We start from the raw sequence: 57,671 nt of genomic DNA, 5'->3' as shown, positions 1-57,671 counted from the left end.
GCAGTGTATGCGACAACGCGGAAGGATAGTTGATTACCCATGCCTGATACTTCTCTTTGTCGAGTGCAGAAATCATCTGTTCAAAATCACGTCCACTCCCTCCCATACCATGAATATAGAGAACGGGGATTTTGTCTTCTTGGTATGGTTCAAGGAAGAAGAGTCCGACATAGTCATTTTCAACAAAACTTAATGGTTGCCACATTCCCATTTCTTTTGCTTGGTCAGAAAACGCAGGGGCCCCCCACTCAACTATTCGACCTATACGTTCAGGTTTAACATCAAACTCTAAAAATGGAGTAACCAGTAAACCGTCGAGTTCAGAAATGCCCTCTGGAATGAGGTATTGTTCACCGACTATAAATCGATCGTCAGAGCCGATTGATTTCATGAATAAAAAGGTAGGTTCATTGCTTTGATACATGAAATCTAAGTTATGGTCTTCGAAGATAACCACATACTGTGTGAGATTGAAAAAAGAGGGGAAGCGAGCTTTACTATCATTAATGATTGAATGACCAGTAAGAATCCCGCTCTTTTCTAGAGTTGCTAATTGCAGTACCAAGTAGCGTTTTTCTTCTATCGAATTAGGTGTGGAAATCGTAAATTCCTGATACAGACTGTCTGTTTTCTTGATATCTGACATTAAGTTGAACAGTGAGCTGCAACCACTCAACAATACGAGAATACTAAGTCCAACCATGAAGTGACGAATTAGCATGTAACTCCTTACTAAGAGGTATGATTCTTCGTTTAGAGGATTACTTTCCGGGTCCATTAGTGGGATGGACCCGACATAAAGAAGTATTAGAACTTATAGTTCATGCCAATCGACATCAGCAAGCTATCGCTACTATAGAAGTCGATGTTTGAATCATTGATAGTACCGCCAACAAATGAGATGACACTCCAGTTATCCCAACCTGGGATATTGTTATACTCATAAGCGAGAAATAGTCGATACACATCATCGCTTCGTGTCTTAGAGAAGATCGGATTTTCTGCCGAAAAGTCTCGCAGTGTATAGCTTCCTGTGAGCGCTAGCTGATAGTTGCTTGTTAGGTAGAAATAACTTAGTTCCCCCTTATAGGCATTAAACGATGCAGCGCTACCATCAGCGTTATGGTCAGTGTAGCTAAAAGCTGTAATGTAGCCTGAGTTGGTGTTAAGCATTGTGCGGTACTGACCTTTTATGTAATAGGTTTCACTATCTCGTAATAATTCCGCGTGATTAATACCTTCATTGTCAATCTCAGCAGTCGCATATGCCATGTCAAATGACACTCCGCTGTTCCACAGATTCGAGAGTTTCAATCGATATGCGTTGCCTTGACGATCGGTTGTTTCTCTTTTTTGTCCAGTTAGATATGGGTTTGCCCACACTTCATCGGCGACAACGGTAGGAAGATAGCCGATGTCGAGTCTGGTGCCATTGTGGTAGTCATATTGATAACCAAGTTCAAATGCAAGTGTTCCAACGGCCAAGTCATCACGCGAAGTACCTAGGTAGACTCGTTGGTTGTAGTTTTCGTTTAGCGCGTAGTAAAGGCTACCTAGGGGCGCAACAAAATTCTGATTAGAACTATCGCCTTTACCTAGGTGATTTATTTGCGCCGAACTATTGGTATCTAAGTTAGAGTTAGTTCTGCTAAAGCCAGAGTTCAAAGACACCTCACCAGAGAAGCGTGAAGTATCAAACGCAGTAGCTGAAGCGATAGAAACTGGTAGTAGAGCGAATGCAGAGAGTACTGTTTTGTTCATTGGTTGTTCTCATCAACGTAAGTTAAGCCTTTCCATTTGCAACAAATCCTTAATTTGGTGAGAAGCTTATATCGAATCATTCACCCTTAATATGAATTAGAGAAATGCATTTTTGCCATATCTGATTCACTACTGGGGGAGCTCCAAGCTATTAAAGTAACTTTGGATGATTTGGTGAAGATGTTGGTTAAGCGGATACCCCCGCTTTGACTGCAGATAGCCACCGCAAACCTTAATTTTCCGCATCTGTGTAGGTAGCTCTGGCAGTGGGTAACTTGCCAGACGGTCATCAAGCAAGCTCATGTAACGACTCCCGTACATAATCGCATCTGACGTGCTTAATTTGTTGGTTAGAACTCGAATGCTGTGGGTAATTAATGACACTCGGGGTTGAAAACCTTTGGCGAGATAAACCTCTTCAACAGGAGCGCGTTTAGAGTTAATACCGTCAATGATCACTCGCGCAATCGGCAAGTGATGGATCGATGCCCAGTCAGAGGTTTGGTTCAATACTGGATGGTTTTTACGAGCAATGAGACAAAGCTCGACCTCTTGTAACGTATGGTTATAAATCTCTTGTGGTAGGGGATAACCTTCAAAGTGGATCAAATAGTCAATGCCGCCGTTCAACACCTCCGCCAGAGAATGCTCTTGCCAGTAAACTAGGCTGAAATTGGCATTTGGAAAATCACGGCGTAGTGTGTCAAAAATTCCCTCCCCGTGTAGCTCCAAGAAAAAGATATTCATGGCGATTTTAATCTGGCCATTAAACTCTATAGGGTCAAAGCTCTGGTAAGACTCTACCACTTTCATTAGTGGTGTGAACATTTGATCACTTGCTTCAGCTAACTTCTCGGCAAGCTCTGATGGCTCAACGCCATGTGCTTTGCGGATAAAGAGCTGCTCTCCGAATACATCACGAAGTTTTGAAAGTCCACGGCTGACGCTTGTTTGTGAGATTCCCAATCTGTCAGCAGCAGCATGCGTGTTACGAGTCTCTACTACAGCTTTTAAAAGCTTTAATAAGTTCAAATCGAGATCTTGGAGTTTTTTGTTCATGCTACGCTCACTGGGTTAATAAGGTTTCATCAAAAAAGGATTGGATAGTTTGATGGAGATATTGGCTGAATGGGCTGCCACGCCGTGTTTGTAGATAAGAGCCATTAATGTCGAGAACATTGTGTTGTTGGATATTGGGTGGTAGAGAGTAGCATTCAATCTCAGGTGTAATTTGTTTTACGAAGCTGCTCGAGTACATGATTGCGTCGCTATTTTTGACCAATTCAACCGCTGTCCTGACACTGTGTGTAGTCAGCAAGAAGTTTGCTTGGTAGCCCTGTCTTTCATACAAGTGTTCAAGGATTCCTTTTCTTGGGTTAATACCATCGAGATAGAGCCTGACTATTGGCAATGAGTGAATCGCTCCCCAATCACTACCCTTGGATAGAATTGGGTGGTTCTTTTTAGCCAATATAACATTCTCAATTTTGACCAAGTTTCGGCAGAACACATCTTGAGGCATGGAGTAAGACTCAAATTGAATTACATAGTCAACGCCACCTTGTAATACATCATAGAGAGAGTCTTTTTGCCATTGAGAAATATTGAAACTTGCGCTAGGTAAGCTGGTTCGTAAAGCAAGAATTAGACGTGGACCAAAGAACTCGAGCAAAAAAGTATTGATCAATATGCTGATTTTTCCGGCATACTTTTTTGGATCAAAAGTGGAGTAGTCTTCAACCACCTTTTCGACCGGATGCAGCATTTCTACTGAAGCATCTGCCAACATTACGGCTAGCTCGGAAGGCTCAACGCCGTGAGCTTTACGAATGAACAGCTGTTCTCCGAAACACTCTTTTAGCTTCATCAAAGCACGACTGACACTAGTTTGTGATATGCCTAGTTTTATCGCTGCTGTGTGAGTACTTTGAGTTTCAACTAACGCTCGTAGTATTCGAAGTAAATTAAGATCTAAATCTTTGATGTTAATAGTTAACTCTCCCTATCGTCCTTAGTTTAATCCTAGCAGGCAACCTGTGGCTGTGAAGTCTTTAAGTTCACTTTATTTGTAGTGGGTTGCAAAAATGAATCTCTCTAATTCATACATATCATCAATCAGTTTGTTTACCTTAATGCCATCGAAGCAAGGAGTGCTTTTACATCAAACTGTATAGGTGAAAAAATGAAATCACGTAATGTCTTCCTTACTTTTATCGCAACAAGTTTTTTAAGCACTGGCGTCATGGCTAACACCGATAAAGATGCGGTACCTCTCTCAGCACAACCTGTACCTCTAACCACGGCAGTTAGTCCTGAGTTTTATGAGTTTTCGAAAAACTTTCCGGTAGCTAATGTAGAGGCACTGCAGAAAAACTTACCCAAAACAGAAAGCGAGTGGCGTGCTTTCGTTGATGCACGTGACACGTCAGCCATCGAACGAGCAGGATCGTTAGCTAATACGCTAGGGGTAACCATTGAAAAAGACTCTATTGGTGGCGTTGATGTGTATTGGGTCACGCCAAAGGCGATTGCGCCAGAGCTAAAAGACAAGCTCTATGTCGCGGTTCAGGGCGGTGCGTATATGTTGAATAGTGGTCTAGCATCAACATCAGAAGCTTCTATCATTGCTTCTAAGATGCAAATTCCAGCACTAGCGATCGACTACACCAAATCGATAGATGCACCCGCACCAGCAAGCCGTAATGATATTGTTAAGGTGTGGAATGCGCTTCTAAAAACGCGTTCTGCAGATTCCATGGTCATGGGGGGGACTTCTGCTGGCGGGGCTCTAACGCTTGCAGTGACACAAGAGCTCAATAAACAGGCTTTACCCGTGCCAAGCGCGCTTTATGTTGGAACACCGGGTGTGGATATGACGATGACTGGAGACAGCCGTTATATCAATGAAGGACTAGACCATATTTTAGGTAGCTGGCGTGGAATGTCTTCTGAGTTAGTCAATGTCTATGTGGGTGAGCTAGAACTAACAGATCCTATCGTATCGCCAATTAACGGCAGCTTTGAGAACTTTCCGCCAACTTATTTGATCACTGGCACGCGCGATTTGTTATTGAGTGATACTGTACGAGTGCATCGCGAACTTAAGCGTGCAGGGGCGGAAGCGGAACTTAATGTCTATGAAGGTCAATCTCATGCCGATTACGCTGTAGCTTTTGGCACCCCTGAATCTGAAGAGCATTATCAGGCACTGAATAACTTCTTTTACGGAAACTTGGTGAGGTAATGTCACGCTAAGTAGATTAGCAGTTCACACTGCCCAAGCAATAGGTTCAGTTCCGGCGTTGCCGCTACTCATACCAAATTGGGTCACTTATGTGACCCAATTTTTTAGTTGCAAACCGAAAGGGTATTGATGGAGGGTGATGATGCTACACTGCTAAAACACGTGAACTAAACGCGGTTTATTGCTCTATTTTTGCTCAAGCGTAACGGCTCTTAATCTCTACAAACTCTCAATCGCCTTTTGTATTGCTGGGCCAATCTGACGCTTACGCGAAGTGACGCCTTCTAGTGTCAGCATGTCGCTGGTTGGTTCAGCATTGAAAGCCGATTTGATGACTTGATAGTCGCTTTCGTCCACCCACAATAGGTTTGCTTCTTTGTTCTTAGTGTCTGTGATTGAGAAGAACAGATGGTCTAGCCCGTTCTCTTCTTTGTATGCCTTCATCGCTGCCAAAAGCTCGTCTTTACGGTCAATTAGTTGTTGAGCCGTTAGTGTCTCAGCCACACCGATGCCCACCTGTTTGCCACCGTATTTAAAGTTTTTGTAATTCAGCGTCAGAATGGTTTCAGATGAAAGGTGGCTAAGATCCGATTTAGCAATCAACATCTGTTAGCCGAAATCTTCGATATCTAAAATGCCTGCAATTTTTGCCAGCTTCTCTGCATATTCACGATCATGCTCAGTCGTGGTTGCTGATTGGAATACCACAGTGTCAGAAAGAATCGCACCTAATCCGACACAAGCAAGGTGCTTAGGTAAGGTCACATCGAGCTTTTCAGCGTTTTCAGCCAGAATAGTTGCAGCTGAACCCCAACCTCGAATATCCATCTCGACAATTTGAGGTGTGTTAATTGGAGAGCCACCAATCGCATGATGATCGACCACAGCCACAATAGGTGCTTGGTCAATAGTTAGCGCGAGTTGAGTCACTTGGTTGAAATCCACCAGCCCTACTCGGTATGAAGAGTAATCTTTCTCTACACGTGGAGATTCCGCATTACAGTAGTTCAAGATAAACGTTGATTCAGGATTGATTGGCTCAGGTACTGTCGCCGTACCACCATAGATATGAGCCGCGAGCATCGCAGACATTACCGTGTCGCTGTCTGGGCTAAGGTGCCCCGTCCATACGAGATTTTCACTGTTTTCATTGGCAGATTGTTGCAAGCTAAAAGCAAAACTTGCTGAGCTGAAAGACATGATTACGGCAGCAACGACAGGTGTTAGCTTCACGGGTATTTCCTTATTTGGATTCGATTTAGAACCCCATACGCTAGCCTTGAAAAATTTCATAACCGTGTCAGTAATATTTCAGATTTACTTCAGTAAGTAACGAAATGTAATTTAGATCTCGTTAGGTTTCCCAAAAACAAAAAAGGATCAGTATCTCTACCAATCCTTAAGTTTCACAAACCACTGCAGGCTTAAAGGCAGTTAGTGCTTGTACCTAAAGGTATTGCTGTCATCAACAATCTCGATTCTGACAGGTACAGTGCCTTGCTTAACATTGCCGATTTTTGCAAATGCCTTGTGCGAAAGATCGATAACTCGGCCTTTTACGTAAGGGCCTCGGTCATTAATTTTCACATCAACAGACTTGTTATTGGCAGTGTTAGTCACTCTCACGATCGTGCCAAAGGCTAAGGTTTTATGCGCTGCCGTATAAGCATTCATATTATACGTCTCACCACTTGCTGTGAGCTTTCCATGGAACTTATCACCATACCAAGAAGCTTTACCAGCAAGAGCATGTGACTTGGCATAATCTTTTGTTTTAGAACTGCCGACCGCCGACGTTGAGGTGCATCCGGCTAGTATCATAAGAATAAGAGCGGTAAAGATAATATGTAATTTTTTCATATGATTTGGGTGAGCTAATCTCTGCATTTTCTCTGTTTTCGTTGTGTTTTGGTTCGCCATGTAATGCTGAGTATAGTCACTGCTCAGCAAAGGCTACCGTCCGGTATGAACGCACAATGTTTTCATGAAGCACGCTTCCTTCCGTCATATCCATGAAAGGTTTTATCTTCAAAACGTCAACTTTAACAATGAATTAGAGTTGTATACTTCTTAATCAGCGCATATGGTAAGCCACTCGGCCAAAAACACCCAAACACCAAAAAGGATTGGTATCGCTACCAATCCTCTTTAGGGGGTGTTTCGGTTCTTCTACCTTATGACAGGTAGGTAGCGCCTATTACTCGTAATCAGTCGCGTACGTATCTTCGTATGTGTGCGAGTAGAATTCGAATAGGTTGCCAAACGGGTCTTCTAGGTAAACCATTTGCGCTTGTTTTAGTTCGTCTTCTGGGTGGTAGCGCATGATGTCCATACGAACCTTACCGCCAAACTCTTCAACGCGTTTAATAGCTGAATGAAATTGCTCTTTTGGAAGCTGTAAACAGAAGTGGAAGATACCTAAACGAGAGAAATCAACGTTATGACGCTCTTCACGGTCAACCATTTCGAACAGTTCAACACCGATACCATCAGATGTAACTAGGTGTGCAATGTTGAAGCCTTTGAAGCCTTCGCCAAAAACAGCGATACACATACGGCCAATTGCTGATTCGCGTTCTTCCATCACCTTAGTGTTGTTCATTACAACTCTTAGACCTAGAGCCTTAGTGTAAAACTCTACTGCTTGGTCCATGTCGCCTACCATGATGCCTACGTGATTCATTTTCATAACTTTCTCCAATTCGTTTTTATTCTGTGCTTTTCGAAGTCTAGCTTCGATATTTCGTTTCGATGGAGAGAGTATAGGGAGATATGATGATTAACTGAAATTATCATAAATTATATTAATAATAATTTTTTGTTATTTACAGATTAATAGGAGATCTCTGCTCACTTAAAGAAACACTGTCTACATAGATGTTCACGCTATACATAGAAGCTCACACTATAAATAGCTGCTAGCGCTAATAGAGAGAACAACCTAAAGAGCATAGCTACTCAAAATGAGGGTTGCTGATGTTTGATGACTTTTGCTAATAGTTTTTGTTGATAGCTTTTACCGATAGTCTTTTCTTTTCGAAGATAGGATTCGCCTATTGAATCTATAGAAATGTCCGATTTCACTAATTTTCGGTGCGGATGCAATATATCTCCATCGACGCGGGATAGCGTTAAACACTACAAATTAGAAAGAGAGTCAAATCATGATCAACACAGAAATCAAACCATTCAACGCAACAGCATTCAAAAACGGCGAATTCGTAGAAATCACTGAGCAAGACGTTAAAGGCAAGTGGGCTGTATTCTTCTTCTACCCAGCAGACTTCACGTTTGTATGTCCAACTGAGCTAGTTGACCTGCAAGACAAATACGCTGAGCTTCAATCTCGCGGCGTAGAAGTTTACTCAGTATCAACTGACACGCACTTCTCTCACAAAGCATGGCACGATACTTCTGACAAAATCGGCACTATCGAATACTTCATGGTAGGCGACCAAACTGGCAACATCACAAACAACTTCAACGTAATGCGTGAAGGTCAAGGCCTAGCAGACCGCGCTACGTTCCTAATCGACCCAGAAGGCGTTATCCAAGCAATGGAAATCACTGCTGAAGGTATCGGTCGTGACGCTGAAGACCTACTACGCAAGGTTAAAGCAGCACAATACGTAGCGGCTAACCCAGGTGAAGTTTGCCCAGCTAAATGGAAAGAAGGTGAAGAGACTCTAGCTCCATCTCTAGACCTAGTAGGCAAGATTTAATCTAAGCCTATCTAAAAAGAACAAATAAACGGTTCTACAGGCGCGCTTCGGCCTCCCTCCTAAAGGGCAGTTGCGCGCCACCCTTTCAAACCATCAACACCACAATATTTGCCGACTTGCGCCCCCTTTTTATTTTCCTTTTTCAGCAAGAAGGTATTGGTCAATACCAAGACACAGAATTTAAGAGCAGGCACGATTATGTTAGATCAAGCAATGAAGCAGCAGCTAAAAGCATACCTAGAAAACTTAAAAACCAATGTTCAGTTAGTGCTGAGCCTTGATGACAGCGATACCGCAAACAAACTCCAAGACCTAGCAAATGACATCGCGTCTTTAACGGACAAAATTGAAGTGACTCGTGATGATAGCGCAAGCACGCGTAGCCCTATCATGCAGGTAGTCAACCAAGATAAAGGCACTGCGATCGGTTTCGCCGGTTTACCAATGGGTCACGAGTTCACGTCACTGGTACTGGCACTGCTTCATAGTGGTGGTCACCCTATCAAGCTTGAAGCTGATGTAATCGAGCAAATTAAAGAACTCGACCAAGAGCTCAATGTAGAGATTTTTATCTCACTCTCATGCCAAAACTGTCCAGAAGTGGTTCAAGCATTCAACATGATGTCGGCGATTAACCCTCTGGTTAAGACAACGATGATTGATGGCGCAGCATTCCAAGACGAAGTGAAGTCTCGCGACATCATGGCAGTACCAAGCGTATTCGTTAATGGTGGGCTATTTGGTCAAGGCCGTATGTCACTGGCAGAGATCCTGAACAAGGTTGATTCAGGCGCAGCAGAAAAGAAAGCAGCAAACCTAAACCAACAAGCACCTTTTGATGTATTGGTTGTCGGCGGCGGCCCTGCAGGTTCTTCAGCAGCGATTTACGCAGCACGTAAAGGCATTCGCACTGGTGCAGTTGCTGACCGATTCGGTGGCCAAGTAATGGATACCATGGCGATTGAGAACTTTATCTCAGTGAAAGCGACAACTGGCCCTAAATTAGTGGCAAGCCTTGAAGAGCACGTAAAAGAGTACGGTGTTGAAGTGATGACGGAGCAGCGCGCTGCGAACATCATTGCGGCAGAAGACACCGAAGACGGTTACATCCACGTTGAACTAGAGAGCGGCGCAACACTGCGAGCTCGCACAGTCATCACCAGTACCGGAGCTCGCTGGCGTGAAATGAACGTTCCAGGTGAACAAGAGTACCGCAACAAAGGCGTTGCTTACTGCCCACACTGTGACGGTCCACTGTTCAAAGGTAAGAAAACAGCGGTTATCGGTGGCGGTAACTCAGGCATTGAAGCGGCTATCGACTTAGCAGGTATTGTGGAACATGTAACCGTACTTGAATTTGCAGACACACTGCGTGCTGACCAAGTGCTTATCGACAAAGCGAACGCAACACCAAACATCGAAATCATCAAGATGGCTCAAACCACAAAAGTGTTGGGTGATGGAAATCGCGTAACCGGTCTGGAATACAAAGACCGCAACACTGAAGCACTAAAACAGATCGAACTAGCGGGTATCTTTGTTCAAATCGGCCTAATGCCAAACAGCGAATGGTTGAAAGGAACGAAGGTAGAACTATCACCACGCGGTGAGATCGAGATTAACGCTCATGGCGCAACATCAATGAAAGGTGTATTTGCGGCGGGTGATGTAACGACAGTACCTTACAAACAGATCATCATTGCGATGGGTGAAGGTGCTAAAGCAAGTTTAGGTGCATTTGACCACCTAATCCGTAACTCAGCTCCAGTTAAAGAGGCTGAATCCGTTTAATCTTTAAACTGAAAAGCTTTTAACTCAAGTTCCTTAAATATTTGTTAACTTAATTCTTTATTGTTAACGACTTAGTCGACATTTAGACACCACTCCTATGGATTTAGGAGTGGTTTTTTTCTTTGGTAAAAACGCTTTACGCTGGCTGATAAAGCATAAAGGCAACCACTAACGCTAAGCTTCCACCCAAGCAGCGGTTCACAAACATCATCTGTTTTGGTGATTGCAGCAACTTTTTAAGCATGGTACCGCAATACGCCCACACCAACATACATGGTACACCGGTAATAACCATGCCCGCGATAATGGTCACCACTTGAATCAAGTAATCTGCATTCGGAGTGATGAACTGTGAAAACACGGTTAATGACGCTATCCAACCTTTAGGGTTTAACACCTGCACCAGCACACCAGACATGAAACCTGAACGATTGTCGGTGGTGCTTTCTTCGATTTGCATGTTAGCAATCGACCATGCCATGAACAGCAAATAAGCCGCGCCCGCGTACTTCAAAATGTTGTATAGATCTGGATAAAGGGTAAATAGGCTCACCAAACCGACACTGGAACCCGCCAGTACAATGATGATGCCAACAGCGTTCCCAGAGATAAAAGGTAAAGTCGCAGCAAATCCATAACGACTTGAAATCCCAAGTAATGCGATATTGCCTGCCCCAGGGGTAATTGCAATTGATGTTGAAAATAGCAAGAACGCCAGCATTAATTGAGAGCTCATTTCCTCTCACTCCTAATAAGTAAAGTATTTATAGGGAGAGAGTTTACAGATTCGACTAGGAATTAAATTGCTATATAGGCTAATATTAATCCAAATTTGAGCAAGACTTTTCTAAAAAACCCATGAAACAGAAAGAATCCACCAAAGAAGTGTTAGATGACACAGATATCGCCATCTTAGAACATATCCAACAAGACGGACGCATGAGCAACAGCAAGCTCGCAGAGAAGGTCAACCTCAGCGAAACCCCTTGCTGGCGTCGTTGGAAACGCATGGAAGAAACTGGCTATATCGATGGTTATGCCGCGAAGCTGAATCGTAAGAAATTAGGCTTTCATGTGGCTGGTTTTACTCTTGTGACTTTAGGTAATCATGAAGTAGAAAACACAGAACCGTTCGAAGAGTTTGTCGCGGTAACCGATTGGATTCCAATGTGTCACTGCATTGCAGGCGGCGCCGATTACATGGTGCAAGTGTTGGCAAAAGATTTAGAAGAGTACTTTGAGCGTATTAGCTCGATTCGAAGAGTGAAAGGCGTGAGTGCGATTCAATCCAACATCTCAGTGAAAGAGTTGAAAAACAGCTATCAGCTGCCGCTTTCAGACTAGTCAGCTGTCTCTCCCTAAAACACATCAAACAAAAAGCCCAGCCGCTATAGATTTCTGAATTCTAAAGCGCTGAACTTAACGTGATTACTTGTTTGGTTTAACCAACTTGGCTATTCACAAGGGTGAGTTAAGAAAGAGCGGTATAAAGCCAATCAGGGATAACAGTACAAGCAGCAATGGTCACAACGGCGAACACCAATAAGCCGTAGTGACTCGCGGTTGGCTTAGCGAACAAATGTTTTTGCTTAGCGATAAATTCATTCTGTTGTTGAGTGACTTCACCAAAGAATCGGCTCACGATAACACCAAGAACGAGAAAAACGACGGTGCCAATCAGTGCAAACCAAGGCCAAGAAATACCACTGTATTTGGCAATGAACACCACAACCACACTACCGATACTGCCGGCAATCACGCCCTTCTCATTCGCTTTCTTGAAGAACAAACCAAGGATGAAAGAGCCAAGACGAATACCAACAAAAATTGAAGTCAGGCTGGCAATGGTTTTGAGTACAGATTCGTTAGAAACCGCCAGTAAAGCAGGCACAACAACCGAAGCGGCAGCAACGAGACTCATTTTTCTTGCCACCGATTCTAAATGCGCATCGGAGACTGATTTACGGAAAAAGCGCTTATAGAAATCGAATGTCGCCACAGTTGCCATTGAGTTATAAGTAGAATCCAGTGTCGACATCGCCGCAGCCGACAGTGCTGAGATTACAAGCCCAACAATGATTGGGTTAGTGTGGTTAAACACGAAATCGAGAATCACTTCATTACTATTCTCAAAACTGGTGTCTTGATAAAAGACACTCAACAAAACGCCCATCACAGCAAAAAACAGATAGATGAAGAAAGCGCCGTAACCACAAAGCAGCATCGATTTTTGCGCTGTTTTAACGCACTTAGTCGCCAACGTTCTTTGAATAATCAGCTGGTTAGTACCATACACACTCAGGTGCAAGAAGCTCACAGCCACGACACCAGCCCACAATGTGGTATCAACGCCCAAGTCAAAATCGAGATTGATGATATTCAAATGTTCAGGAGACAACACCTCGCCCGCATCGATTTTCATCAACAATAAAACAAAGATCGCAATGCTGCCGATAATCAACACTGCTGACTGAAGCATGTCAGTCCAGATTACTGTCGAGATACCGCCTGCATAGGTATACAACGCAGTAAATAAGCTGATGTAGATGATCGCCTCAGAGATACTCACCGGCAGCACTTGCACCAAGATCAATGCCACCGCATACAAAATCACCCCTGCCGAAATACACTGAACCACAATAAACACGACGGAGTTGATCGTGCGAGCAACAACGCCGAAGCGGTGCTCTAAGTATTCATAAATCGAGGTCAGGCCAAGTTTGTAAAACACCGGAACAAAGAAAACCACAGCGAAAAAGATCACTATTGGGTAATTCAGATGAACGCTCATTGCTTCCATGCCTGAGCTATAAACCCAGCCCGGCATACCCACGAACGTCATCGCACTGATGTAGGTTGCAAGAATCGACACACCCGCCGTAAACCAACCAAATTGTTTTCCACCAGTCGAAAAGTCGCCACCAACGCTATAGCGTTTATTTACTAAGTAGCTGATAAATAAAGTAGTTAACACATAAATAGCAATAACCACAAAACTTGAGTACGTAACCATTTTGAGATTCCGTTTATTGTATTCTTCTAATCATTCGTCGCCAATATTACTCAAAATTGGATATTTTCCCTCAAAAACCCACAGTAAGTGTGAGTATTGTCACTAATATAGACGAATAAACGCTCAAAACGCCCAGAAAAGCCCAAATACACGATCTAACAGGATCCAGATCACTAAAATACATAAAATGGGTACGCACTCATTTTAAAGTTGACTTTGATCACGGATCTAATAACCACAAAAACTCTATTATCTCTCCCGAAACGACGGCGGTGTGGTGAATATCAATAACCACTGCACAATAATTAAAACTAAAACCACCCTATATAAAATAAAGGTTTATCGGTCATGACTACTAAAAAACACATGAGCGAAGTTCCTATGATTCAAAGGGTAGCTGCTTATCTTGCAATTCTAGTGGGCTACTTTTTCTATTGTTATAACTTTGTAATTATTGACTACGTACGCCCATACATCGTTGATGCGTATGATGGTATTAACTTGGCGGATACCGCTCAGTTCTATACATGGCAGTCGGTTGGCGCACTTATTGGTGCCCTAAGCTGTGCATGGGTGGCATCAAACTTTGGTAAGAAATCGACTCTTATTGTCATCACTGCACTAAACGGTGGCGCAACCATCATCAACATGATGTTTACCGACTACGCGATGTGGGCAGCGATGCGTTTCATCATCGGTATTTCTTTGGGTGGTTACTTCACCGTAGCAGTAAGCCTGATGATCGGCCTATTCACACCAACGGTTCGCGGTAAGTTGACGGCATTCGCTTCTTCAATGTTCTCTGTTGCGCTAATGGCAATGGGTGCGTACGCAGCGTTCATTTCTAGCATCGACGCACCTTGGCAGAGCCTAATGTGGGTGGGTGGTATTCCTCCTCTAGTTGCTGCTGCACTGATGATCTTCATCCTGCCTAGCGACAAGAAAGTGATCGCCTACGGTGAAGAAGATCAAGCCGCGGCTGAAGCATCTAATGCACCAGCGAAGAAAGGTTCTTGGGGTGAAATGCTAAGCGCACCATACCGCAAGCTAACGATCACTTGTCTATTACTGGCCGGCCTTAACTTCTACGGCTACCAATTCTTCTCTGGCTTTGTGACAACGTACCTAAAAGATGTTCGTCAATTTGACGGTGCGACCATCGGCATCATCTTCTCTATCTCGGCATTCGGTTCTCTATTCGGTGCTTGGGTATGGGGTGCAATCGCCGATAAATACGGCCGTAAAGTGAATGCGTTTGGCTTCATCCTTGCGGGTGTTATGGCTTCAGTATTCTTTGTCGCACCAAGCGACGTGATGATCGGCAGCCTAAACATGCTGGCTATTCTAGGTCTTATCTACAACTTCGGTCTGTCAGCTTCTGCAGTATGGGGTGGTTACTTCTCAGAACTGTTCCCAGCTCACCTACGTAGCTTCGGTGCTGCACTGTTCCACGGCGGTCGTATCATCGGCATGTGGGCACCAATGGTGTTGGTATTCATTCAAGAGCGCAGCGACCTTGCGACAGCAATGTGGGGCTCACCAATCGTATGGATTGTGGCTGGTCTACTGTGGCTATCACTACCAGAAACATTGAAAGGCGGCATCTTCGACAAGAGCAAAAAAGCGGAAACAGCAAAAGCTTAATCCCCTTTAGTTGAAACCTCAAAAAGTTGAACGCCTCTAAAGACGCGAAACAAACATCAATCCGGCTGAGTAGTCAGCCGGTAACAAAATCCAAATCGAGTCCTGTTCCGAATGTTGACTCGACAACAAAAAGAGAATGAATTATGTCTAAATATCAAGAAGCTAAACGCATTGTTCGCGAATACTTTGATGCAATGGAAAACGCAACTCACGAGAACGTTGCTGAAGTTTTAAAAGCACACACTTCTGAAGATTACTTGTGGCGCGGTGTTTACCCATTCCGTGAGCAAGAAGGCGCACAAGCTGCGGCTGACGTATTCTGGGCTCCTATGATGAAATCAATGACTCGCATGCAGCGTCGTCAAGACATCTTCATCGGCGGTAACAACGAAGTTAACCCAGATGAGATTTGGGTAATGAGCATGGGTCACTTCATGGGTCTGTTCGATGCTGAATACCTAGGCATGCGCCCTACCGGCAAAATCATGAACGTTCGCTACGCAGAATTTAACTGTGTTGTTGATGGCAAAATCACAAAGACTGGCCTGTTCCTAGATCTACTAGGCATGATGGACCAAGCGGGTTGCTACCCACTTCCACCTTCAACTGGTAAGCACTTCGTTTACCCTGGTCCACGTAACCACGATGGTCTGTTGTTTGAAGATGCAGATCCAGAAGAAGGCGTTGCAACACTAGCGCTAGTAAACAAAATGGTTGATGACCTTTCTGCTCTTAACGACAGCGGCGCGATGGGTTGCCCACCAGAAGTACTAGCGAAGAGTTGGTCAAAAGACATGATTTGGTACGGTCCATGTGGTATCGGCGCGTCTTACACAATTCCTCGCTACCAACAGCAGCACCAACTGCCTTTCCGTAACAACCTGAAAGACAAGAAGTTCAACGGCCACGTTTGTCGCTTCGCTGAAGGTAACTTCTCTTGCTTCTTCGGTTGGCCAAACCTATCAAACACACCAACAGGTGGCTTCCTAGGTATGACTGGCGGTGAAGTCCGTGCAAACATGCAAGTGGTTGACGTGTACTACCGTGATGGTGACAAGCTGTCTGAAAACTGGGTTCTTATCGACCTTCCTTACTGGCTACAACAGCAAGGTCTAGACGTGTTCGAACGTACTTCAACCATCATGAACCCAACGCTTTAATCCAAACGCTTTAATCCAAAAGATTGAAACGAAACAGTGGCAACCTAAATAGGCATCTGACTTGGGTTGCTACGCTTACTGGGAGATCCTTCTCGCTCCTAGTAAGTGCTCCAACCAATTCATTATTGCTCCACTAATAATTGAATCCACTAGTACCTCATGGATGGGGTACACCCTGCCAAACCATTACCAATATAACGGGCTCGAAAGCACGGTGGCTTTCTGCGGCCTGAATAAAGAGAATAACAATGAATAAGTCGATTCTTTCAGCAGTGATCCTGACAGCACTTACCTCGGGTTCTGCTTTTGCTGCACACACTTTTACCAATGACGCGGGCGATAGCCTAACACTAGATGGTCGTTTCGACGTTCGTTACCAAGATAAAGGTGGCGATCACAACGGCGAATGGAACAGCGGTAGTTCGCGTTTCGGCCTTAAGGGTCAAATGGGACTAGACAACGACTGGACTGGCTTTGGCCATGCCGAATGGGGTTATAACTCAGGCGCTAACGGCGATAACATTTACGACCGACTTCTATACGCAGGCGTTGAGCACGAGAAATACGGTAAGATTGCTGCCGGCACAAAACAATGGTCTACCTTCTACGACGTGGCTTGGTTTACCGATATGGGCCGGGTATTTGGTTCACGTGGTTCTGGTTACTACAACCTATCTGACTGGGGTATTGCTTCTGGTACAGGCCGTGCTGAAAACTCAATTACTTACCGCAACAACATCAATGACAACTGGAAATACGGCTTCATTTACCAAACCACTCGCGAAGATGTTGGCCTAGCAGACGGCTTAACAGCAACCCTGAAAAACGGTATGGGCGCATCAACGCTGTACACTATTATGGATGGCCTAACCATTGGTTTAGCTTACCACCAGAATGAGTTTGATGATGTCGATGCGGGCGTTCAAAACATCAAAGATGGCGATACACAACGCATTGGTCTATTAGGCGTTAACTATACCAATGATGGTCTATTCGTTGGTTTCACCTACAGCCAAGGTTCAAACTGGGAAACCACCAGCCAAGCTGAATTCTACGACCACCGTGGTGCTGAATTCTTCACCTACTACCACTTTGAAAATGGTCTACGTCCAACCTTTAACGTTAACTACTTAACGGACACAGACGACAACGCAAATGGCTACGAGCGTCAGCTAATTATCCCTGGCCTTGAGTACCACTTTAAGAAGAACAAGTTCTTAGTGTGGACGGAATACCAGTTTGATAATGGCAACGACAAGTCTGTTGGTAACCATTACGAGAATAGCGATGATCAATTCGCGGCTGGTATTCGTTACTACTTCTAATGGCTAATGGCTAATGGCTAGTGGCTAGTGGCTAGTGGCTTATGGCTAGTGGCTTATGGCTTATGGCTTATGGCTTAGTAATATGTCACTCAATTTGTGGGTAAACTCGTAATCTAAAGCTCTGCTCTCACGCAGAGCTTTTTAGTCACTATCTCTGTAATCATACTTTTTTCCAACACAGAGAATGGGTTATACCCAACATCAAATTCAAAATAGTCATTATTCCTTATTTTTCATATCATTCCTTGTTATTGCTTTATGAGTACGTACCTAATTATGGTATCCTGTGCGCAGTTAATTAGGTTCAAAAGTATGGTCTATGAACTCTCCAAAACACTCCACGGCGTCAAAGCCAACCGTTACTTCAAAAGATGTCGCTAAGCTCGCTGGCGTTTCTCAATCAACGGTATCTCGCGTATTTGTACCGGGCAGTTCGGTGTCTGAAAAGACCAAGCAGAAAGTGTTCGATGCAGCAAAATCGTTGAATTATCGTCCCAATGCCTTTGCCCGCAGTCTGACGACAAATGAATCCAAATTGATTGGCCTAGTTTTTCCTGACGCTGACTACCCTATCCACATGAAAACCCTACAGCTTATCTCCACTGAGCTACAAAAACAGGGTTACTCTGCGGTATTGATTCCTTGGCAAGTTGATGGAAACGATAACCACTCTATTCCTAATATCTTCCAATACCGAGTTGATGGCGTGATTGCCGCTTCTGCGACCTTTAATAAGTCGCTTTATGAAGAGTGTGAAGAGTTCGATATCCCGATCGTTCAATATGCACGAGTGGTTGAAGGGACTAAGAGTAGCCATGTAGTGAGTGACAACTACGCCGCAGGCCAAGTTGCCGCTCAACACTTTCATAGCGTGGGAACGAAAACAGCAGTTTACCTGACAGGTAACGTACCAACCTACACCAACGGCGAGCGTGAATCGGGCTTTTGTTCAGAATTCGAAGATCTCACTGGCAAGCAAGCTCGTGTTATTGAAGCTGACTACGACTACCTTGATGCACTCGATACCATTCGAACCCTATTCTCAGAACCCACACATCCTCAAGCGATTTTCTGCGCGACAGATAACCTAGCGATGGCGGTAATGGATGTGGCGCGCTTAGAGTTCAACCTGCGTATTCCAGAAGATCTTCAAGTGATTGGTTTTGATGATATTCCGCAAACTCAGTGGTTGAACTACCAACTCACTACCTTCAAGCAAGATTTCAAACGCCTTGCGCGTGAGTCAGTGAAAATTATCGTTAGCCAGATTCAAGAGCAAGACACGAGCTTAGTTAAGCTGATGGTGCCAGTGAAATTTATTGAACGAAACACCACGTTGAAAATGAAATAGTGTTTTTCTTCAACCTGGATTTGATTGGTATGAGTTCGGAGGAAGTACTGATTGGTATACTCCTGAGTCGGTACTAAGTATCCAAGCAGTCTTTACCTTTTAATTGAATAGATAAAATGAGTAAGCCTCTTGTTATGCGAGGCTTACTTTGTACACATTTTGATTCAGACTACACACTCTTTCTTCATGATAGTTAAGCCTGCTTCGAGAGTTTCTGTCCAAGCTAGTTCGACGCTTTCATCATAGTGAGGATCGTATTTTTTAACCGTATTGAGTAACGAGTTGAACCACTCGTTGAGCTCTTGCTCAGAGATATCCATCCCTAAATCTTTATGCCGCTTTCCAAGCTTTCTCACCGAGTTTCGTACGCTCGGCAGACCAGCAGAGTTGTAGATAAGGATGATCGAGGCTTTAAGCATCTTAGTTTGTTGCACTAACCCTATCTTTTCAAAACGTTCTGAAAACCTTGGATTATGCTCACAAAAATCCGCCAAAAACGTTTCAAGAAATTCTTGGTCTATCCGGCAGCGCTCAAAGCTTTCATAAAACAGTTCGTTCGATGTCATCTAGCTGATCCTTTGCAAAATTTTGAGTCTTCAGGACGCTAACAAGTTCAGAGCCGCGACTTCGCCAACTCCGAACCATCAACATGATCTAAGTATACGCCACTATGGCATAACGTAAACTATGGCATAAAGTGAGTTGCACAGATCTTGTTCCCATCAGGATCTCGCAAATAAGCCATGTACAAGCGACGCTCGTCAGAACCTCTCACTCCGGGGCCATTTTCAATGCTGGTACCGCCATTTTCGACGCCAATCCGATGCCACTCATCTACAACTTCAGGAGAAGACGCAAGAAAACCCACCGTCATGCCATTACCGTGCGTTGCTGGCTGCCCATCAATCGGCTTCGTTAAGCCCAACACACCCGTTTGGCTAACGTAAACACAGCGCCCTTTAGGGTCAACCGAGCCTTCGCTATAACCAAGCACTTTCATGATTGGGTCATAAAAAGCCTTCGCGCGTTCAATATCTTCGGTACCGAGAAAAACATGGCTGAACATAACTAACCTCTTCTTTTATTGAAAGAACACCCTAAACTAGACCTATAATTTGCGTTTGTCTAGGCACGCTATTCGGTCACAACTGCTGCTTAACCCATTGAGTAAACACCTGAAACTTAGTTCGTTGTTCCATCCCTTTCGGACACACTAAATCATATCCTTTGCCCGATTCAATGCTCATAAAAGGCGCGACTAGCAAGCCTTGTTCAATCTGCGGTGTCATGAACTCTAACCGCCCTAGTGCCAGCCCCATCGATAATATCGCCGCATCCATCGCCAAGCGGTTATCGCTGTAATAGTCACACTGAAGTGCGCAGTTGGTATCACTTTGAGCTTCATGTAACCAACGTTGCCACGCAGTGATATCACCACTGTGGATGAAACGCACATCATCTAAGTGTTGCATGCCTTGGTCTAAGTTGAAGCGTTTCGCGTATTCAGGGCTGCACACTGGAGTTCTTACTCCACTGAATAACCGCTCACTGTAATGGTTTGGGTAATGACCTTCGCTATAGAAAATTGCCACGTCATAAGGTTCAAACTGGAAGTCTGACTGGCTCTGTTTGGTTTGCAGTTTGATGCTTAGATTCGGATACAAACGTCTGAATTCCGGCAAGCGTGGCATTAACCACGAGGAAGCGAAATAAGGCGATGTCGCGATATATAACTCCCCGCTGAGCTCACCCGTTTGAATATCCATAAGCTCAGAAAAAATAGACTCAAACGAGACGTTTAACATGGATAACACGCGCTGCCCTTCTGGCGTCAGTTCGAGCTTTCTTGTCTTGCGCACAAACAGATTAAACTTCAGTTGTTGCTCGAGTTTTTTAATGCGATGGCTGACCCCTCCCTGAGTTAAGAAGAGCTCATCGGCGGCAAGCGTAAAGCTTAAATGTTTAGCCGCAACACTAAAAGTGTGCAGCAGTGACAGCGTTTGTTGGCGATTTTCGAACAGCCCCATGGATTAACCTCACTAATTCATAAGTCGTCATAACTGGTTTGTCTAGGTATGTAACCATCATATAAATTAAATCACGTAATCTACAACATTAAATGGTGAACAACATGCAACAGAATCAAAAACTCAAAGTAACCGTGATTGGTGGTGGTTCAAGTTACACCCCAGAGCTCGTTGAAGGGCTACTCAAGCGCCATCACGAATTACCTATCTCTGATCTGTGGTTAGTCGATATCGAAGAAGGCATGGAAAAAGCAGAGATAATCGCGGCGCTCACCAAGCGAATGATAAACAAAGCAGGCTGTGAGATTAATGTTCACCTAACCACGGATCGAAAATCAGCCCTGAAAGACTCGGATTTTGTCTGCTCACAGTTTCGCGCAGGAAGAATGGAAGCAAGATTACGTGACGAAAGGATTGCTCTGAAATATCGGATGATCGGCCAAGAGACCAATGGCTTGGGTGGCTTCTCTAATGCTTGCCGAACCATTCCTATTGCACTCGAGATAGCGAAAGAGATGGAAGTATTGTGTCCGAATGCGTGGCTACTCAACTTCACCAACCCATCAGGTATGGTAACGGAAGCACTGATTAAGCACTCAACCATTAAAACCGTTGGTCTATGTAACGTCCCCGTCAACATGGAGCTAGGCGCGGCAAAAATGCTCGGTGCAGAGCGTAAAGATATGACGATGCAAATCGCTGGCTTAAACCATCTAGTGTGGGCTCGTAAGGTGCTTCATAAAGGTGAAGACAAGTTGGGAGAACTCATCGAACAACTTCTCGGTGGTAACGATCAAATGATGCCAAAGAACATCCCTCCTTTTGAGTGGGACGGTGAGCTTATTCGCTCACTGAACTTAGTGCCATGTGCGTACTTACGTTACTACTACCAATCCAGAGACATCTTAGACAAAGAGTTTGCTGCGTCTGAAAACAGTACTAATCGCGCAGACTTAGTTGCCAAAGTTGAACAACAGTTGTTAGAGATCTACAAAGATCCAACGCTCAATACCAAGCCTAAATTGTTAGAAGAACGAGGTGGTGCTTACTACTCTGAAGCGGCCTGTGAGCTCATGAGCAGTATTCACAATAACAAACGTTCTATCATGCACGTTAACACTCGCAACAATGGTGCCATTCAAGGATTACCTGATGACTGTGCGGTAGAAGTAAGTTCGGTAATCACCAGCAGTGCGATCCTGCCACTGAACGTTGAACCTTTTGATAGCGACGCACTGCGCTTGATTCAGCAGATGAAAGAGTTTGAAACTCTGACCGTTAAAGCGGCGATGACAGGTGACATCGCAACAGCAAAACGTGCTCTGATCTTAAACCCTATCGTTGATAGTGGTTCGCACATCGACGAGGCTTTGCAAGAAACCATTCGCGAGAACTTAGACTTCATGCCTGCGTTCGCTCATCGACTCGCTTAGTGTGGCACTTTGTTAGCAGCTAATGAACTTGATGATAGAAGCTAATGAGCCTGGCTAAAGCTGAGCTCATTCAAGATATTAAATCCAAATCTTTTAATAAGAGGTCATCATGAAATTGATACTCAACGCCGATGATTTCGGCCTCACTGAAAGCGTGAACCATGGCATCGTCGACTGCTTTAAGGCGGGTTTGGTTAAGTCGACCACCATCATGATGAATCAACCGGGTACGCAGCACGCGATTAAGCTCTTTCATCAAGGTTTAGTCCCGGAAGTTGGCTTGCACTTTACGGTCACCGCAGGCAAACCACTGACGCCACCAGAGCAGGTTCCGAGCTTAGTCGACGAGCACGGCCACTTCTTTAGCAACGTCACTTTGTTCGATAAATCAGATGTGAATGAAGATGAGGTGATGCTCGAACTCAACGCGCAATATCAAGCCGCCCTCGATGCAGGCTTAAAGATTAACCATATCGACAGCCATCACTTTGGTGGTGTGTTTAAGCCTCTAAAAGCAGCGTTTACCCGCACAGTGAATCGCATTGGTCTTCCAGTTAGACGAATCGATAACATCTTGAGTGGCCAAGATACACTGCGAGTGCCAACGCCAGACGCTTTCGACATGCGCTTCTTTGACGCAGGCGTATCGCTTAATGGCCTGCAGGATTTATTACTGAGCTACCAAACTATGATACCTAACGGTGTACTTGAGTTAATGTGCCACCCTTCACTCTTGGCGTGCAAACAGCTTAAATCCCTATCAAGCTACAGTGATAAACGCGTCGAAGAGCATCAACTTCTCACTAGTCCTGCGCTAAAACAGTGGCTAGCTGACCATCATATTGAGTGCATTGGATTCGATAATCTCAGATAGGGAACCTTAAATCAGGGCTACTCAACGATCCGTTGTGCGCCCTGCCCTTGATCATGCAGAATATCTTCAGGGTTCAACAATTGGCATTTCTGCATACTCAGACAACCACAACCGATACAGCCGGTTAGGTTTTCTTGTAACGATTTAATCTGCGCCATCTTGCTGTCCAGTTGCCCCTGCCATTTCTTCGCGACGCGTTCCCAATCTCGCTTAGTCGCGGTATGGTTCATCGGCAGTGTTGATAACTCTTCGGTGATCTCTTCGAGCGTGAAGCCTATCGACTGTGCGACTTGTATCAACGCGATTCGACGCAACATCGCCGACTGATACCGGCGCTGATTTCCGTTAGTACGAATCGAAGCAATCAACCCCTTGGTTTCGTAAAAACGTAGGGCCGAAGGAGCCACGCCGCTGCGCTCTGCCAACTGGCCTATGCTGAGGTATACGATGTTTCTCATGATCTTTCATTTCCTGTTTGAATCGCCGTTTCGTCCTGATAATGACCAGTATAATAGAGTTCACTTTAACTTGAAGTTTGGGTTCAAATTTAGTTTTGGGCTAGGTTAAAAAATACGCGCAACAAAGTAAACTAACGTATTGATTGTCTGAGCTATGATTTTGTTCGCTGATTACCATACATGTCGTCAAACCCGGGAATGCCTTGCTCCCACACGGGTTTATCTTCACCGACAATAGTTTTCAATGTATCAATGAAGAGCTTAGTTTTTATGGGTGCATCTCGATGTGGGTACACCGCATAGAAAGTGCCAAAGTCATCCAAGTTTAAGTGAGTCATTATAGGCACCAACTCTCCACTGAGTACTTCATCTTCAATCATCTGCGCCGTGACGACCGCGAGAGTACTGCCAGTTAGCGCGCTCTTCGAAATCATCTCAACGTCATTCACTTTATAAGCGGCATTAAGCTGAAAATGCTGAGCTTGCCCCTCTTGATCGACATAAGAAAACTTATCGATCAACAAACCCGGAGCAGCGTAAATAGTTGCAGGTAATGACTCTAACCTTTCAATTGTGTTGATCTCGCCATGCTGAGCAATGAACTCAGGTGAAGCAACAATCAACAATCGACTTCTGGCTATCTTACGGCTGATTAGACTAGAGTTTTTGGGCTTACCAATACGGAAACCAATATCAAACCCTTCTTTAACCATATCGACGATTCGATCTTCGAGTCTCAATTCAAAATCAACATCTGGATACTGCTTCTGGAAAACCGCAATCGCCTGCTGAACATATTGTCGACCAAACATAGTAGAGCTGGTGATTCTTAATAATCCTCGAGGCTCTGCATGATAGTTTTGCGCCAAGCGTCGAGTATCGTTCAACAGTGCACGAAGCTGATGCGCTTGATTGACCATCTCATTGCCTGCGGCAGTCAGAGATAACGAACGAGTGGTGCGATTGAGTAACCGAACATCAAGCTCTTCCTCAAGACGGCTGATCTGTTTAGAGATAACGGAACGGTCGACATTTCTTTGCTCCGCAACTTTGACAAACGAACCTAGCTCAACCACTTCAAGTAACAATAATAAACGACTCGATATATCCATAACGTCCTTTGTTGCATTTAAAGCACCAATAAAGTGCCAATATGACTATTTTTCTCATCTTATTACAAATCTATAGTAGCTGCACATAACGGAGACAACATTCAGTCCCGACCTAATAGAGGAACACCCCATGACACTACTATCTGTGACTAACCAAAATGGCATTGCAACCGTATCGATCAACAATCCACCGGTGAACGTGCTGACTTTCGACTTGATCAACGAGATCAATGCTTTTGTGATTTCATTGAAAGATGATCGTGATACTAAGGTTGTGGTATTTAAATCATTACATGAGAGCTTCTTTCTGGCTCATTTAGATCTCAATGTGATCAACGGTACACAAGGTGGACAAGCCGGTTCGATTGAATTCAACCATATGATTGAAAACATCAAATCAATGAAGCAAGTCTCTGTTGCGGTTGTTGATGGCGTAGCTCGTGGGGGCGGTAATGAGTTTGTGATGGCGTGTGACCTTGCTTATGGCACTGAAAACTCAGCGTTCGCACAACCAGAAATTCATGTAAACATCCCAACGGGTGGCCAAGGCGCAGTGCAATTTGCAAGACGCATGGGCAAAAACAAAGCGCTACAAGCTTTGCTACTCGGTAACGATTTTACCGCTCAGCAAGCTGAAAGCCGTAACATCATTACTCAGTTCGTGCCGAAGGCTGAGCTAGAAGATTTCTTAGCAGCGACACTCGGTGTGATCAGCCAGTTGGAAGTGCGTGATATCGTGATGTACAAAGAGATCATCTCAGCTTCAATCAAAGATGAGCAAGCGGGTGCAGAGCTAGAATTGCGTTACTTCTTAGAGCGTGCAAAAGAGCAAAAAACAGCAGCCATTATTGCAGCATTCCTAAAGCATGGCGGTCAAACTGAACGCGAAGCGAAAGACATTCAAGGTATCTTCGTTGACACCGCTGCAGAGCTATCACAATAGACACTGACGTAATTAAATGGCCATCGCTTGATGGCCATTTATGTATCTAACTGTTTATCTATGTATCTATATATCGATTTATTAATTATCTCACTCACTGAAGCCGTTAGATCTGACTCATGATCGATTTCAAGTTCTCGGCCATTTCGGCATTGATGATCTCTCCCGTTTCTACATCAAAGTTGTCGTAGAAACTTGGCACCGACATAGAGCCTTTCACATCAGCATCAAAGTAAGGTGCCGAATTTACCGCTGACGACAGCACAGAACTTGCGCCGCCTGGGCCTGGTGATGTGGAAAGCATAACAACAGGTTTGCCTTGGTACACTTTCATGTCGATTCGTGATGTCCAATCAAACACATTCTTAAAGGCTGCGGTGTATGAACCGTTGTACTCTGCAAAAGAGATGACCACAGCATCAGCTTCGCCAATTTTGCTGAAAAAGCGCAGCGCGTGGTGATGAACGCCGGACTCTTTTTCTCTGTCTTCACTGTAAATAGGCATCTCGAAATCATTAAGATCGAGCACCTCTACTTGCGCGCCCTCGGCTAAGCTTGCAGTGTACGCTGCTAATTGTTGGTTAATCGATGCTTTACTGTTGGTCGCGCCAATCGCTAGTACTTTCATTGTTGGTTCCTAATTCATTTGTATCACCTTTCCACATTCATGGTTTCAGAGGCGATTGTCTGTGTATTTAGATTGGGGAGGATGATAAAACCTCAAGTTAACTTGAGGTAAAGCGATATTTTCAAAAAATAGAAAATAATTCAAAAGAACCTATAAATCAGCAAATTACGACTGGTGAAGTATGGCGTTGTATGACACAGGCAAAAATAAGCACACCCACAAATGCAGTAGGTGTGCTGTATCGAAATGCTGTTTACTTAAGTGGATTGAGTGGACTAACACCAGAATAGGCAACGCCCGATAATTCAGCCATCTCACGATTCCATGTAGCCAAATCGTGAGGGTTGAATTGATTCAGATGATCATGCCCACACGCTCTCGCCATCACTTGCATTAATTCTGTCGACGCCTCGAAGAAATTTTTAAGCTGATTCGATGCTTTCTCGATATTTAAACGCTGACGTAAGTCGGCCTTTTGAGTCGCAATACCCGCCGGGCAATTATTAGTGTTACACATTCTCGCCGCCACACACCCTATCGACTGCATAGCGCTGTTTGAGATAGCGACGCCATCAGCACCAAGCGCCATCGCTTTCACAAAGTCCATCGGAACGCGTAAACCACCCGTGATGATCAATGTAACTCGGTCACTGACGCCTTGTTTATCAAGGTAAGCTCTAGCGCGAGCCAAAGCTGGAATCGTTGGCACACTGATATGGTCTCGGAACATTTCTGGCGCCGCGCCTGTACCGCCGCCTCGACCGTCTAAAATGATGTAATCAGCACTGGCATCAAGTGCGAACTGAATATCCTCTTCAATATGATTGGCACTTAACTTAAAGCCAATCGGGATACCGCCCGTCAATTCTCGAACTCGGTCGGCGAACTTTTTGAAATCTTCGACCGTTTTTAGATCGACAAAGGTGGGTGGAGAAATCGCAGCCGTGCCCGCTTCAATGCCACGCACCTCTGCTATCTTGCCAATGTTTTTCGCCCCCGGTAGATGACCGCCCGTTCCGGTTTTCGCACCCTGCCCACCTTTAAAATGGAATGCTTGGACATTCTTGAGCTTAGATTCATCGTAACCAAACTGGGCACTGGCTAATTCATAAAAATAGCGAGAGTTGGCGGCCTGCTCTTCGGGTAACATGCCGCCCTCTCCAGAGCAGATCCCTGTCCCTGCGAGTTCGGCACCTGTCGCCAACGAGACCTTTGCTTCTTCAGATAGAGAGCCAAAACTCATATCAGACACAAACAAGGAGATATTCAATCTGAGCGGCTTTTTCGCTTTAGGCCCAATAATCAGCTCAGTACCAACGGGCACGTTCTCCAGCAAAGGCTTAGTCGCCATTTGCGCGACCATCACTTGAATATCATCCCAGTGAGGCAATAAATACCTAGGCACACCCATTGAGGTCATTGGCCCATGATGCCCAACCTTAGATAAGCCATCGCGCGCCAATTGATGGATGAACTCGACCGTGGGTTCTTCTTTGGTTGCAGTCGCAGCTGGCGGGCTTTCGGGAGCCGCAGATTGGACATGAACACCAGGGCCTTCTTGGCCTATTTGCTCTGCGGTGAATTGTTTATGAGTGCCATCGCAAAAAGGGAGATTGTTCGAATATTTACAGCGGCAAAGGTAGGCGTCTCCGCTCTCTTCCGCGACAAAGCTTTTTGGTTTAAAGCCAGTACCTGAATGGGAACCGTCGCAAAAAGGTTGGCTTTTAGACCGCCCGCAGGTACAGAAGTAATACTCTTCGCCTTCTGTCAGCTCGACTTTGACGGGTTTGTTATCCGCTATTACTGGACTCTTCATAGTTCGTTCACCTTTTTCTTTTTTATCATTTGATGACTGAAGCGATGACTTGCTCACAAGAGTAAAGTAAAGGTGAGATACGCGGCGAATTCAATAAATGAGACGGATAGACAAGGTGAGTAAACCAGCCAAAAACAGGCATGACCGACTCAACACAAACAAAAATGGCCACCTAATCGGCAGCCATTATGTTCAAATCTTAGCCCGAGCTAAAACGAAAAGGTTAATCGAATAACTCGATAACCAGTTTATTGTCTTTAATCACCAAATTGGGTTCCGATGACTTAATCAACGACTCTTGCACTTTATTACTGTCCAGTTTGTATACCGGAGACTGAGACAAGGCAAAACCAATCATCGATACAGCGGGTTTGAGCAATTTCTCTATTTCAGGAGAAAGCTGCTGTCCCTTCTCCTCAAAGCGTTCTAGTCGCAGCGACTTTAGATACACCTCGCCACTTTCCTTGTCGTATTCAGGAATCGCGCTGAACTCTAAGTCTAAATCCAACCCCATGTTTGGCATGTTAAACACTTGAACCTTTGCATTGGTATTCGCCAGAACAGACACACGCTCGGCATCAGATCGACCAATTTGCACCGCTAAGTCATCAACCGCCACTTGCGCATACATAACGTTTTGCACACCGACTTCTTGCTCTAACATCACAGAATCTTGTAGGTAGTTCGTCATTTCTTGTTCAGTCACGCTATAGCTCACACAACCACTTAGCACCAGCGCAGACGCTGCCAAAATGAACTTCTTTGCTACGTTAATTATCATCAATATCAGCTCTTTATCGTTAGTGATTAGCGCGGAGTTTACCTTGTGAACATCAATAAACAAAACAGTAAAAACAGCAAACACACGATATTCATGGATGCCTTTACTATCAGTAAGTAAAGCACCTGATTGACTTTCTCGCTTGAGACAATGCCACTTGCTAGATCAACGCTATCAGATTTGTGTACTCGAATTAATTGAATTTTGCTTCTAAGCTTATGGGATATTTAGGGGGCTTACTGTAGGTTTCATCATGGAGTCGAAGCATGAAGAGTGAGCACAATGTCATCAAAAAGAGTATCACCTGAGCCTAAAACTCGTTCTGTGATTCTATTATGCAACACCGCATGCCTGCACCATAGTCAGTGGGTAGATGAGTTGCGTCTCCATAACTGGGAAGCTCAAATAGCAGAAACGACCGAACAAGCCATTCACTTACTTAACACCCGCAGCGACAGCTACGCACCAATTGTGGTTTCTTGTCTAACATCATCCTCGATCGACAAGCAATATGAGCAAATATCAACGCTGAAGGCTCGCTTTCCAAGTTTAAAAGCAATCGCTATCTGCAACCATCCACCAAGCCGCAACTTATCGCTCATTAAGCAAACCTATTGGGATTATTACCATCTACCTATTGATACAGAATGGCTTTGTCGAAATTTAGGGCATGCATATGGCATGGTAGACACCAAGCAAAACAAACCTAAGCCTTCCTCGTGCCATGAATATCAATTGGTGGGGCAATCCAGCACCATCCAACAACTTAAAAAGAAAATAACTAAGATCGCTAACAACGATTTTCCAGTACTGATTCAAGGGGAAACAGGAACAGGAAAAAGCCTATGTGCACGTTTAATACATGAAGCCTCAGCTCGTAGCCAGAAACCTTTTATCGCAGTAAATTGTGGCGCAATTCCACAGTCACTGATTCACTCCGAGTTATTTGGTTTTGAAAAAGGCTCGTTCACTGGAGCAAACAAACGCTACGTCGGACATGTAGAAAGAGCGAATGGTGGCACACTATTTTTAGATGAGATCGGCGACCTTGAACTATCGCTGCAAACCTACTTACTCCATTTTCTAGAAAATAACTTGATAGAGCGATTAGGCAGTAACAACCAATTGCCCGTAGATTGCCGTGTGATTTTCGCCACCAACGTCAACATCGAACAAGCCGTTGCTGCGGGTAAATTTCGAAAGGATCTCTTTCACCGGATCAATGTACTTCCATTGGATTTAGTGCCACTCAATGATCACAAAGAAGACATAGAAGATTTGGTTCGATTTGAGCTGAAGCACAAATATGCATCCAAAACCAAACTGCCTAGTGACACCCTTGAGCAAATGAAACAGTACCATTGGCCGGGCAATGTCCGAGAATTATTCAACTGCATAAAAAGAGCGATTGTTCTTTCTAATTCAAGTGCCCTCTCTACTCGTCATATGGGGATTCAATTGAAAGACGAGTCACCCGACACTGAGAGTGACACTCGACTTTCTTCAAAAAATGTTCGTCGAGTGATTCAGCAACACCACTACAATATTTCCCAATCTGCTAAAGCGTTGTCTATTTCTCGGACAACCTTGTACAAGCTAATCAAAAAACATCAGATAGTAATTTAAGTCGCCTAACTAAATAACTAAATAACTAAATAACTAAATAACTAAATAACTAATAAAGCAGCCTAACGAACTAGGCTGCTTTAAAGTTTAGTTGTACTCAATTAATGAAAGTACTTATGGCTCTGGAACAGTAAATGGACAAACATCACAGGTTGCAATGTTCGATGTTTCCATAAATGCTTCTTGCAAGAACAGCGAGTCAAACGTTGCTGTAACTTGATTAGATAGCATTCCGTCTACTCCAGTTGGTAACACATTTGGCGCATAGGTTTTGCTTACTTGCGTACACACTTGACCAATCGCATCACCAAAGTTCGGTATCCACTCTCCTTCACCCGTCTTACAAGCAAACAGCTCAGGGTCGGCACTTAATGCACTACACATATTACCAGCACCACATGTGGTCACATCCTCAAGATCATCACAAGGTAAAGCGAAGTCGAGGTAATAACTGCTGTTGACGACTTCGGTAGGTAAGTCAGAACGGCTCAAAGAGTCATCCTTAGAATCCACCAGCGATTCAATGGCCAATGGGATATCACCGGTATTACATATTTCAACATCATAGGTTTTCTTAAGCACAACTTGACCACTATCAACCTCTAAGAAGCTATTACATACCTTAGAAATCTCAACCATTGGACTCAAGTCGATTGGCGGACAATTGTAAGCCACAGGAGCTTGAGCATTCACGATAAGCCCATCAAGATCCACTGAACCATCTATCACGCCGACGGCACCGTTATTTACAGACAAGTAATTACCCATGAATGAGAATGACTCACCGACGCTCCACACTTCATCACCGTTCCCAACCACAGGAAGCGCACCTAAGATTGGTGACTCCGATAAAAAGGCCACGTCATAATCACCATTGGTGCCTAACGAACCAGGACCAGTGTTGGTCACCGTCACGGTATAATCGATATTGAACATGCCATCAACCGTAAAACTGGTTGTGTTACAAGTCGCCGCTATGCTGATACTACATAAACTGAATGAGCCGACAACGAAGTCAGCCAAAGATGCATCAATCGAACGGGAAGCTCGTGACTCCACTAAGAAGCTACTGAAACAAGGAATATCCTCAATACCAAACTCATCATTTAACAGAGCTGACAAGTTTAATCGACCTTCCACAAAGCTCTCTGTTGGAATCGTTGTAGTTTCACCCGTTTTAGCTAGATAATCCCAACCTTGTACATTGGGTAAAGCAATTGCCCCGATAGAATCATCATTTGAAATCGCACATATCTTCTCGACACCGACAGCGCCACTGCCACATCGTGCACCAACAAAATCATTCGATTTAGGATCTCCGTCAGTTTGGAAAATTCTCGTCATGTTGTCAGTCACATCACCATTATTCAAATCCCATTGGAATACTTCAATGTAGGGGTTCCCACCGCTCGCTTGTGGGAATGAAATCAGCACAAGGATGTCCCCATTGACATGCTGCCCAACAAAGTCGCCCTTAGTTTGTCCATCTGGTAATCCTACTTGGTCTTGTAAGAACCAGAAACCAATGTACATATCACCATTGTTGGCATATCGGTCTGCACCAAAGTAAATCAGCAAATCGCCTTCGCTTTCAAAGGCAGCAGCATACGCATTAGTAAAGTCATCTTTTGGTTGTGGTGACGCAGTACGGAACGCCCAATCCGTAATGTCGGAATCATCTTTTGATCCCCCCTTCCAAAAAATTTGGTCGATACCGTTACGGTCTTTTTGGAAAAATTCTGCAATCCCAACCATGCTATTGGGATCATTTACATCGTCCCAATCAATACCACTATTATCACTGGTCGCATTACCATCAAGTTCCATCACATCAACCGTAGCCCATGCCAACTGGGGGCTACTAAACAACAAAAGCACACTAAGTAAATAATTTATAACCTTCATGTTCTCTCTCCATTTGTTCATACTTATGCTGTTAGGGTTTTCTGCCTTGCCCAAATTGGAGAAAATCCTTTAGCAATTCGTAGGTTCGATAGAGCATATTCCAAGCCAAGTTCAACTAATTGATTTGGTTGATGTTTATATATTGAAGGCACACCTTTATTGGACGCTTTGTTATCATTTGTCCATAAAGTCGAGATTTGACCAAATAATCAAGAACTTGAAAGGGTGAACAAAGTGTCTAAGTCAGACATATTTAGAGCTTTGATACGAGGAGAGTGATCTTTAAAAGGTACAATAGCGTAGCCACTTTAAGCTTATCGAATAACAAGCGTGTGAAGGGTGCCGATTTAGCGGGCAACTGAAGGTTCTTCTAACTAAGCCACAGGCGGAAAAACAATGACACAACTGACGATATTTTACGATGGAACCTGCCCACTTTGCGCAAAAGAGATGGCAGCACTGACTAAGTCTGATTCCAAAAATCAGATCCAGACCATCGATATCTACAGTGAAGCGTTTTCAAACTACCCACAAATAGATGCCGAGGCAGCCAATACAATTTTGCATGCACTGGACGAAAACGGAAAGCTGCTGCTCGGTCTAGACGTGACTTACCAAGCGTGGAAGCTAGTAGGAAAAGGTTGGCTGTATGCCCCGTTACGTTGGACGATGTTCAAGCCAGTGGCAGATTGGTGCTATCTACGGTTTGCCAAGAATCGATATAAAATTTCGTTCTGGCTAACCGGAAAGTCGCGTTGCAACGGAAACAGCTGCATCAAATAGTATTGAGTTAAGATATGCCGCTGGCGACTTTGTAGTAAACGATGCCAAACAGTGCTGCGAACACCAGTACAGTAACGACCACTTTCAACCAAATAAATTTCATGCTTTGTCCTTTTAATTCTGTTTACTGTTCCACGCGACAAGTTATCACAACAAAACATAACGTTGTGTAATGATTGATAGAACTTTGTAGTGAACCCAGATTCCCAGAGAGAGACTTTATGTCGGCAAAAGAGAGAAATCTTCCCACTCATCGACTTTCTAGATTTAGTAAGTTCGCCTCGTTGGCGACAAGAGTCGCAGGTAACGTACTAACAGAAGGCACCAAGCAAATCGCACAAGGCAACAGACCCAAGGCAAAAGACTTGCTGTTAACGCCACAGAACATTGCTCGCCTGACCGACCAGCTCGCGCACCTGCGTGGAGCAGCGATGAAACTCGGTCAAATGCTGTCGATGGATGCGGGTGATATTCTTGAACCAGAGTTAGCCAACATTCTTGCTCGCCTACGTTCAGACGCTGACCCTCTGCCAGCCAAACAGCTCAATCAAGTGTTAGAAAATTCGCTCGGAATGAACTGGAAGGTGGAGTTTATCTCCTTCAACTTTAAGCCTATCGCCAGTGCGTCCATCGGTCAGGTTCACCAAGCGTATAGCGACTCTGGAGACAAACTTGCCATCAAAGTCCAATATCCAGGCATTCGAAAAAGCATCGACAGTGATGTGGACAACGTGGGCACATTACTTAATATTGTTGGGTTGATACCCAAATCGGTCGACTACAAAGGCTTATTAGAAGAGGCAAAGAAACAGCTCCACGATGAAGCAGACTATGCTCGTGAGGCGGACTATGCGAATCGTTATCACAATGCATTAAAAGAACACTCACACTTCGTCGTACCTAAGATCCATCCGCAAGTCTCTTCAGAATCCGTGCTCGCCATGGACTTCATTGAGGGCGTCTCAATAGAACAGATAGAAAGTTACGACCAAAGCACCCGTGACTTTGTGATGCACAGCTTGCTTGAGCTCCTATTTAGAGAGTTATTCGACTTTAAGATGGTGCAAACCGATCCCAATTTCGCCAACTACCTTTACGTTGAAAACACCCGACAAATTGGCTTATTAGATTTCGGAGCAACTCGAGAATACAGCGACCGATTCAGCGAAGGTTATCGCTTAGCCTTTTCTTCAGTGATTAACAACGATGAGCAAGGACTCAACCAAGCGTTAGAGCAAATAGGGTTCTTTAGCGAGACGATTCTCCCCGAACAACGCCAAGCCATTCTCAACTTGGTGACTATGGCGTGTGAACCGATGTTGGTCGACGAAGAGTACGATTTTAAAGCCAGCGGTTTAGCTCAACGACTTCGTGAAGCTGGCACCATCTTGAGCATGGAACAAGAGTATTGGCACACGCCACCCGCAGACGCACTATTCCTCCATCGTAAAATCGGTGGCATGTATCTGTTAGCCGCTCGCCTTGGTGCAAGGGTGAACATAAGTCGTTTGGTCGCTCCATATCTCATCAGCGATGACACTTGATTCGTTCATAAATAGTGACGGTTAATGATTAGCAGAGTGATCATTTCGCGCTGCGCAAGAGTACTAACAGTTACGCCAACTAAAATGAGCCAAACCTATGAAACCTTCACTGCTTTGCTCCACCGCCCTGATTACAAGCCTAACGAGCTCTATCGCTTTTTCAGCAAGCTGCCCAGAGATACTCAAAGGCAAACAAAGACTGTTAAATTCAAACGAAGAAATTGAGCTGTGTGAAGAATTTCAAGGTAAGACTTTATTGATCGTAAATACGGCAAGCCAATGCGGTTTCACGCCTCAGTTCGAGCAACTTGAGCAGCTTCACCAAACGTATAAAGATAAAGGGTTCACGGTTGTTGGGTTCCCAAGTAATGATTTCCGCCAAGACAGAGGAAGCGAGGAGCAATCCGCTAAAATCTGCTACCTAGATTATGGCGTCACCTTTCCAATGATGGCGCGCGCTTCACTGTCTGGACCTGACGCAAACCCAGTCTTTTCCGAAATCCAACAACAAGCCGGTATCAAACCGAAATGGAATTTCTACAAGTTCTTGGTCAGCAAAGAAGGTAAAGTGATTGCAACTTTCCCGAGTTCTACATCGCCAACCAGTAGTACCCTCAAAAATGCAATAGAGCAACAGTTATGAGGGCGGACTATATGGCGACAACTCAAACACGCAACACCATGGCCAAGCTTGGTTATTTGGGTTTAATCCCCTTTTTATTCGGCCTACTGTTATCACTCACCGACAGCCAATTATTTAGCTTGAGCGGCGAAACACTCTTCATCACCTACAGCGTGGTCATATTGAGTTTTTTGTCAGGTATTTTGTGGGGAAATGGCATCGAAAATTTCGAAAGCCCATCCATCAACAAGGCTCTGATTCTAAGCAATGTTATTGTGTTGACAGCTTGGCTGTCGGTGTTGCTAGGTGAGCAGCAAGAGTTTCTCACCATTATCCTTCTTATCATTGGCTACATTGCGGTTTGGCGAGCGGAAAGGTCTATGAGAGAAGAGAACCAAAGTGAAGGCCCCGATGGCTATTTTGATATGCGAACCCGATTAACGTCCAGCGTGGTGCTGATGCGCGGTATCGTGATGCTAACTTAAGCATGCGATGCTTACATCTAAACAGATACATGAAGCGGGAACTAGACGATGAGCTGCATGACCTGACGAGGCTCATCGTCACCGAAATAATTACTCTCTTCCTTGATAGTCACGAAACCCATCGACAAATACAGTTCACAAGCCGAGTTGTTATTTGGGTCAACGGTAAGCAACAGCTTGGATTTTTGTGGCAAGGTTTCTATCGCCTGCTGCATTAGCTTTCTGCCAATCCCCATGCCTCGGTAAGCCGTATCAACAGCCAATGACAAAACCCAATACTCCTGTTGTTTATCGGTTGGTATCATTAACACATAGCCCGCAACCTGCGAAGCTTGTTTCGCCACCAACAAGCCCTTCCCCCAGCAATCAAACGCCTGACGAAAGAAAAACAGCGGATAGGCGTGCTCGCCAAACAAAGCGTGTTCAAGCTGGTAGATATCAGCCAGTTCTTGTTTTTCCGCACAGACAACATTCATACATAGGCCTTAAAAGATTAACGATAAACTAAACAAACAAAATGAGAGCTACTGACGGCTCACCAACAAATTCGCACCAGACAAGGCAAGAAACACAGAACATGCTTTATTGAAGCGCTTGGCCATTTGAGGTTTTGAAAACCAATTTCGTAGATATAAGCCAAATGCCGCATAGATGGAAATCGCGAACATTTCTAACACAAGGAACGTACTACCTAAAGCAAAGAATTGAGTATTTACGTTCGCAGAAACATCAACAAATTGAGGAAGAAATGCGGTGAAGATAAGTATCGCTTTAGGGTTGCCAGCGGCAAGTGCCAATTCTTGTTTAACCAGACCAAACCAATTCTTATTTCGTTCGATTTCCTCGACCGGGCTCGCTTGTGAGCGCCATAGGTTGAACGCGATCCACAACAGATACATCGCACCAAATAGTTTGATAAGGAAGAACAGAGTTTCAGAGGTATAAAGCACAACCGCTAAGCCAGATGCAGCCAAAGCAATCATGCCAGAAAAAGCGAGGATTCTTCCTAACCCAGCGACAAAGGCGGCCTTAAATCCATAACAACGGGCGTTGTTCATTGATAACAAATTGTTAGGGCCCGGAGTCATGTTGAGCGCAAAACAAGCGGGGATAAACAGCAGCAACTTCCATATTTCCATTGGTATTTCCTAGTCTCAATACGCCAAGGTTGTCGTATCATTAAATGAGATACGACCTTTTATAGCAGCTATTAAAACCAGTACCAATCCTACTGTCGTATCCTTTCAACTAATTCTCAAAAAACTTCTCATATTCTGGCGTAGACAAGTTTTCCGCGACACCAATTTCACCGATGATATAGATAGCACTCGCAAGAGTTTCAATGGTTTGGTTAAGCTCTCTATCAGGCACTTCACCAACAACAGGAACCGACTGGCGTGCAGACGTTGAATTGCAGACCACGCTTTCACAAACGATATTGTGCTGTTCCTGTTGAGAAACTTCAGGCGGCTTGAAATCCGGAGAATTGAAGTCAGGAGCAGTAATACCCTCACTTGAAAAATCAAAGGAGCTGTATGAGGTAGCTGAAAACAGAGAAAGGAGCAGCATCCACTTATTCATATATCTTCCCATCGCTAGCATTCACTGAATTTATAAATACTATCTAATTCGACCGATTATGAACAGTGTTTTATTATCATGGATGATTGTGTGTCTAAGTGCCGATTACCCGCTGTACTTTGGGTGACACGAATTCAACCCACATGCGAATGCTTACCTAACATAAACTTATCGAGTAGCGCCTGTGGTACAGGGATAATAGAGTATCGAATGAAGGCAACTAACGTCACTATCGCAACAAAACTGCCTAAAACAAAATCATGCACATCAACCAGCACCCAACCAAGGAGCCTGTCACTGATAATCGCAAGTAGACCGATGCTCACCGCGACCATCCATTTACGGTGATCATAAGGTAAATATTCCATCTTTTGGCTCACGATATAGAGCAGTAACAATCTCACGGCGTAAGTGCCACAGAGCACCATCACAACTCCCCATACTTCATAGATAGGTGTCACAACAAAATAACCAATGGCTGCTAAGGCTGCACACCCACCCTGTATCCACATTTGCGATTGACTTGAGTCACCACTAAAGCAGCCTAGATTAAGGTAATCCCCTGCACTCTTTATTACACCAATAGCCAAGAGTGCCACGACGATAGTCCCCGCGTACTGATAACTACTTGGTAGAATCAAATCAATAAATCCAGGTACAGTGAGGATCATCAAACAGCCCAAAACAATGGCCAGATTAACGCCTACTAGCGCTCTCTCCGCACACACTTTATGACCACCGGATTGTTGAAGCATGGCAACACGATTTGGAAACCACCAAAGCGCATAAGGCTGCAACAGTAAGCCTAGAATCAACGCAAACTTACCGCTGACCGCATAAATCGCAAGCTCTTCAACGCCGACGAAACTCGCCATCACCCAACGGTCTAGCCCTGTAATCATGTATATCGAAGCACCACCGACTAACGTGGGTAACCCAAATTTTAGAATCTTAGCAGAGTACTTGAGGCTGCCAAATGTACCCATCTCTTGCCATTGATAACGTAATAAACACAGCATCAACAACACACTCGACACCGCGGAAGATATCAGAACACCATCAATGCCATAGCCTGCTTCCAGTAGGATAAAGGTCATTGCTGCTTGCACACTCGCCTTCAATACATTGAGCATGCAAAAACGTTTGGCCATCGCATTCATTCGCATCAATGTTAGCGGGATAGAAATCGCACCATCTAGCATGGTAGGGATCAATAGCAGTAGGATTTGATAAGGCTGGAACTCGACTGGCAACATCAATAACAACAGCGGCATACTAAGAGCTATTAAGGCACCTCCTAACACGCAGACTAAAACACTCAAAGTGAAACAGTTGGAGACAAGCTTTCTCTTTTCTTCACCCTCAGCCACCCCCACATATCGATACATTGCCTCAACAATACCGAAACTAAATAGGATCGTCCCTATATCAGCCAGCAAGACGATGGCCTCTAATGAACCGTATTCAGCCAACGTCATTTTATGGGTGATATAGGGGATCATCACAAGTGAGATCCCTTTCATCATCACAATACCGATGGCGTAATAGGCGGACTGTTTTAGTGAACCCATAGGAGACACCTATTCCCTACCATGCAGGCGTTAGGAAACTCTTACAGTCCCCAAGAAGATGTCGTAACGTTCGTTTTTGAGGAGCCAAAACTAACGAACGGATACTGTATGAGATGGCCAGTCGGTTTTTTTGTAAGCCTCGATAATAGTCAGCGTAACCTTCCAGAATTCTTGCTTTTGCGATTTTGAAACTCGAAGTTGGTAGGTCCCATCGTTGACTGTCATTTTGGTAACGCTGGAGAATAGCTTCTATAGACTGCAAATTTCTCAATTTAAGGCTTTCCGTTTGGGTAACGGAACTCGATCTCATCAAGTAGCCTACTTGCACTGAGTTCAATACACCAATCTGATGATTTTCACTCATTCGAAGCCACAACTCCCAATCTTCTGCGTATTTGATATCAGGGTTGAAACCGTCTGTTTGAGAAAACACATCCGCTTTCACCATGACCGTCGATGTGCCAATGACATTGTTTTCAATAATGAACTCTAAAGGCTTCTCGATATTGATGAACAGCTCGTCTTGATCTTGAAACTGCGACCAATAACTAAAGCAATCGACTATCACTTGGTAGTCTTCAGTGAGATGTTCGTAATTGGTAAAGCTCATCGCGAGGTCTGGGTATCGTTGGTGAAATTCGAGTTGGTGTTCGAGTTTTTCGGGTAGCCAGAAGTCATCAGCATCTAAAAAAGCAATGTATTTACCCGTTGCTTTCGCTATTCCAAGGTTTCTTGCTTGAGGTGCGCCAACACCCAAAGTGGATAAGGTAATAATGCGTTCATCGTCTATCGACGCGAGATACGTAGACGTTCCATCGTTACTGTTATCGTCAATGACAATGAGCTCAACATCTTGATGAGTCTGCTTTAGTACGCTGCCAATTGCTTTCGGCAGGTAATCCAAGCAGTTGTAGGTAGGAATAACAACACTTACTTTAGCCATAATGACGCCCTCAGATTTATACGTTATATGGCTGACGTTGCATGTTCTATGCCGAGAGTTTCTAGCTACAAAATCATTTCTAGATCAGCCACCTACGCGTCCATTCCCAAAATGACGACAAAACGCATCAGGTCGAAAAACCTACAACTTCAATTTGACTATCAATTTGAGAAAACGGGACACTTCTAGGTGGGTAGCCTTCAAAAAACCATTGAAATGCCCGCCAAAGCTACGATTAGATCTTGGTTCGTATCTTGCTTTATTGGTTATTACATTGGCTTGATCGCTTTAATCGCTTTAATCATATGGATTTGAGGAGTAAGGAATGAAGAAAGTAGCATTTGTGGCGCCAACCTACCCTGTACTCAGTGAGACCTTCATTCAAACAGAAGTCGACTCCTTGAAAGATTGTGGACACGATGTCTGTGTCATGACCTTCAAAATTGAAAACAGCGAAAAACAATTTGACTACGACATTGTCGAAATTGGCAAAGACGTTCAGATGGGTAAAGTGACCCACATTAACTGGCTAGGGTTGTTCAAAGCTATCTCATTTATTTCTAAGCAAACCAGTATGCCTAAAAAGTCACTGTTCGCTTATGGATTTAAATTAGCACTGCAACTCGCAGAAAAAGACGTAGAACACGTTCATGCACATTTCTGTCAGCACACCACAGCTCACGCTATCGTAGCAGCAAAGCTTCTCAATATTACTTGCTCGTTTGTCGCTCATGGCCACGATGTTTACGAGTTTGCTTATGATATTGAACAGAAAATCTCTTCGAGTGATTTTGTGGTCGCTGTCTGCAAAGACATGCTCGCGGACTTCAATACTATGGCGAAAGGAAACGTTAAGCTCCTACACTGCGGAGTAAATACCAAACAATTCCAACTCAATCCAAAAACTGAAACGAAACAACTTCGCTTTGTTTTCCTTGGCCGGTTAGTTGAACAAAAAGGTCTCCACCACCTTATTGATGCATTAGCACCGATAGCCCAACCTCTTGACATTCATCTTGATATCATCGGTACTGGTGATTTAGAGCAACAATTAAAACTGCAGGTAAAAGAGCAAGGGCTCACTCGAAACGTGACCTTTCTTGGCGCCAAACCTAACGAGTGGGTGAAAGAGAAACTGTCGAACTATGAGAGCCTAATCGCACCATTCTGCTTTTCTGAAACAGGATGTGTGGATACCGGACCACTCGTTTTAAAAGAAGCGATGGCCGTAGGCACACCCGTCATTACGACCAACATCATGGGATGCAAAGAGATCGTCTCACCTGAAACCGGTTTTGTGGTTAACGAAAAGAACGTTGAGGAATTAAGAGAAGCGATTGAGCGTTTTGCACAGTTGAGCAGCAATGATAAAACGTCAATGGGATTAAAGGCACGTCAGAGAGTGAAGGACAGTTTTAATTCGATAAAACAAGCTCAGCAATTATCTCGCTGGATAGAAGACCCGGCTCAATAGTAGCTAACTAAAGTAGCTAATTACTACTAAGGCAACTAATTAACACTTAAGAAACTAAGCACCACCAGCTTCCACAAGAAAAGCAAAGCGCTACATCAACTTCAAATGTAACGCTCAATTTAGCATCTTCTACCTAATTATGAGATCTTCGGTTTTCAGTAACTTTTATTAGCTGTTCATTAAGAAGCCTAGCTAGCCAGCTCGCAGTGCCAAAATAGATTCAATATCTTCGATATCACGATATTGAGTCAGTTGTTGCTCTTGCGATGAAATAGCCACAATCGACATTCTGTCGGCCAATTCGTTACCTTCAATACCAACGTGCCCATTCACATGGTAGATGGTAATTTTTGAAGCCAGTTCTTGGTAGAGCGCATAGGCAGGTTTAATAATATCGAGGTTTTTGATCTCGCCGCCCGACTTCGTCCAGCCCTTTTTCTCCCAACCAGTTGCCCACTTAGTAATACAATCTATCGAGTACTTAGAGTCACAATAAATCGCAACAGACAAACCTGAGTTTAACTTCTCTTTTGCGAGTAAAAACGCCTGTTTAAGGCCATGTAACTCGGCGGTATTGTTGGTACCAACAGGCTGATACAAGCCATACCACAATTCTGTTAATTGGTTGTTTTGGTAAACCGCCAACCCCGTCCCTGCTTCACCAGGGTTTGGCTCACAAGCACCATCGGTAAAGATCTTGATATCAAAAGGCATATCAGTGATTTGCTGCTCTGAAAGAGGCGGCACCTTTGCTTTCGTCGACTTACCCGTAGAGCTTGGCTTTGTAGCCGTAGACCCTGACGCAGACGACGTTTTACCACCGAAAGCAGACTCAGCCTCGCCTAGTGTTGGAAACGATCTATATCTCGCACCAGCAAAGCCATCAACTTGCGCTTTACACTCGTTCCAAGTGGTAAAAATACCCGGTGTGCGACCGTTCCAAACCACATAATATTTCTTAGCCAAACTAACTCCTTACCAAAACCTAAACACACAAACAGTGAATCAGTACATTAGATGCCACCACGCTATACGTTGCAAGGTCTATCACTCTAAAACAGGTCTAAAAAAACTGCGTTCATAACTCACGATGCAATCCACTTCATCTGCAAATTCAAACGCTTTAATACACTCAGCATCGCTCAGCGACTTAATTCGATACTCTTCATAAGCAGCCAAACTTTCAAAGGTAAACAGCGCCAAGGCAATATTGTTCGCCCCTTCCGACGGTAAGAAATAACCATTGTGTTGGCCTCCAAATTTAGCGACCAAAGGAATCCACATTTTTGCGTATGCCTCAAACTCATTTACCTTCTTAGGATCAATCACATATCGAACATAACAAGTAATCATATTTATATAGCCTTTAAATCATGGGAGAAACATAAAACCTAAATTGAAGCTCAAGAGAAAAGGTAATCAACCGCAACGAGGTTATAGAACAAAAACACCGCCATGCTGACGCCGATCGTTAGCAGCACATTGCCTGTTTTCCAAATCAGCAAGCCAGTCACCACCGCACCTATCAAGTATGGGTTTTCAAGGCTTGGCCAAAATGTTTGTTCAGGAGCAAATACAATGGGCCCCCAAATCGCTGTCAGTACCGCTGGGCTTGAATAGCGTAATAGGCGTCTTGCGGTTTGATTGAGCCGAAGCGGGATTGCAGGTTCTAAAAACAGATACCGACTAAAGAAAACAATCGCAGTCATGAGTAATATCGTTAACCAAATCATCTCTATTTCCCCTCTACGATTGTCTTGTTACCGTTGCTTCGCTCTTGGAACGATTCGCTGAAAAAGCCCGCTAACATACCGGCAATCGCTGCAATCATTAGTCCACCCTCAATATTGTTAACCGACATGGCAACCGAAGTGACCAGAGAAACAACCACACATACCACGACGGGTAGAGTGCGGATTAATGGAAAAACCAAAGCGATAAAGGTTGCTGCAACCGCGAAGTCGAGCCCAATTTCGTTGAGTGACGGAATTTGACTACCGGCGACAATGCCAACAAAGCTCGCAATATTCCAAACAAAGTAAAATACCCCACCTACACCAACTGCGTACCAACGATTAAATTCCTGCTGAGATTGCCCACTGCAAATCGCAAACAGCTCATCGGTAAGCCAAAATCCAAGTAATAGACGCCAGCGCACAGGAAGGTGACTGATTTTGTCGCGCATCGATACACTGTATAAAAAGTGCCTTGAGGTAATGAACAGTGTGGTCAGAAGCATAGTACCTAAGCCAATACCCGCTTTGAACATGCCTGCAGCAACAAGTTGTGCCGACCCTGCGAACAAAATAGCCGACATCGCTTGCGCTTGAAGTTGATTCAATCCGGCATCTATCGCATATGAACCGGCTAGAATTCCCCAAGGGATTACCGCAATACTCAAAGGCATTCCCGCTAAAACGCCCTTCCATAACTGTGTTCGTCTATCCATTGTTTCACTATCCATATAATTCTTTTTTCTCTCACATTGGCTATTCAATGTAAGAGGAGTTGAGTCGGTTCGATTGTACAAACTTGCTCAATTTCATGCCCCAATTCACCGTACCTTAGCCGCACTTAACACAAGTTAGCCATGCCTTAGCCACGCAAGTTTAGAGCATTTTGACGTATTGCCCCGGCGTGTAGCCATTGGCCTTTTTGAAGTGTCGATGAAAATGGCTTTGATCATGAAAGCCACATTCTTGAGCGGTATCTGAAATGGTATGCCCTTGTTTCAATAACTTACGCGAAAGCCTTAGCCGAGATTGGATCTGATACGCATGCGGCGGAAGACCAAACTCTTTTTGAAAGGAACGTACTAAATGATACGGGCTCAAAGCCGCTAACTTTGACAGCTCCTCTAAGGACACATCAGCTTGTGGAAAGTCATCTAAGAACTCTTTCACTAAGACAAGTTGGCGCTGAGTTTTTCCATCTAGTTGGGGTTTAAGCGGCGATTTTCCGTGTCGGCTAATCAGCTTAACCAACATCCCATACATCAATGTTTCTCTTAATAAGCGGTTATCAGATTCATCAATCGTGTTGAAGACTAATCTCAATTGATTGGCGAGCTCAGGGTCTTCTACAACCGCTCTTGGGAAGTATGGTGCACCGTAGTTAGGTAAGTTTAACTCTTGAGTGATCTTGGCAAGTTGCTCTGGGAGTGGATACATCGCTCGATACGCCCAACCGCCTTCTGTGGCAGAGTGCCCGCTATGAACTTCATCGGCATTCACGAGAATAATCGCATCTTGTGGTGCAATATGATGTCCGCCCGTTCGATAGAAACGCTGAGCGCCTTGCTCAATAACCCCAAGCGTGTAGCCCTCATGGCTATGGCGCGAGAAGTTCTGCTTCTCGTATTCAGCATTAAGGATTTCAAGGCCACCGAACTCTTCCGTTATCTTATATTCGGCCTTTTCTTTAGAGCGTTTCTTGTTCTCCATAACGATTCCCAAGCCTGTTAATTATCGAGCGACTTATCAGTCTACTCTATAGGCTCTTTCAACTTTTGTACAAAATTGCGCTTTTGTTTGTTAATACTGCTCTTATCGTTGCTTTAGGCCCTCGCGATATTGCTTTCTAACTGAGAGGAAAGTCTAGGTATGCCCCGAGTTGGCAATAAATTGACAAATTAGTAAAGAAGTCATGGCAATACTGCCTTCTAATCATCGGCAATAGACCTGATACACTATGAAAAACACGCTAATCCTTCTCTTTTTCTTCAGCCTAACTGGGTGTACTCACAACCAGTCGAAAGCACTAAGTATGAATTCCTCCCCCGTTAATACATACCCACAATCAATGTCGAACCTACAACTGTGCGACACCTTGTATTACGGTAGACCAAGTAACCAAACACTGGCTGCAATTGGTAGTGAGTTTAATCGAAGAGGGTTATCAAAGAGTTGGTGTGATACCGAAACCAACAAGCTTTATTTGACAAAGACGATTGATTGGGTAGCTGAACAAGTCGAAGACAAGGAAGCTTCTGAGGAAGAGGCACCTGCTACTGTGCTACCTGCGAATTGAGAAAGATACGTAATTTATCCTCATTGAATACGCTAGCAGTGCTTCTAAAAATAAAACCAGAGCAAACTTATTGATCTGCATGCCTTTGCTCACATCAATATGCATTCGCATTGATAAATGTTAACAATTAGTTAATCATCGGTATCCTTTATTACTATAAGGAAATAACCAATGAAATGGATACTTGTTGCATTCGTCAGTATTTTCTCTGTGTTCACATACGCAAAAGATTGGAAACAAATTCGCTTTACTGTTGAAGGAGCTTACCCACCGTTCAGTTGGACAACGCAAGATGGTGAATTAGAGGGGTTTGAAGTCGATTTAGCCAACGCCTTGTGTATCGAATTAGAAGTAAAATGTATCATCTCAAAAACTGATTGGGACGGTATTATCCCATCACTTTTAAGCCGTAAAAACGATGCAATTATAGCGGCTATGACAATTACCGAAGAACGTGAAAAGAAAGTTAACTTCACTATCCCCTACGCCAAAGTTCCTACTCGTTTTGTGATGAAGAAAGATCGAGAGATCAATATGAGCGACGAAAGCTTGAATGACCTAACTATTGGGGTTCAGCGAGCAACTATTGGCGATAAGTACCTTTCTGATATTTACCCAGATGTAGACATTAAGCGTTACAGCTCATTCGACGAAGCCTTTACCGATTTACTCAACGGTCGTCTCGATACCGTATTTGGTGGCTCTATGGGGCTCAATGCGGGTTTTCTTGAAACAGAACAAGGTAAAGACTATCACTTTACAGGCCCTAAATTCACCGAAGAGAAATGGTTCGGACGTGGTATTGGTGTAGCGGTACGAAAACAAGACAATGAACTCAAAAATCTTATCGATAGTGGAATACAAAGACTGATCGACAACGGTCAACACCAAAAGATTGCTAGCAAGTACTTCTCATACAGTATTTATGAATAGCCTAGCGCACAGAATGAATGAGCTTCACTGATGAAAATTGTTGTTTAATTTTTGGAAAGCTTCAGATAGCAAAAAGCCGCTCATTAAGAGCGGCTTTTTTAAGGGGTGGGAACCCAGCCACATCCCGGCACACAAGTCACTCGCTGCGGCTGCTCCCTTCCAGGCCTGACCGAGTTCACGAGCTATTGTTGCGGGAGGACCAGGCCCCCATAGATTCGTTTTCTTAGAGGCTTGCCTCAAAGAGTGATTGGATTATTAAGCATCACAGCAACCATTGCAAGCCCTTCCACCCTATTTTTGAACAATTGCGGTCTAAGTGCTTATCCTTTATTCAAACCACTAGAAAATCGCAGGTAAATTCACCATTTACCTGCATTTGGAAGGTTTGGATTGCTGAAGTACTAGACATCGATGTCTTCGTTATCTTCTGTGCGAATGATGTAGTCTGTCATCCACGCGGTGCCTAATAGACACAACCACACCACAAAGACAGGGCTTGGTACTTCGATACTTGGAGTAATTACCAGAGCCGCAAAACCGACCGTTGGCAGTGTCCAACACAGTAGCTTATTCCAGCGGAACGTTTTCAAGCGCGTCAGCGTTTCCATTGATGCCATGATGCCCGTTATACACAAGGCCACCAAAGCAGCATAAGGTAAATCGGCTATCCATAATGGAAGTATTAAGCCTAATGACCACCAGCTGTGTCGGCTGGCTGGCTTAAGATGATTGGCTGCCCACCAAATTACGATGATAGATAAGGTCTGAAGTGTGGTAACCCACGGGACGCCTTCAAGCTTGCCTGCTGATTGCGTGACCATGATCCCGACCTGCAAAGTAGTCACAATCAAGCCGGAAATAATCACGACTGACAAACTACTGCGTCTTGAGAAGACCACCATCAATAGCGGAAATAGTACCCATGCACTGACAGACAGCGTAATGGGCTGCAAAGGAAGGGTTAGACCATAAGTGGTCATGGAAATAAGCAAAGCTAATCCTGCTATGCCCCCCTGCGGTAAAATCCATAAAGCAGGAATTACCATTGCAAGCACAGGGATGTCTCCCTCACTTAAACTGATTGCTCTCGCGCAAACAACCGCTAATAATGTGGTTATCAAGAACTGAAACGTTGAAAATACCATAGCCCTCTCCTTCTACCGATCCGTGGTACCATACCAATCGTAGTAATTAACTGGTCCCCCTAGCTTGTTAAAAAGCTCGATAACCTCGTTAGATTTTTTGATTGTAGAATAACTACTTATCGAAAAATCTGTCTTGTTCTCAAGCTTTTTCCCTGCGCTATTTTTGAACACTTACTTACTGTGATTGGTATTTATGAACTAGGAACATTTAGTATGGACCAATTTTTGAGCCAAATCTTTGCTGTGATTCACCAAATTCCATATGGAAAAGTAACAACTTATGGAGACATAGCACGTTTTTCAGGATTTCCGGGCTATGCGCGGCATGTTGGTAAAGCGCTTGGTAACCTACCAGAAGGTAGCAAACTGCCTTGGTATCGAGTGATAAACAGCAAGGGAGAGATCTCTTTAAAGGGTGATTCGTTCGACCGACAAAAGCAGCATTTGGTCAAAGAAGGAGTTGAAGTGAGTGATGCAGGAAAGATCAAACTCAGAATATACAAATGGCAGCCCTAAAGCTGCCACTAATCGCTAATTCAACTGACTAATTTAAGCCAATCAAGATGCCTTAACGTTGGCATCGACTTTGAATTAACGAACACCAACCAAACGTAGGTCTGCTTGCTGTGTATTTTCTACATCAGTAATTACCGACTTAATAGTGTCAGTAGTGAAACGCAGTTTTCCATCAACATGAATTGTCGCGCGCATGTTGTAACGGTGGTTAGCTTTAATCTTGTTGTTGTCGTAGCTCAGTTCGAATGCGAACGGTACTTGCTTACCATCAGTGGTGAACTCTTGAGTTGCGATAACCGTCGATGGTGCGTCAGCCAGTGAGATGTCTTCTAACGTCACAGTAACCACTGCATTCTCTGGCAATGCAATTCTTTCACGGTAGCTTACTGTTCCTGAAATCACTTGAGTGTTCTCTGCAACCACTTCTTGAGAAGCGTTTGTTTCTGATGTTGCTTGGCAACCCACAAGTAGGCCAAACGATACTAAAGACGTAATAAGAATTAGAGCCTTTTTCATATTCAATTTCTCTCAACATGTTTGCCGGACTCGGCAAATCTACTCAGCAATTATAAGAGAGCTTTCATATTCTGTCTCGAAACCCTATGATTTATTGACAGATATCTGACTAAGCTAAATGATTAACACCATAATCTGACACCTATTTTACCAAGAGGCATGCTGGCGATGAGTCAACCTTTAAAAGAATTACTCAATTTACTTCAGCTAGAGAAACTAGAAGAAGGTCTGTTCCGCGGGCAAAGTGAGAACCTAGGTCTGCCACAGGTATACGGCGGTCAAGTATTAGGGCAAGCGCTGTCTGCTGCTCGTTACACTGTTCAAGACGACCGCAGTGTGCACTCGTTCCACAGTTACTTTCTATTTCCCGGCGACCCTGAAAAACCCATTATTTACGATGTTGAGAACCTAAGAGATGGACGCAGCTTCAGTACCCGCCGTGTTAAAGCGATTCAGAATGGTCGCCCTATTTTCTATCTCACGGCTTCTTATCATGGCGATGCGCCAGGCTTTGAACACCAAATTGCTATGCCAGATATTCCTGGACCAGAGAACTTTGCATCTGAAACTGAATTAGCGAGCCACATTGCGGAATTCTTACCAGAGAAACTACGCAAAACCTTCTGTGGCGAAAAGCCGATTGAGATGCGCCCGGTGACGGTCGTGAATCCACTCAATCCTAAAAAGACGGAAGCGAAACAATATCTTTGGGTAAGAGCAAATGGCGCGATGCCAGACAATCAATTGATTCATCAATACCTGCTTGCTTACGCATCCGATTGGGGGTTCTTGGTTACGGCACTTCACCCTCACGAAGTCTCTATCATGACACCAAACTTCCAAGTGGCGACGATTGACCACTCCATCTGGTTCCACCGCCCATTCAAGATGGATGAATGGCTGCTTTACGCGATTGAAAGTCCAACGGCAGCTAACACTCGTGGCCTAGTGCGCGGCGAGATCTTTAACCAAAAAGGTGAGCTAGTAGCGACGGCAGTACAAGAAGGTGTGATGCGTTTTACTAAGTGACGAATAATTACTTCTAAATTGAATAAACAAGCCACATCAAAATAGAAAAAGGCTAGGTGTCACACCTAGCCTCTTTCTATTAAATATGACAACTCACCAAACTAGAAAACCAAGCCCTAACTCCCCTATTCTGCGGGTTCAAACTCGCCTTGTACGCGAGTTTTTATACCATCCCCCGCATCTCGCAATAAGTTAAATGGTGATAACACTACGCCTTTCACCGCCCCTTCTGCGGCTCCCTGAGCGAGCTCTTTACTCTTATCAGCTAACAAATTAGCTTGTGCCAAAATACCCGGAACTTCCGCTCGTAGCATTTCAGATTCAGTGACAATGACAGGAATAGTCTGTTCACGGTAAGACTTACTTTCCGCAAGCATTGGTGGCATTACGTCGACGCGATATCGTTTTAACTCAGTTAATGTTGGTGGAATAACATCAGTTCTTACCTGCTCAACTTCCGTTCGAACATTTTTAACTTCATCTAATATCGCAGGGATTTTGTTGTCGACCGACGCTACGGTTTGATTCACGTCATCGATGGTCTTTCTCACCTCTTCGACAGTATCTAAAACTCGAGGGGCTAGCTCGTCGACATGAGATGCAAACTCTAGCCACTCTTCAACTTTAAGACCTTTAGTCAATACCGATAAATCCTCAATAACCTGCGGATAGGTATCGACAATATCACCGACTTTATTGGTGAATGAGTAAATGGTGTAGCCAAGGTAAAAAATGGCGATCGCCAATACTAGTTGGATAGCGGTAGATACTTTTGCAAACATGAATAATCCTTTTCTTTATCGCAGGGGCGATATCTAAACTGACATGATAGTTAATGAGTAACTAGGCGTAGCTTAAAGCGGCAATGCTGTCGTGTACTTCAATGGTTCCATCGCAAATGTCGAGGTCACATTAGAGATACCATCAATACTATTCACCAAGCGCTTGTAGAAATCATCAAAGCACTTCATGTCTTTAACCTGAACCTTCATCATATAATCATATTCGCCAGCCATGCGATAGAACTCCATCACTTCTGGAAATTCCGACACGGTATTCACAAAACGCCCATACCACTCATGAGAATGATCACTGGTTTTCACCAACACGAACGCGGTAAAGGAAAGGTCCAATTTTTCCGGGTTCAGTAACGCGACTCTTTTCTCAATAATGCCGTTCTCTTCAAGGCGCTTAAGCCTTTTCCAACAGGGCGTTGTGGTGAGATTGACCGCTTCAGAAATATCGTTCAATGACAACGTGCTGTCTTCTTGCAGTAACCCTAATATTTTTTTGTCTACAGCATCAATCACACTTTCACCAAATCGAATTTAAAGAGAATAATTTTCTACAATTTAAGCAAAACAAAGCAAATATGGCAAAGTTTTTCTCTCGAATTATAGATAAATTAGAACCATACCAATTACAAAGAATTCCTACACTCGATCAGGAGAACGCTTATGTGCACTGACCATCAATGGATTAACAACGCGATTCGTAAAATTGAAGCGGATTACCAACGCTCAGCGGATACGCACCTTATCAAGCTCGATCTACCAAGTATCGAAGGCATTGATGTTTACCTTAAAGATGAAAGCACACACCCTACAGGCTCTTTAAAGCACCGCTTAGCGCGTTCTCTGTTCTTATACGCTATCTGTAACGGTTGGGTTGGCCCAGAAACAACAATCATCGAATCTTCATCAGGCAGCACTGCGGTATCTGAAGCGTACTTTGCTCGCCTACTTGGCCTGCCATTTATTGCAGTAATGCCAAAGTGCACAGCGAAGAAGAAAATTGAGCAGATTGAATTCTACGGCGGCCAAGCGCACCTTGTTGACCGATCAGATGAAATTTACGATGAGTCTCGTCGTTTAGCAGAAGAGCTAAATGGTCACTACATGGACCAATTTACCTACGCTGAGCGCGCAACCGACTGGCGTGGTAACAACAACATCGCTAACTCGATTTTCAATCAAATGCAGATGGAAGATCACCCAGTTCCAGCTTGGGTAGTAATGAGCCCAGGTACTGGCGGTACTTCTGCAACTATCGGCCGCTTCATTCGCTACCAACAGCATGAAACTAAGCTTTGTGTTGTCGACCCTGAGAACTCTGTCTTCCACGAATACTTCCAAACCGGCAATGCGAACGTGAAAGGCAGTACATTCAGCAAGATTGAAGGCATTGGTCGCCCACGAGCAGAGCCAAGCTTCATTCCTGGTGTGGTTGACGAAATGCGTAAAATCCCAGATGCCGCAAGTATCGCAACCACACATTGGTTATCTGACATTCTTGGCCGCAAGGTTGGCGCATCAACCGGTACTAACATGTACGGTGTGCTTCAGCTAGCCAGTGAAATGAAAGCGCGTGGCGAGAAAGGGTCGATCGTAACTTTACTGTGTGACAGCGGTGAGCGTTACCTAGACACTTACTTCAATGACGAGTGGGTAAATCTGAATATCGGTGACCTACAACCGTATGCGGCAAAGCTAGAAGCTTTCTCGCAGACGGGTGAACTGGCTTAAGTTCATATCAGCCGATAGTTCGAAGTAGAAAAGAGCCCTTGATGGGCTCTTTTTTATATCTTTGATAACCAAATTAGCCAGTTCTATTCTGGTTTTTGCTTCGCTTCAAATGCTGCTAGTTGTTCAGGCGTCGCTTTAGGCTGATGGTTTTGTTTCCACTCATCGTAAGTCATGCCATATACGCGTTCACGAGCGTCATCGATATCCAAGTCCAAGCCTTGTTGCTCAGCTTCCGCTTTGTACCATTTGCTGAAACAGTTACGGCAGAAACCAGCCAAGATCATCAGATCGATGTTCTGAACATCTTTATTATTATCTAGGTGTGCTAACAGGCGACGAAAGGTTGCTGCATCCAGCTTATCTTGTTCTTCTTGAGAAAGATCTTTGTATTTAAATTCAGCCACTTTACTTTCCTTTGGTATTTGTTTTCTTGTATTAATTCGTTGAGCTCTGTGTGTTATACAAAAAAAGCCTGCAATTCGCTAGGAGCAAACGCAGGCTTTTCAATATTGTTACACTATTCCGTGCTCATTAACCGTGACTGGTTCTTCCCACGTTGTCATGGCTAAGCTCTTTATTAAGCTCCGCTTCCACGTGACCCGGAGAGCGTGTTGAGCCAGAAATCAATCGATACATCGCAGGGATTACGAACAGAGTTACCAGTGTCGCGAAGCCCATGCCGAAGAAGATAACCGTACCCACTGCCACTCGGCTTTCATAGCCTGCACCTGTTGAGGTAATCAATGGAATTGCACCCGCTAGTGTCGTGAATGCTGTCATCATGATTGGACGTAAACGTCGAGCCGAAGCATCAATAATCGCCTTTTCAAACTCAATACCACGGTCACGAAGTTGGTTGGCAAATTCTACGATCAAGATACCGTTTTTGGTTACCATACCGATCAACATGATCATACCAATTTGGCTATAAACATTGAGGCCTTGGCTCATCAACACCAAACCTAAGAAGCCACCAAAGATACCCATAGGTACGGTGAACATCACCACCAGTGGGTTAATGAAGCTTTCAAACTGCGCAGCCAATACCAAGTACGCGACCAACATCGCTAGCGCAAACACCACTAGGATGCTCGATTGGTTCTCTTTGAAGTCTTTAGACTCGCCAGAGTAGCTCACAGAGATATCACCCGGTAACTGCTCAATTGCTTGCTCATCAAGGAAATCCAGTGCGTCACCCAACGTATAACCTTCCATTAGGTTCGCTTTGATGGTCACCGATTTCTGCTTGTTGTAGTGTGACAAACGAATCGACGATGCCACTTCTTCAATGTGTGTCAACGTATCAAGCGTTACTAGCTCACCTGACTGAGTTCGCATGTAGATTTGGCTTAAATCGTTTGCGTTGTTGAAGCTGTTCTCATCACCACGCAGGTACACATCGTACTCTTCACCACGGTCAACGAAGGTGGTTTCACTGCGTCCGCCAAGCATAATTTCTAACGTATCCGAAATATCCGAAACGCTCACACCTAACTCAGCTGCACGCTGTTTGTCTACGGTAACCAATAGCTCTGGTGTTTTCTCAGAGTAATCGATGTCCGCACCTTCCATCATTGGTGAGTCTTCAGCGGCTTGCTTTAAAATCTCTGCCCACTTCTGAAGTTCGGAGTAGTCAGAACCACCGAGTACGAATTGAACAGGTTCACTTGAACCACCTTTAAAGCCCGGCATGAACGGGAATACACGCACATCAGGAATGCCATTCAAAGATTTACGAACTTCGTTCAAGGCTTCTTGTGCCGTCACATCACGCTCGTCCCAATCTTCTAGGATCATGATAACGAAGCCTGTTTGGTCGCCCGCATTACCACCAAACGCTGGTGATTGAATGCTGAATGATTTCAAGAAACCTTGACCAAGTAACGGCATTAGGCGCTCTTCAACAATGTCCATGTTGGCCGACATACGGTTATAACTGGTTGCATCGGCACCACGAACAAACGCAAAGATAACACCACGGTCTTCTTGTGGAGTTAATTGCGACGGCACTTGTTGCATTAAGCCATAACTACCCCCCATACACGCGATAATGATGATTGGAGCTGCCCAACGCCAGTTTAGAGCACGACGCAATACCGCGCGGTATCCAGACTCAAGTTTGCCAAATACGCGCTCGACAAACAGGTTGAAACGGTTTGGTTTAACGTTCGCTTTTAGGATTTTACTGCCTAGCACTGGCGTTAACGTTAATGCGACCAGAGACGAGAAGATCACCGACATAGCGAGCAATACCGAGAACTCGGTAAACAATAGGCCAACCATGCCGTCCATGAACGAGATTGGTAGGAATACCATAACCAATACCAGCGTTGTTGCGATTACCGCAAAGCCTACTTCACGAGTACCTTTATAGGCTGCAAGCAGTGGTGACTCACCACGTTCAATGTGGTGGAAAATATTCTCAACCACCACAATCGCATCATCTACCACCAAACCAATCGACAAGATAAGTGCCATCAAAGTGATCAGGTTAATAGAGAAGCCAAAGTAGTACGCCGCAATAAACGACGAGATCAGAGATACAGGTACGGTTACCGCAGGAATAAGTGTCGCACGTGCTTGACCAATAAAGATGTAAAGCACAAGGATAACCAAGCCACCCGTGATAAAGAGCGTGCTGTAAACCTCAGAGATCGAACGGTCGATAAAGACTGTTGAGTCATAGTCGACAGCCAAACGAGTACCATCTGGCAAGAACTTTTGAATTGCTTCGACTTCTTTATGGACTAAGTCAGCCACCTCAAGTGGGTTCGCATCTGACTGAGGCACAATACCCATACTTACGTTAACAACGCCGTCACTCTTAAAGGTCGAGTTTTCGTTCTCTGCACCAATGTAAACATCAGCGACATCTTTAAGGTAAATAGGTGTATTGTCTGAAGCGCGTTTAACGACTAGGTATTCGAAGTCTTCCGCTTCAGTGTAAGAACGAGCGGTACGAACCGACATCACAATCGCATCGTTACGTACTTCACCACCGGGGCTTTCAATGTTCTCACTTTTTAGTGCAGAAGTGATATCCGAGGTAGTAACACCACGACCCGCCATCTGCGCAGGTTTCAGCTTGACGTACATTACTTTGTACAAGCCGCCAGAAATATCCACCGAGCTCACACCAGAGATCAAACTAAAGCGGTCAATCAATACACGCTCGGTGTAATCGGTTAACTGCGTTCGGTCCATCTCCGTCGAGCTTAAGTTGATGTAGACCGAAGCTTCACCACTACCGTTGTTCTTATAAACAATGGGGTCGTCGGCTTCATCGGGCAATGAACGCTGCGCACGAGCTACGGCATCACGAACATCACTAACACCGGTATTGAGGTCGTAACCAAGCTCAAAGGTAATCGTGATACGCGACATGCCGTTACGCGTTGTGGATTCGATCTCATCGATACCACTGATGCCGGATAACTGATCTTCAAGATTGGAGGTTATTTGGCTTTCAATGATAGTGGCAGAAGCCCCCTCATAACGGGTACTGATCGATACCACCGGGCTTTCAATATCTGGCATCTCACGAACTGCGAGCTTGTTGAAAGAGACAATACCAAACACAACCAATAGTAGGCTCAATACGACGGCCGCGACTGGTCTCTTTACAGAAACATCAGATAACAACATTAGTTAGCGCCTTCTTGTACTTTTTTATTACTCGCTGCATCAACTGGGCGATTGACGGCAAGCTCTTGAACCAAGACGCCGTCACGCATGTTCACGATACCTTGCACCACGATCTTCTGACCAATTTCGATGCCTTTGTCGATCACGACTTCGTTGTCGATACGAGCACCTAAGAAAACTTCGGTACGAGTCGCTTTGTTATCTTCGCCGATAATATAAACGAAACGCTTCGTACCTGAATACTCAAGCGCTTGAACGGGAATGATTGGCGCTTCCACTGGTGGGAAGTCCATATTCGCTGCCACTAACATGCCTGGCTTTAGATAATCATTATTGTTATCAAAGTGGATTCGAACTCGAAGGTTCAAGGTTTCAGCGTTAATACGAGAATCAATACCGACCACTGTGCCAGTAAACTGAGTCTCGCCCCATGCGCTGGTGCGAGCCGTTACTTTCATACCTTTAGATAGTTTAGAAAGGTAGCGCTCCGGGATCTGAAGGTCTAACTGCATTACTGACAGGTCATCAAGGGTCACGAGTTCAGTACCTGCTGTCACCATTTTACCGCGGCTAAAGTCGATAAAACCAACAGTACCCGAGAATGGCGCGCTGATGTGCAGATCTTTCAGGTTGGCATTTGCAGCGGCTAAACGAGCGTTAGCGATCTCTACATTGGTTTTCTGAGCGTCAATTTCAGTTTGCGTGATCGCGTTGCGTTTCACTAGTCGTTGGAATTCCGCTAGCTTACGTTTCTCGTCTTTTAGGTACGCTTGCGCTTCTGCAACTGCAGCTTTTGCTTTGTCGTCATCTAATTGAACCAACATCTGCCCTTTGGTGACATCTTGATTGGCTTTGATGTTGATAGAGTCAACTCTGCCCGCTACTTCAGAGGTAATGATCACAGATTGTTCTGCTTCTAACTTACCGACCAACGAAAGAGATTGGCTAACTTGGTGAATATCAACTTGCTCAGTAACAACAGTGACAGTGCTAGGGCCCATGCGTTTAGCTAGTGCGGCTGGAGACGCCATAAGAATAGACAAGCTAAGCAGGGTTAAAACAGATTTACGCTTCATAATAATGGTCTGCAAGTAAGTTTATACCAATCACAGTAAGTAAACGGTCAGAAATAGCGCAGGAAAAAGGCTTGAGAACAAGGAAGAGTTTTCGATAAGTAGTTATTCTACAATCAAAAATTCTAACGCCGTTATCGAGCTTTTTAACAAGCTAGGATGACATGTTATTTACTACGATTGGTATTATTATCTATAAATGAAATTAACCGTATTCTATCAACTGATGAATGCTGTAACGTCAAGAAGTGTAAATCTAGATTAAATTCCATTTACGTTTCTTAGCGAATTACACAAATCAGACACCGTACAGAAAGCCAGTTACCTCAAGGTGTTACCTATTAATACGTAAACCTTAGTACAGATGTTCACTTCCCGAGCAATATGCGTACTTTTCGCCATCTTTGCCCAAAAAGGCAGCATTCAACACAAAACCATAAGAAAAACTCTTTACAGGTTTAACGTGTTTGCTATGATGCGCTCCGCACTTGAGAGATGCGTTGGGAAAAACATCTCTTTAGCCTATCCATTATGAGTTAGGAAAAACACCCTGGAGGGGTTCCCGAGTGGCCAAAGGGAGCAGACTGTAAATCTGCCGGCACTGCCTTCGATGGTTCGAATCCGTCTCCCTCCACCATATTCT

General features: G+C 44.3%; 56 protein-coding genes, 1 tRNA gene, 1 other RNA gene and 1 pseudogene (1 of these 59 running past the window's edge). 23 read left to right on the top strand and 36 right to left on the bottom strand.

What is annotated here, in order from left to right; all coding sequences use genetic code 11:
- From QQ041_RS00650 to QQ041_RS00635, 4 genes are all read right to left on the bottom strand, one after another.
- Positions 1–721, bottom strand: partial view of an alpha/beta fold hydrolase gene (locus QQ041_RS00650; protein ID WP_285952871.1) — the 5' portion only. 521 nt of this gene lie to the left of the window's left edge; only the first 721 of its 1,242 coding nucleotides appear in the window; it begins with the start codon at positions 719–721; the stop codon falls past the left edge of the window.
- A gap of 86 nt (positions 722–807) precedes the next feature.
- Positions 808–1,761 (bottom strand): DUF2860 family protein, encoded by a 954-nt coding sequence (locus tag QQ041_RS00645; RefSeq protein WP_285952870.1) that lies wholly within the window; start codon positions 1,759–1,761, stop codon positions 808–810.
- A gap of 129 nt (positions 1,762–1,890) precedes the next feature.
- Entirely contained in the window at positions 1,891–2,820 is a 930-nt protein-coding gene (locus QQ041_RS00640; protein ID WP_285952869.1) for a LysR family transcriptional regulator, read from the bottom strand.
- A 7-nt stretch (positions 2,821–2,827) separates the two neighbouring features.
- The gene (locus QQ041_RS00635; protein WP_285952970.1) at positions 2,828–3,745 is read right to left on the bottom strand and encodes a LysR family transcriptional regulator; all 918 of its coding nucleotides are present in this window, start codon (positions 3,743–3,745) and stop codon (positions 2,828–2,830) included.
- 198 nt (positions 3,746–3,943) lie between these two features.
- On the opposite strand from QQ041_RS00635, the gene QQ041_RS00630 reads away from it, so the two are divergent.
- A complete protein-coding gene (locus QQ041_RS00630) occupies positions 3,944–5,005 on the top strand; it encodes an alpha/beta hydrolase fold domain-containing protein (RefSeq protein ID WP_285952868.1) in 1,062 nt (353 codons plus the stop codon).
- Positions 5,006–5,224: 219 nt separating this feature from the next.
- Here the strand turns inward: QQ041_RS00630 and QQ041_RS00625 are convergent.
- From QQ041_RS00625 to QQ041_RS00615, 3 genes and pseudogenes are all read right to left on the bottom strand, one after another.
- Positions 5,225–6,238 (bottom strand): annotated as a pseudogene (locus tag QQ041_RS00625) (manganese-dependent inorganic pyrophosphatase).
- A 201-nt stretch (positions 6,239–6,439) separates the two neighbouring features.
- A complete protein-coding gene (locus QQ041_RS00620) occupies positions 6,440–6,892 on the bottom strand; it encodes a septal ring lytic transglycosylase RlpA family protein (protein WP_285952969.1) in 453 nt (150 codons plus the stop codon).
- A 310-nt stretch (positions 6,893–7,202) separates the two neighbouring features.
- A complete protein-coding gene (locus QQ041_RS00615; protein WP_285952867.1) occupies positions 7,203–7,694 on the bottom strand; it encodes a VOC family protein in 492 nt (163 codons plus the stop codon).
- A 475-nt stretch (positions 7,695–8,169) separates the two neighbouring features.
- On the opposite strand from QQ041_RS00615, the gene ahpC reads away from it, so the two are divergent.
- Positions 8,170–8,727, top strand: coding sequence for an alkyl hydroperoxide reductase subunit C (gene ahpC / locus QQ041_RS00610; protein WP_016798107.1), 558 nt, complete (start codon positions 8,170–8,172; stop codon positions 8,725–8,727).
- A gap of 198 nt (positions 8,728–8,925) precedes the next feature.
- Positions 8,926–10,518: an alkyl hydroperoxide reductase subunit F gene (gene ahpF / locus QQ041_RS00605; protein ID WP_285952866.1), complete on the top strand. Its 1,593-nt coding sequence runs from the start codon at positions 8,926–8,928 to the stop codon at positions 10,516–10,518.
- 136 nt (positions 10,519–10,654) lie between these two features.
- Here ahpF and QQ041_RS00600 read toward each other — a convergent pair whose 3' ends face one another.
- The gene (locus tag QQ041_RS00600) at positions 10,655–11,254 is read right to left on the bottom strand and encodes a LysE family translocator (RefSeq protein ID WP_285952865.1); all 600 of its coding nucleotides are present in this window, start codon (positions 11,252–11,254) and stop codon (positions 10,655–10,657) included.
- 122 nt (positions 11,255–11,376) lie between these two features.
- On the opposite strand from QQ041_RS00600, the gene QQ041_RS00595 reads away from it, so the two are divergent.
- Positions 11,377–11,862: an Lrp/AsnC family transcriptional regulator gene (locus tag QQ041_RS00595; RefSeq protein ID WP_146491786.1), complete on the top strand. Its 486-nt coding sequence runs from the start codon at positions 11,377–11,379 to the stop codon at positions 11,860–11,862.
- A gap of 127 nt (positions 11,863–11,989) precedes the next feature.
- Here the strand turns inward: QQ041_RS00595 and QQ041_RS00590 are convergent, their stop codons facing one another.
- Positions 11,990–13,531 (bottom strand): sodium/solute symporter, encoded by a 1,542-nt coding sequence (locus QQ041_RS00590; protein ID WP_285952864.1) that lies wholly within the window; start codon positions 13,529–13,531, stop codon positions 11,990–11,992.
- Positions 13,532–13,879: 348 nt separating this feature from the next.
- Between QQ041_RS00590 and QQ041_RS00585 the strand changes: the two genes are divergently transcribed.
- From QQ041_RS00585 to QQ041_RS00570, 4 genes are all read left to right on the top strand, one after another.
- The gene (locus QQ041_RS00585) at positions 13,880–15,175 is read left to right on the top strand and encodes an MFS transporter (protein ID WP_017629762.1); all 1,296 of its coding nucleotides are present in this window, start codon (positions 13,880–13,882) and stop codon (positions 15,173–15,175) included.
- Between the two features lie 143 nt (positions 15,176–15,318).
- Positions 15,319–16,335 carry a nuclear transport factor 2 family protein gene (locus QQ041_RS00580; RefSeq protein WP_017629761.1) on the top strand — a complete coding sequence of 339 codons (1,017 nt, stop codon included), beginning with the start codon at positions 15,319–15,321 and terminating at the stop codon, positions 16,333–16,335.
- A gap of 248 nt (positions 16,336–16,583) precedes the next feature.
- Positions 16,584–17,660 (top strand): porin, encoded by a 1,077-nt coding sequence (locus QQ041_RS00575; RefSeq protein ID WP_285952863.1) that lies wholly within the window; start codon positions 16,584–16,586, stop codon positions 17,658–17,660.
- 319 nt (positions 17,661–17,979) lie between these two features.
- Positions 17,980–19,011 carry a LacI family DNA-binding transcriptional regulator gene (locus QQ041_RS00570; protein ID WP_285952862.1) on the top strand — a complete coding sequence of 344 codons (1,032 nt, stop codon included), beginning with the start codon at positions 17,980–17,982 and terminating at the stop codon, positions 19,009–19,011.
- A 164-nt stretch (positions 19,012–19,175) separates the two neighbouring features.
- Here the strand turns inward: QQ041_RS00570 and QQ041_RS00565 are convergent, their stop codons facing one another.
- From QQ041_RS00565 to QQ041_RS00555, 3 genes are all read right to left on the bottom strand, one after another.
- Complete coding sequence (locus tag QQ041_RS00565) at positions 19,176–19,577, bottom strand: globin (RefSeq protein WP_285952861.1); 402 nt, start codon at positions 19,575–19,577, stop codon at positions 19,176–19,178.
- 119 nt (positions 19,578–19,696) lie between these two features.
- On the bottom strand, positions 19,697–20,077 hold the full coding sequence (locus tag QQ041_RS00560) for a VOC family protein (protein ID WP_146491779.1): 381 nt from the start codon (positions 20,075–20,077) through the stop codon (positions 19,697–19,699).
- A 76-nt stretch (positions 20,078–20,153) separates the two neighbouring features.
- The gene (locus QQ041_RS00555; protein WP_285952860.1) at positions 20,154–21,038 is read right to left on the bottom strand and encodes a LysR substrate-binding domain-containing protein; all 885 of its coding nucleotides are present in this window, start codon (positions 21,036–21,038) and stop codon (positions 20,154–20,156) included.
- A gap of 104 nt (positions 21,039–21,142) precedes the next feature.
- Between QQ041_RS00555 and QQ041_RS00550 the strand changes: the two genes are divergently transcribed.
- Positions 21,143–22,471 (top strand): 6-phospho-beta-glucosidase, encoded by a 1,329-nt coding sequence (locus QQ041_RS00550; protein ID WP_285952859.1) that lies wholly within the window; start codon positions 21,143–21,145, stop codon positions 22,469–22,471.
- A gap of 109 nt (positions 22,472–22,580) precedes the next feature.
- Positions 22,581–23,345 carry a carbohydrate deacetylase gene (locus tag QQ041_RS00545; protein ID WP_285952858.1) on the top strand — a complete coding sequence of 255 codons (765 nt, stop codon included), beginning with the start codon at positions 22,581–22,583 and terminating at the stop codon, positions 23,343–23,345.
- A gap of 17 nt (positions 23,346–23,362) precedes the next feature.
- Here the strand turns inward: QQ041_RS00545 and soxR are convergent, their stop codons facing one another.
- Both soxR and QQ041_RS00535 read right to left on the bottom strand, forming a co-directional pair.
- Entirely contained in the window at positions 23,363–23,803 is a 441-nt protein-coding gene (gene soxR, locus QQ041_RS00540; protein WP_146491775.1) for a redox-sensitive transcriptional activator SoxR, read from the bottom strand.
- Between the two features lie 152 nt (positions 23,804–23,955).
- The gene (locus QQ041_RS00535; RefSeq protein WP_285952857.1) at positions 23,956–24,915 is read right to left on the bottom strand and encodes a LysR family transcriptional regulator; all 960 of its coding nucleotides are present in this window, start codon (positions 24,913–24,915) and stop codon (positions 23,956–23,958) included.
- A 130-nt stretch (positions 24,916–25,045) separates the two neighbouring features.
- Between QQ041_RS00535 and QQ041_RS00530 the strand changes: the two genes are divergently transcribed.
- On the top strand, positions 25,046–25,858 hold the full coding sequence (locus QQ041_RS00530) for an enoyl-CoA hydratase/isomerase family protein (RefSeq protein ID WP_285952856.1): 813 nt from the start codon (positions 25,046–25,048) through the stop codon (positions 25,856–25,858).
- Positions 25,859–25,964: 106 nt separating this feature from the next.
- Here QQ041_RS00530 and QQ041_RS00525 read toward each other — a convergent pair whose 3' ends face one another.
- The 3 genes from QQ041_RS00525 to QQ041_RS00515 form a co-directional block, all read right to left on the bottom strand.
- The gene (locus tag QQ041_RS00525; protein ID WP_146491772.1) at positions 25,965–26,486 is read right to left on the bottom strand and encodes an NADPH-dependent FMN reductase; all 522 of its coding nucleotides are present in this window, start codon (positions 26,484–26,486) and stop codon (positions 25,965–25,967) included.
- Positions 26,487–26,739: 253 nt separating this feature from the next.
- Entirely contained in the window at positions 26,740–28,302 is a 1,563-nt protein-coding gene (locus QQ041_RS00520; protein WP_285952855.1) for a glutamate synthase-related protein, read from the bottom strand.
- Between the two features lie 223 nt (positions 28,303–28,525).
- Positions 28,526–29,083 (bottom strand): DUF1439 domain-containing protein, encoded by a 558-nt coding sequence (locus tag QQ041_RS00515; protein ID WP_285952854.1) that lies wholly within the window; start codon positions 29,081–29,083, stop codon positions 28,526–28,528.
- 282 nt (positions 29,084–29,365) lie between these two features.
- On the opposite strand from QQ041_RS00515, the gene QQ041_RS00510 reads away from it, so the two are divergent.
- Entirely contained in the window at positions 29,366–30,709 is a 1,344-nt protein-coding gene (locus tag QQ041_RS00510; protein ID WP_285952853.1) for a sigma-54-dependent Fis family transcriptional regulator, read from the top strand.
- A 114-nt stretch (positions 30,710–30,823) separates the two neighbouring features.
- Here the strand turns inward: QQ041_RS00510 and QQ041_RS00505 are convergent, their stop codons facing one another.
- Complete coding sequence (locus QQ041_RS00505; protein ID WP_285952852.1) at positions 30,824–32,614, bottom strand: hypothetical protein; 1,791 nt, start codon at positions 32,612–32,614, stop codon at positions 30,824–30,826.
- A 396-nt stretch (positions 32,615–33,010) separates the two neighbouring features.
- Between QQ041_RS00505 and QQ041_RS00500 the strand changes: the two genes are divergently transcribed.
- From QQ041_RS00500 to QQ041_RS00485, 4 genes are all read left to right on the top strand, one after another.
- Complete coding sequence (locus QQ041_RS00500) at positions 33,011–33,397, top strand: thiol-disulfide oxidoreductase DCC family protein (RefSeq protein ID WP_146491768.1); 387 nt, start codon at positions 33,011–33,013, stop codon at positions 33,395–33,397.
- Positions 33,398–33,618: 221 nt separating this feature from the next.
- Complete coding sequence (locus QQ041_RS00495; protein ID WP_285952851.1) at positions 33,619–34,941, top strand: AarF/ABC1/UbiB kinase family protein; 1,323 nt, start codon at positions 33,619–33,621, stop codon at positions 34,939–34,941.
- 97 nt (positions 34,942–35,038) lie between these two features.
- Positions 35,039–35,584 carry a glutathione peroxidase gene (locus QQ041_RS00490; protein WP_285952850.1) on the top strand — a complete coding sequence of 182 codons (546 nt, stop codon included), beginning with the start codon at positions 35,039–35,041 and terminating at the stop codon, positions 35,582–35,584.
- Positions 35,581–36,048, top strand: coding sequence for a DUF3429 domain-containing protein (locus QQ041_RS00485; protein WP_285952849.1), 468 nt, complete (start codon positions 35,581–35,583; stop codon positions 36,046–36,048). The genes QQ041_RS00490 and QQ041_RS00485 overlap by 4 nt, the downstream gene beginning before the upstream one ends.
- Before the next feature lie 41 nt (positions 36,049–36,089).
- On the opposite strand, the gene QQ041_RS00480 is transcribed toward QQ041_RS00485, so the two are convergent.
- The 5 genes from QQ041_RS00480 to QQ041_RS00460 form a co-directional block, all read right to left on the bottom strand.
- Positions 36,090–36,524 (bottom strand): N-acetyltransferase, encoded by a 435-nt coding sequence (locus QQ041_RS00480; protein ID WP_285952848.1) that lies wholly within the window; start codon positions 36,522–36,524, stop codon positions 36,090–36,092.
- Between the two features lie 48 nt (positions 36,525–36,572).
- A complete protein-coding gene (locus QQ041_RS00475) occupies positions 36,573–37,187 on the bottom strand; it encodes a LysE family translocator (protein WP_285952847.1) in 615 nt (204 codons plus the stop codon).
- Between the two features lie 109 nt (positions 37,188–37,296).
- Positions 37,297–37,629 (bottom strand): hypothetical protein, encoded by a 333-nt coding sequence (locus QQ041_RS00470; protein WP_261383467.1) that lies wholly within the window; start codon positions 37,627–37,629, stop codon positions 37,297–37,299.
- A 134-nt stretch (positions 37,630–37,763) separates the two neighbouring features.
- Positions 37,764–39,200: a lipopolysaccharide biosynthesis protein gene (locus QQ041_RS00465; RefSeq protein WP_285952846.1), complete on the bottom strand. Its 1,437-nt coding sequence runs from the start codon at positions 39,198–39,200 to the stop codon at positions 37,764–37,766.
- A 16-nt stretch (positions 39,201–39,216) separates the two neighbouring features.
- Positions 39,217–40,143: a glycosyltransferase gene (locus QQ041_RS00460; RefSeq protein WP_146491760.1), complete on the bottom strand. Its 927-nt coding sequence runs from the start codon at positions 40,141–40,143 to the stop codon at positions 39,217–39,219.
- A 325-nt stretch (positions 40,144–40,468) separates the two neighbouring features.
- Here QQ041_RS00460 and QQ041_RS00455 point away from each other — a divergent pair, with 325 nt between their 5' ends.
- Positions 40,469–41,617: a glycosyltransferase gene (locus tag QQ041_RS00455; protein ID WP_146491759.1), complete on the top strand. Its 1,149-nt coding sequence runs from the start codon at positions 40,469–40,471 to the stop codon at positions 41,615–41,617.
- Positions 41,618–41,809: 192 nt separating this feature from the next.
- Here QQ041_RS00455 and QQ041_RS00450 read toward each other — a convergent pair whose 3' ends face one another.
- From QQ041_RS00450 to QQ041_RS00430, 5 genes are all read right to left on the bottom strand, one after another.
- Positions 41,810–42,583, bottom strand: a complete 774-nt coding sequence (locus tag QQ041_RS00450) for a ribonuclease H family protein (RefSeq protein WP_285952845.1) — start codon at positions 42,581–42,583, stop codon at positions 41,810–41,812.
- Between the two features lie 81 nt (positions 42,584–42,664).
- A complete protein-coding gene (locus QQ041_RS00445) occupies positions 42,665–42,970 on the bottom strand; it encodes an NIPSNAP family protein (RefSeq protein WP_146491757.1) in 306 nt (101 codons plus the stop codon).
- A 50-nt stretch (positions 42,971–43,020) separates the two neighbouring features.
- Positions 43,021–43,350: an AzlD domain-containing protein gene (locus QQ041_RS00440; protein ID WP_050644634.1), complete on the bottom strand. Its 330-nt coding sequence runs from the start codon at positions 43,348–43,350 to the stop codon at positions 43,021–43,023.
- Between the two features lie 2 nt (positions 43,351–43,352).
- The gene (locus tag QQ041_RS00435) at positions 43,353–44,081 is read right to left on the bottom strand and encodes an AzlC family ABC transporter permease (RefSeq protein WP_285952844.1); all 729 of its coding nucleotides are present in this window, start codon (positions 44,079–44,081) and stop codon (positions 43,353–43,355) included.
- A gap of 145 nt (positions 44,082–44,226) precedes the next feature.
- Positions 44,227–45,060, bottom strand: a complete 834-nt coding sequence (locus QQ041_RS00430; protein ID WP_146491755.1) for an AraC family transcriptional regulator — start codon at positions 45,058–45,060, stop codon at positions 44,227–44,229.
- A 247-nt stretch (positions 45,061–45,307) separates the two neighbouring features.
- Between QQ041_RS00430 and QQ041_RS00425 the strand changes: the two genes are divergently transcribed.
- Both QQ041_RS00425 and QQ041_RS00420 read left to right on the top strand, forming a co-directional pair.
- Positions 45,308–45,646 (top strand): hypothetical protein, encoded by a 339-nt coding sequence (locus QQ041_RS00425; RefSeq protein WP_285952843.1) that lies wholly within the window; start codon positions 45,308–45,310, stop codon positions 45,644–45,646.
- Positions 45,647–45,817: 171 nt separating this feature from the next.
- On the top strand, positions 45,818–46,579 hold the full coding sequence (locus QQ041_RS00420) for a transporter substrate-binding domain-containing protein (protein ID WP_285952842.1): 762 nt from the start codon (positions 45,818–45,820) through the stop codon (positions 46,577–46,579).
- 108 nt (positions 46,580–46,687) lie between these two features.
- Here the strand turns inward: QQ041_RS00420 and ffs are convergent.
- Together ffs and QQ041_RS00410 are read right to left on the bottom strand one after the other, a co-directional pair.
- An RNA gene (gene ffs / locus QQ041_RS00415) (signal recognition particle sRNA small type) lies at positions 46,688–46,784 on the bottom strand.
- Between the two features lie 196 nt (positions 46,785–46,980).
- A complete protein-coding gene (locus QQ041_RS00410; protein WP_285952841.1) occupies positions 46,981–47,724 on the bottom strand; it encodes a hypothetical protein in 744 nt (247 codons plus the stop codon).
- A 213-nt stretch (positions 47,725–47,937) separates the two neighbouring features.
- Here QQ041_RS00410 and QQ041_RS00405 point away from each other — a divergent pair, with 213 nt between their 5' ends.
- Positions 47,938–48,240 (top strand): MGMT family protein, encoded by a 303-nt coding sequence (locus QQ041_RS00405; RefSeq protein ID WP_060982945.1) that lies wholly within the window; start codon positions 47,938–47,940, stop codon positions 48,238–48,240.
- A gap of 75 nt (positions 48,241–48,315) precedes the next feature.
- Here the strand turns inward: QQ041_RS00405 and QQ041_RS00400 are convergent, their stop codons facing one another.
- Positions 48,316–48,756: a YbaY family lipoprotein gene (locus QQ041_RS00400; RefSeq protein ID WP_029222253.1), complete on the bottom strand. Its 441-nt coding sequence runs from the start codon at positions 48,754–48,756 to the stop codon at positions 48,316–48,318.
- A gap of 168 nt (positions 48,757–48,924) precedes the next feature.
- Between QQ041_RS00400 and tesB the strand changes: the two genes are divergently transcribed.
- A complete protein-coding gene (gene tesB, locus QQ041_RS00395) occupies positions 48,925–49,785 on the top strand; it encodes an acyl-CoA thioesterase II (protein WP_048664245.1) in 861 nt (286 codons plus the stop codon).
- A gap of 125 nt (positions 49,786–49,910) precedes the next feature.
- Here the strand turns inward: tesB and QQ041_RS00390 are convergent, their stop codons facing one another.
- Entirely contained in the window at positions 49,911–50,567 is a 657-nt protein-coding gene (locus tag QQ041_RS00390; protein ID WP_285952840.1) for a hypothetical protein, read from the bottom strand.
- 72 nt (positions 50,568–50,639) lie between these two features.
- Entirely contained in the window at positions 50,640–51,095 is a 456-nt protein-coding gene (locus tag QQ041_RS00385; RefSeq protein ID WP_017056968.1) for an Lrp/AsnC family transcriptional regulator, read from the bottom strand.
- Positions 51,096–51,242: 147 nt separating this feature from the next.
- Between QQ041_RS00385 and QQ041_RS00380 the strand changes: the two genes are divergently transcribed.
- A complete protein-coding gene (locus QQ041_RS00380) occupies positions 51,243–52,310 on the top strand; it encodes a PLP-dependent cysteine synthase family protein (RefSeq protein WP_017064069.1) in 1,068 nt (355 codons plus the stop codon).
- 83 nt (positions 52,311–52,393) lie between these two features.
- Here QQ041_RS00380 and QQ041_RS00375 read toward each other — a convergent pair whose 3' ends face one another.
- The 3 genes from QQ041_RS00375 to QQ041_RS00365 form a co-directional block, all read right to left on the bottom strand.
- The gene (locus QQ041_RS00375) at positions 52,394–52,714 is read right to left on the bottom strand and encodes a DUF1244 domain-containing protein (RefSeq protein WP_004736423.1); all 321 of its coding nucleotides are present in this window, start codon (positions 52,712–52,714) and stop codon (positions 52,394–52,396) included.
- Positions 52,715–52,841: 127 nt separating this feature from the next.
- Positions 52,842–55,955, bottom strand: coding sequence for a vibriobactin export RND transporter permease subunit VexH (vexH, locus tag QQ041_RS00370; protein WP_285952839.1), 3,114 nt, complete (start codon positions 55,953–55,955; stop codon positions 52,842–52,844).
- Entirely contained in the window at positions 55,955–57,031 is a 1,077-nt protein-coding gene (locus QQ041_RS00365) for an efflux RND transporter periplasmic adaptor subunit (protein WP_285952838.1), read from the bottom strand. Before QQ041_RS00365 ends, vexH begins: the two co-directional genes overlap by 1 nt.
- A gap of 549 nt (positions 57,032–57,580) precedes the next feature.
- Here QQ041_RS00365 and QQ041_RS00360 point away from each other — a divergent pair.
- Positions 57,581–57,665: transfer RNA gene (locus QQ041_RS00360), tRNA-Tyr, on the top strand.
- The last annotated feature ends 6 nt before the right edge of the window (positions 57,666–57,671 follow it).

Origin of the sequence: Vibrio sp. TMPB1044, from assembly GCF_030442075.1 — a bacterium.
Taxonomy (GTDB): domain Bacteria; phylum Pseudomonadota; class Gammaproteobacteria; order Enterobacterales; family Vibrionaceae; genus Vibrio; species Vibrio satsumensis.
Note: the sequence above shows the minus strand (reverse complement) of the source record. Positions and strands in the feature narration are given on the sequence as shown.

Bases quoted from the DNA above. Each gene is read 5' to 3' on its own strand.
- QQ041_RS00570 (WP_285952862.1), top strand. From the start codon at position 17,980: ATGAACTCTCCAAAACACTCCACGGCGTCAAAGCCAACCGTTACTTCA.
- QQ041_RS00365 (WP_285952838.1), bottom strand. From the start codon at position 57,031: ATGAAGCGTAAATCTGTTTTAACCCTGCTTAGCTTGTCTATTCTTATG.
- QQ041_RS00505 (WP_285952852.1), bottom strand. From the start codon at position 32,614: ATGAAGGTTATAAATTATTTACTTAGTGTGCTTTTGTTGTTTAGTAGC.
- QQ041_RS00590 (WP_285952864.1), bottom strand. From the start codon at position 13,531: ATGGTTACGTACTCAAGTTTTGTGGTTATTGCTATTTATGTGTTAACT.
- QQ041_RS00580 (WP_017629761.1), top strand. From the start codon at position 15,319: ATGTCTAAATATCAAGAAGCTAAACGCATTGTTCGCGAATACTTTGAT.
- QQ041_RS00480 (WP_285952848.1), bottom strand. From the start codon at position 36,524: ATGAATGTTGTCTGTGCGGAAAAACAAGAACTGGCTGATATCTACCAG.
- QQ041_RS00560 (WP_146491779.1), bottom strand. From the start codon at position 20,077: ATGTTCAGCCATGTTTTTCTCGGTACCGAAGATATTGAACGCGCGAAG.
- QQ041_RS00615 (WP_285952867.1), bottom strand. From the start codon at position 7,694: ATGAAAATGAATCACGTAGGCATCATGGTAGGCGACATGGACCAAGCA.
- QQ041_RS00500 (WP_146491768.1), top strand. From the start codon at position 33,011: ATGACACAACTGACGATATTTTACGATGGAACCTGCCCACTTTGCGCA.
- QQ041_RS00485 (WP_285952849.1), top strand. From the start codon at position 35,581: ATGAGGGCGGACTATATGGCGACAACTCAAACACGCAACACCATGGCC.
- QQ041_RS00520 (WP_285952855.1), bottom strand. From the start codon at position 28,302: ATGAAGAGTCCAGTAATAGCGGATAACAAACCCGTCAAAGTCGAGCTG.
- QQ041_RS00380 (WP_017064069.1), top strand. From the start codon at position 51,243: ATGTGCACTGACCATCAATGGATTAACAACGCGATTCGTAAAATTGAA.
- QQ041_RS00475 (WP_285952847.1), bottom strand. From the start codon at position 37,187: ATGGAAATATGGAAGTTGCTGCTGTTTATCCCCGCTTGTTTTGCGCTC.
- soxR (WP_146491775.1), bottom strand. From the start codon at position 23,803: ATGAGAAACATCGTATACCTCAGCATAGGCCAGTTGGCAGAGCGCAGC.
- QQ041_RS00495 (WP_285952851.1), top strand. From the start codon at position 33,619: ATGTCGGCAAAAGAGAGAAATCTTCCCACTCATCGACTTTCTAGATTT.
- tesB (WP_048664245.1), top strand. From the start codon at position 48,925: ATGAGTCAACCTTTAAAAGAATTACTCAATTTACTTCAGCTAGAGAAA.
- QQ041_RS00490 (WP_285952850.1), top strand. From the start codon at position 35,039: ATGAAACCTTCACTGCTTTGCTCCACCGCCCTGATTACAAGCCTAACG.
- QQ041_RS00460 (WP_146491760.1), bottom strand. From the start codon at position 40,143: ATGGCTAAAGTAAGTGTTGTTATTCCTACCTACAACTGCTTGGATTAC.
- QQ041_RS00550 (WP_285952859.1), top strand. From the start codon at position 21,143: ATGCAACAGAATCAAAAACTCAAAGTAACCGTGATTGGTGGTGGTTCA.
- QQ041_RS00595 (WP_146491786.1), top strand. From the start codon at position 11,377: ATGAAACAGAAAGAATCCACCAAAGAAGTGTTAGATGACACAGATATC.
- QQ041_RS00630 (WP_285952868.1), top strand. From the start codon at position 3,944: ATGAAATCACGTAATGTCTTCCTTACTTTTATCGCAACAAGTTTTTTA.
- QQ041_RS00510 (WP_285952853.1), top strand. From the start codon at position 29,366: ATGTCATCAAAAAGAGTATCACCTGAGCCTAAAACTCGTTCTGTGATT.
- QQ041_RS00640 (WP_285952869.1), bottom strand. From the start codon at position 2,820: ATGAACAAAAAACTCCAAGATCTCGATTTGAACTTATTAAAGCTTTTA.
- QQ041_RS00645 (WP_285952870.1), bottom strand. From the start codon at position 1,761: ATGAACAAAACAGTACTCTCTGCATTCGCTCTACTACCAGTTTCTATC.
- QQ041_RS00600 (WP_285952865.1), bottom strand. From the start codon at position 11,254: ATGAGCTCTCAATTAATGCTGGCGTTCTTGCTATTTTCAACATCAATT.
- QQ041_RS00410 (WP_285952841.1), bottom strand. From the start codon at position 47,724: ATGGTATTTTCAACGTTTCAGTTCTTGATAACCACATTATTAGCGGTT.
- QQ041_RS00455 (WP_146491759.1), top strand. From the start codon at position 40,469: ATGAAGAAAGTAGCATTTGTGGCGCCAACCTACCCTGTACTCAGTGAG.
- QQ041_RS00425 (WP_285952843.1), top strand. From the start codon at position 45,308: ATGAAAAACACGCTAATCCTTCTCTTTTTCTTCAGCCTAACTGGGTGT.
- QQ041_RS00525 (WP_146491772.1), bottom strand. From the start codon at position 26,486: ATGAAAGTACTAGCGATTGGCGCGACCAACAGTAAAGCATCGATTAAC.
- QQ041_RS00400 (WP_029222253.1), bottom strand. From the start codon at position 48,756: ATGAAAAAGGCTCTAATTCTTATTACGTCTTTAGTATCGTTTGGCCTA.
- QQ041_RS00585 (WP_017629762.1), top strand. From the start codon at position 13,880: ATGACTACTAAAAAACACATGAGCGAAGTTCCTATGATTCAAAGGGTA.
- QQ041_RS00565 (WP_285952861.1), bottom strand. From the start codon at position 19,577: ATGACATCGAACGAACTGTTTTATGAAAGCTTTGAGCGCTGCCGGATA.
- QQ041_RS00575 (WP_285952863.1), top strand. From the start codon at position 16,584: ATGAATAAGTCGATTCTTTCAGCAGTGATCCTGACAGCACTTACCTCG.
- QQ041_RS00390 (WP_285952840.1), bottom strand. From the start codon at position 50,567: ATGTTTGCAAAAGTATCTACCGCTATCCAACTAGTATTGGCGATCGCC.
- QQ041_RS00555 (WP_285952860.1), bottom strand. From the start codon at position 21,038: ATGGGGCTGTTCGAAAATCGCCAACAAACGCTGTCACTGCTGCACACT.
- QQ041_RS00470 (WP_261383467.1), bottom strand. From the start codon at position 37,629: ATGAATAAGTGGATGCTGCTCCTTTCTCTGTTTTCAGCTACCTCATAC.
- QQ041_RS00420 (WP_285952842.1), top strand. From the start codon at position 45,818: ATGAAATGGATACTTGTTGCATTCGTCAGTATTTTCTCTGTGTTCACA.
- vexH (WP_285952839.1), bottom strand. From the start codon at position 55,955: ATGTTGTTATCTGATGTTTCTGTAAAGAGACCAGTCGCGGCCGTCGTA.
- QQ041_RS00530 (WP_285952856.1), top strand. From the start codon at position 25,046: ATGACACTACTATCTGTGACTAACCAAAATGGCATTGCAACCGTATCG.
- QQ041_RS00535 (WP_285952857.1), bottom strand. From the start codon at position 24,915: ATGGATATATCGAGTCGTTTATTATTGTTACTTGAAGTGGTTGAGCTA.
- QQ041_RS00515 (WP_285952854.1), bottom strand. From the start codon at position 29,083: ATGATAATTAACGTAGCAAAGAAGTTCATTTTGGCAGCGTCTGCGCTG.
- ahpF (WP_285952866.1), top strand. From the start codon at position 8,926: ATGTTAGATCAAGCAATGAAGCAGCAGCTAAAAGCATACCTAGAAAAC.
- QQ041_RS00445 (WP_146491757.1), bottom strand. From the start codon at position 42,970: ATGATTACTTGTTATGTTCGATATGTGATTGATCCTAAGAAGGTAAAT.
- ahpC (WP_016798107.1), top strand. From the start codon at position 8,170: ATGATCAACACAGAAATCAAACCATTCAACGCAACAGCATTCAAAAAC.
- QQ041_RS00435 (WP_285952844.1), bottom strand. From the start codon at position 44,081: ATGGATAGTGAAACAATGGATAGACGAACACAGTTATGGAAGGGCGTT.
- QQ041_RS00545 (WP_285952858.1), top strand. From the start codon at position 22,581: ATGAAATTGATACTCAACGCCGATGATTTCGGCCTCACTGAAAGCGTG.
- QQ041_RS00440 (WP_050644634.1), bottom strand. From the start codon at position 43,350: ATGATTTGGTTAACGATATTACTCATGACTGCGATTGTTTTCTTTAGT.
- QQ041_RS00430 (WP_146491755.1), bottom strand. From the start codon at position 45,060: ATGGAGAACAAGAAACGCTCTAAAGAAAAGGCCGAATATAAGATAACG.
- QQ041_RS00620 (WP_285952969.1), bottom strand. From the start codon at position 6,892: ATGCAGAGATTAGCTCACCCAAATCATATGAAAAAATTACATATTATC.
- QQ041_RS00465 (WP_285952846.1), bottom strand. From the start codon at position 39,200: ATGGGTTCACTAAAACAGTCCGCCTATTACGCCATCGGTATTGTGATG.
- QQ041_RS00405 (WP_060982945.1), top strand. From the start codon at position 47,938: ATGGACCAATTTTTGAGCCAAATCTTTGCTGTGATTCACCAAATTCCA.